We start from the raw sequence: 44512 nt of genomic DNA, 5'->3' as shown, positions 1-44512 counted from the left end.
GCGCGCGATGCCGCCTGAACCATCTCCAGAGCCTCTTCGAGCAGCGCCGGGCCCGCGTCCGGTCGGTTGGCGCCTTCGGACAGGACACGCCGCCAGAGCCGCGCACCCGGTCTCCCGTCAGGCCGCGCGGGATGCCGCCTGAACCGTTTCCAGTGCCTCCTCAAGCAGCGCCGGGCCCGCGTCGGGTCGGTTGGCGCCTTCGGACAGGACACGCCGCCAGAGCCGCGCACCCGGTCGCCCGGCAAAGAGCCCGAGCATGTGGCGTGTCACCTGATGCAGGCGACCGCCCCCGGCCAGATGCGCCTCGATATAGGGGATCATCGCGATGGCGGCCGCCTCGGGTGTTGCGCAGCGGGGCGTGTCGCCCCAGATCACCGCGTCGGCGGTTCCCAGGATATCCCAGGGCCGATGATAGGCGGCGCGCCCGACCATCACCCCGTCCAGCCCGGCATCGAGAAACCCGCGTGTCTGGTCGAGTGTCTCGATCCCACCGTTGATGTCGATGATGAGATTGGGAAACAGCGCCTTCATCTCGTGCACAAGCGCGTAATCGAGCGGCGGGATATCGCGGTTTTCCTTCGGGCTCAGCCCCTTGAGCCAGGCCTTGCGCGCGTGGATGATGACCCGCTCGCAACCCGCACCCACGAGTTGTGAAAGAAATTCCGGCAGGGTCTCCGCCGGGATCTGCTCATCCACGCCGATCCGGCATTTCACCGTCACCGGAACCTCAACCGCCCCCTGCATCATCCGGAACGCTCGCGCGACCAGCGCAGGATCGCGCATCAGCACGGCGCCGAAGGTGCCGGATTGCACACGATCGGAGGGGCAGCCGCAATTGAGGTTGATCTCGCAATACCCAGCCGCCGCACCAAGCCGCGCCGCCTGTGCCAGCTCTGTCGGGTCGGAGCCGCCAAGCTGCAACGCGACCGGATGCTCTTCGGCGCTGTGCTCCAGAAGATGCAGCGCACCGCCACGAACAAGCGCGGGCGCGGTCACCATCTCGGTATAGAGCAGCGCGTTTCGGGACAGCACGCGATGAAAGAACCGGCAATGGCGGTCAGTCCAGTCCATCATCGGGGCCACCGATAAACGCGCTGCCGCAGCGGCTGCGAGGTTGGGCATTTTTGGCTCTCCTATGGCGCGCAAACAGCGCCTTCGCGTCCGGAGTGCACACATACTGCAAACGAATTGGGGCGGTCCAGCCCCCCCCGAAATCAAAGACGGACGGGCGGCAGCGTTCGGGTGGGGCTGGAGACTGATGCGCGGTGAAACCGTCGACGTCGTTTGGTGGCTGCGGTGCTGGCCGCGCTACGGCCTGCAGACCCGACTGTGCGAGGATCAGCGTCCGGCCCCGGATTTGCGGTGGGCAAGCCCCCTTTCCTATCGCGCCATGGGCGCAGATGTCTTGTCCCGGTCCTGCAGGCTGGTGTTCGCTGCCTCCGCAGATGCTCGATCTTCGGCTGACCCGAACGGGGTCGGTCCCGAGACAAGGCCGAATGTGCGACCCGCACTAGGCCTCTGGCATCGGAGGGAGGAGCGCACCGCGGATGTGGTCGGCGCCTTTTTCGGCAATCATGTAGACGGGTGCATTGATGTTGCCCGATGTCAGGTCGGGCATTGCCGAGGCGTCCACGACGCGCAGGCCTTCGGTTCCTTTGACCTTGAGGTCAGGATCGAGGACCGTGTTCGGCCCCGTGCCCATCGGGCAAGTGCCACACGGGTGATGCGCCGTGATCGCCTTCTTCCTGATCCAGGCTTCAATGTCCCTGTCGGACTTGACGTCCGGTAGCGGGTCTATGCGCGTGCCGCGATACTTGTCCAGCGCCGGTTGCATCCCGATCTCGTGGGCGACCTTGTAGCCCTTCAGAAGGGTAGCCATGTCGCCCGGGGCGGAGAAGAAGCCGGGGATCAGGCGCACCCGGTCCCGAGGATTGGTCGAGCGCAACAGCACTTTACCGCGGCTCTCGGGGTGGAGAAGAACGGGTCTGATCCCGAACGCGTCATCGTATTTTCGCTTGATACCCGGAAACCACATCTCCGGGTGCTTTGGTGCCGCGCGGAACAGGAACTGGATCTCCGGAGCAGAGAGATGCTCATTGTAATTGCCAAAGGCGGCCATGCCGCTGGGCGGAACGGTGGCTGGTCCCGCGCCGAACAAATAAGCCAGCGCAAAAGCCGCCGACATGCGGTCAGCACGGAGAAGGTCGCGGAAAGGGCTGGTGTTCTGCGGACGGGACCACAGGATCCACACCGCCAGGTGGTCCTGCAGGTTTTGACCCACGGGCAGGTCCACCAGCGGGCTGATGCCGAATTCCTTCAGGTGGTCGGCGGGACCGATGCCCGACAGCATGAGCAGTTGCGGCGAATTGAACACGCCGCCCGACAGGATGACTTCGCGATCGGCATGGGCGGACAGGATCTCATCGCCGCATTCATACCGGATCCCGACGGCCCGCGTGCCGTCCATGAGAATTCGGTGGGCCTGCGCGGATGTCTTGACGGTCAGGTTGGGGCGTTTCATCGCCGGGTGAAGGAAAGCCGAGGCAGCAGAGCTTCGGCGTCCGTTGCGGATGGTGTATTGCGCGCGCGAGAAACCGAGTTGCTCCTCTCCGTTGTGGTCCGACAGGATCTTGTGGCCTGCCGATATCGCAGCAGCCTCCCAATCCTCCCATAACGGATCCTTGGGAAAGATCCTGACGATGCCGAGGGGGCCCTCCCCGCCCCGCCAGGTGTCGGCACCGCCGTCGAAACGCTCGCTCCGTTTGAAATAGGGCAAGACGTCCGCATAGCCCCAACCCGTGGCGCCGTTGCGCTCCCAACGCGCATAATCGCCGCGGTTGCCGCGCACATAGGCCATGACATTGATCGACGATGATCCGCCCAGCACCTTGCCACGCATGGCTTCGATTTCGCGGCCACCCAAGTCTGGTGCGGCTTCATAGCGATACCCCCAATCGAACATCTTGCGGCTGTGCATCTTGCCCATACCTAGCGGGACCTTGATGTAGGGGTGGTTGTCCGGCCCGCCCGCCTCCAATAGGAGCACGGTGGTTGTGCCGTCTTCGGTCAATCGGTTGGCAAGCACGCATCCGGCCGAACCAGCGCCAACGATGATGTAGTCAAAGCGGTTCTTTCGCATGCTGGTTGGCCTCGTTTGACGGGAAAGGCATCTTGGGCGGGCCCGGCGCCCGCCGCACCGCCCCGGGCCCGCGCTGGACGCCAAGGCGCATTGTGTCTCCGGTCCGATCCGCGACGGGGTCCGCAGACCGCTTTCGTTCCTCAGCGGTCAGGCCGGTCGAAACGCCCTTCTTCTTCCGCGCGGCCTTCGCTCATATCGATATGTTGATCGCCGCGCCGCCCTCGGTCATGCCGACATGATGATCTCTGCGTGGCCTTCGCTCATACCGACATGATGATCTCTGCGACGGTGTCCGGCACTTCCAAAGGGGTCAGGTGCCGCGCGCCGGGGACGATCGTCAGACTGGCATCGGGAACGGCGGCGACAAGAGCTTCGGCCATTGCGATCGGGGTGGCGTAGTCTTCTTCGCCCACCATGACCGCCACCGGGCACTGGAAGGAGCCGAGCGCAGCGCGCATGTCGGCGCGGCCAAGCATGCGGCACGTCTCAAGATAGGCGGACACATCGTTTGCGGTGAACGTGTCGATGGCGTCTTGCAGGATTTCCGGCTGGGACTCGCGGAAGGCGTCCGAGAACCATCGGGTCTTTTGGAACCCGATCAGCGCGGCCATGCCGCCGTCTACCGCCTTCTGGCCCCGCTCTTCCCACGCTGTCACTGCGTTCTCGCCATACCAAGCGGTCGTGTCGATCAAGCCAAGGCCTGCGACACGGGCCGGGTGCCGCGCCGCCACCGCCATGGCGATGCAGCCGCCCATAGAAGCGCCCGCGACAACCGCGCTGTCCCAGCCCGCATGATCCATGACGGCGGCGATATCGTCGGCCATCAATTCAACCGAATACGGCCCCGCAGGCTTGCCCGACGCACCGTGACCCCGGCAGTCGACCGCCAATGCCTCCCATTCCGGGCCAAGAGCATCGACCGTCGCGGACCAAAACTCCGCGACATTCGCAAGCGCATGGATCAGGACAACACGGCGGGTCGCGTTGGGATTGGCCCAGGTGACGTAGCGGATGCGCGTCCCGTCTGGCGCCGTGGCAAAGGCTTCGGATCTGGATCGTTTGCTCATGACAGTTCCACCATTTCCTTGCCGATATATTCGGCCCTCACACGCACATCGAGGACGATCGCGGCCCCTTGCGCGACCCGGTCCAGCGCGTGGGTGAGCGCTGCGGGAAGGTCGGCAAGATCCGTCACAGGCTCTGGCGCTTCGAGGCCCAGGTTGCGCGCAAGGCCCGCCAGATCCGGCTCCGGCCCCTGCATCCGCTGACCGATGGGGGCGTTTTCCTCCGCCCTGCCCCGCTTGCGTGCGACTTTGATCTGGTGATCCTCGTCGTTGTAATAGGAATGGTTGTTGGCGATCAGGAACAGAACCGGCAGCTTGAGCGTCGCGGCATTCCAGATCGACGTTAGCCCCATGGTATAATCGCCATCGCCAAGGATCGCGACGGCGCGGCGGTCTGAGCCTATCTCGCGCAACCCGAGGGCAGCACCCACCGCAATCGCGGGGCCTGCCCCGAGGCCACCGCCACCCGTGTGGCCGAGAAAGCCCAGAGGGTGGGTGATTTCATTGGCGTTTTGCGGCCAGCCAAGCGGGCGGCCGGTAATGGAGATCTCGCGGCCCGCACTGGCCTTGTGGAACGCGCGCGCCAGATCCATCAGACCGATCTCACCCCGGTCGGGGATGTCCGGCACGTCCCATGATGTCAGCGGCTGCGAGGGCGCGTCTCCCCCTCCCAATCCGTCCAGCAAGGCGCGCACGGTCGTCTCGGTGACAGTGGGGATCGAAACGTCCACCTCGGGCAGCCCGCCGTAATCCATGTTCCAGCCGCGATGGATGTGGAAATCATTGGAGACGCCGATGATGGGCGGGCGCTTGGTGCCCGGCGGGAAGGCCAGCTTGATCGCATTGCCTGCGTCCAGCCAGTCGAGCATCAGAATCGCGTCGGCGTTCTGGATCGCGTCGAGCACCGCGCCCTTCAGTCGCCAGCCGGTCTCTCCGATGAAGGCGGGGTGAGTCGTGGGGAAGCCGGCGGGCAGTTTCATATGGGTTGTCGTGCGCGCGCCGAGGCGTTCCGCAAGCGCGATACGGTCGGCCCAGCCCTCCTCGCTGCGGGTCGAGCGGCCACAGAAGATGAACGGGCGCTCGGCCTTCTCCAGTATGTCCAGAGCCCGTTGCAGCGCGCCTTTGGGCGGCTCCGCATCCTCCGGGGAGGCGACCAGATCGAGGGGCGGCAGCACGGGGCGCTCGTCGATCTCCTGCTCCTGGATGGAAACGTCCAGGTTTACATAGACCGGGCCAGATGGCCGCGTGTTGGCCAACATCACGCCGCGACGGATCGAGTCCACTGCAGCCTCCGGGGAGCCCGGCTGATCGTCCCACTTGGTATAGCCGCGCACCATGCTGCCCTGATCCACGGTGGTATGGATCCACTCGATCCACGGGCGGCGTTTGCTGGCATCCAAGGGCCCCGTGGCCCCGATGACCAGCATCGGCGTGCGGTCACACCACGCATTGAACATCCCCATGGAGGCATGCATCAGGCCGACATTGGAATGAACCGCCACGGCCAGCGCGGTATCGGTGATCTTGGCATATCCCTGAGCGATGCCGACCGCATGTTCTTCGTGCATGCAGGTGACGATCTCGGGGTTTTTATTGCCCAGATGGTTGACGAGACTGTCGTGCAGCCCGCGATAGCTCGCACCGGGATTCAGGCAGATATAGGGAAAGCCGTGATCCCGCAGCGCCTCTGCGATCAGGTCGCTGCCGTAAAGCTGATGGTTGGGCAACGGGTCACGGGGGCCGTCCGGTGTGTTCGCATCCATTTCGGCGAGCTCCTTTTCAAGTCAGATCATACGGCCAGTGGCGCGGCGCAGGTCAGGCAACCAATCGCCCAGGTAGGAGCGCGGCCATGGGATGTGCAGCATTTCGTGGAAGAGGAAGTAGATACCGCCGAGGAACGGCGCCATCAGCAGCACCGCGTGAAGCGGCTTCACCTTGCCTTCAATCAGCATGTAGGCAAATCCGAACACGGCAATGGCCGGGACCATGCCGATGATCAGCACGCCGACGATCAAGGCGATCATCCAAACGGCTTGAACCAGAACGGCCCTGATCGGTTCATGGTCGGTGACTTCCATCGTGGGGATCTTGCCCATGGCAAAGAAGACGGCAAAGCCACCCGCCGCGATGAAGCCGCCGATGGCGACGGTCTGCGGCAGAATCCGCGCCGGCATCTCCCAGCCGCTGGCTGTCACGTAGACGAAGATCATCAGGGCAACGACACCGGCCCACATCGCCATATCGGCAATGAATTCTGACCGGGTCGCATGCATGGGGGGGCGTGCGTCAGGCGTTTCGGCATCCGGCGTCTTGGCTTGCTGTCTGTTCCAACTGGGCAGGAACCGCACAACCAGCGGACGCAGCAACAAGAAAGCGATGAGGAGCAGCACGACCGCCGGAAGCGGTTGCAACATCCACTCAAACCCGTAGCGGAGCTGCGAGATGAAGAGGTAGTTCTCCACCAAGCCCCCCAGCACGAAGGCAAGGATCAGGGGCGCGCGCGGCCAGTTGAGCCGTTTCATCGCCCAGCCCAAGGCGCCGAAGCTGATGAGCACGATGAGGTCCGCGTAGTCCCGCGCGCCCTGGTAGGCGCCAATCACCATGATTCCGAACACCAGCGGCACCAGCACACCGGCACGCACAGCGGCAACCTTTGCGAACTGCCCCGCGAGCAGAAAACAGATGCCCGCGCCAAGGATATTTGCAATGGCCACGGTCCAGATCAGCGTAAAGGTGATGTCGAGATCCTGATCCAGCATGTTGGGCCCCGGCGAGATGCCGTGGATCAGGAAGGCGCCCAGAAGAATCGCCATCGAGGCCGAGCCCGGCACCCCGAACGCGAGGGTCGGCACCAAGGCGCCGCCCTCCTTGGCATTGTTGGCGCTTTCAGAGGCGATCACGCCCCGCACGTCGCCCTTGCCGAAGCTGTCCTTTGCACCGGGCACGGCGCGCGCCGCATAGCCATAGGCAATCCAGTCGATGACGTTTGCGCCAAGGCCGGGGATCGACCCCAGAAACGTCCCGATGCTGGAGCAGCGCAACACAAGCCACCAGTTGCGGAAGGCATCCTTCATCCCCTCCACCTGATCCCATGCCGAAATCTTCTTGTTGTCGCGCGCGATGCTGCGTTTGGCGGCCCCGAGATCGATCATTTCGGGCACGGCAAACAGACCAAGGGCAACAGGCACAAGGCTGAGCCCGTCCCAGAGGTAGAACGACCCGAAGGTCCATCGCAGCGTCCCCGTTTGCGCCTCGTCCCCGATGGTCGCGAGTAACAGGCCGAGCGCTGCGGCCACCAGCCCCTTGAACAAGGCACCGTGGCTCAGCGACACCACGAGCGTCATGCCAAGAAGGCAGATCACCAACAGTTCAGGAGTGCCGATCGACAGGATGAACGGGCGCAGCAGCGGGATCGACATCGCCAGAACCACCGCACCGAACAATCCCCCGCACACCGAGGCCGTGAAGGCCGCGCCAAACGCGCGCCCGGCCTGACCGTTCTTGGCCATCGGGTGTCCGTCAAGCACAGTGGCCGCAGAGCCGGTGGTGCCCGGCACACCAAACAAGACGGCCGGGATCGTGTCCGAGGTCGTCGTCACAGCCTGCACACCGACCAAAAAGGCCAAGGCGGTGTAGGGATCCATCGAGAAGGTGAATGGCAACAGCAGGGCAAGGCCAACAAGGCCGCCAATGCCGGGGATGACCCCGATCATGAGGCCCAGAACGGTTCCCAGCGCGACAAAGATCAGGCGCGACGGGTCGGAGATAATCGAAAGCGCCTCAAAAGCGGCCTCAAGCATCGACGTGCCTCCTCCTCCCGCGTCAACTTCGAAGCACCGCACAGCGCCCGAGCCGGTTCTATTTGCACTTCGGTATAATGTATGACATTAATACTTTCAACCGATTTTGATATGCCTTGGGAGGGATCGAGATCGGCGTATTCCCTTGTCCTGCTGGCGTTTGGACGCGGGAACCATGACAGGGAGGAAAGCATGGGATTTTCGAAATACATTCGGTCTGCAGTTGCCGTTGGCGCGATCTCGGTTGCGGTTACGTTTGGATCAAGCGCGGTCAACGCGCAGACGATGGAAGAGACATATGAGGGCCAGACCCTCACGATTCTGATCGGGCATCCACCCGGCGGATCCTATGATCTCTACGCACAGCTTGCGGCAGAATTCATGGGCGCACACATTCCCGGCAACCCGGATGTCATCGTGCAGCATCAGCCCGGTGGCGGTGGGCGCTCCGCAGCGGCCGCCTTCATCAATACCTCAGACCCGGACGGCCTGACGGTTGCGATTCTTCCGGACAGCCTTGGTCACATTCAGTTCCTGCGTCCCGATGCGGCCAGCTGGGACGCTTCCGAGTTCCGCTATATCGGCCGTTTCGCAACGGCCAATGTCGGCTTCGCGGTGCGCTCCGAACTCGCCACGACCGCGGAAGAAATGCGCGGCCAGGAGATTATCGTGGCCTGCACCGGGCGCAATGCGCGCGCTGCGCAACAAGCGGCAGCCTTGATGAACATGGCTGACTTCAATTTCCGTCTGATCTGCGGCTATGACGGATCTCAGGCCACCACGCTGGCGACGTTGCGTGCGGAAGCCGACATGTTCTCGCAGAACTACGCATCTTTTGTCTCCGACCCCGCCGATCTTGGCGACGGTGCGCTGACGATTGTGGTTCAGACCGGCCTTGAGCGTCATCCCGGGATCCCCGATGTGCCTTTGATGCAGGAGCTGACGGACAATCCCGACAACCAGGCCGTCCTGCGATTCCTCGGGGCTTCCGCTCCGATCGGGCGCTCGATGATGGTGCATCCCGATACGGATGACGCGATTGTCGAGGGTTTGCAGGCAGCGTTCGCGGCGATGATCGAAGATCCGGCCTTCCTTGCGGCGGCCGAGCAGCGCTCAGCGGAGATCGACTACGCCCCAGGCCCCGAAATCGAAGCCATCATGGCCGAAATCATGAGCGCGACGCCTGAACTGATCGCGAATGTGACCGCGGCGATCGACACATCGGGCGCAGCCGCAGTCGATTAAGGCAGAATCGTCATCGTCCGGCGCAGGTTGCGCCGGACGAAAAGACACCAAGTCTGCGCCGCCTCTTCCACAGGAGGTGGCGTTTTTCGTAAGGAAAAGGTCAGCATGAGCAAAGACACCACAGCCCCCGAAGACTTTCAGGAACATCTGCAGCGCCTGGAAGAGCGCGGTCTGCTGACCCGGATCGACCGGGCCATCGACAAGGACAGCGAATTGCATCCCTTGACCCGCTGGCAGTTCCAGGGCGGTATTCCGGCGGAAGATCGCAAGGCGTTTTTGTTCACCAATGTGACCGATGCAAAGGGGACATCCTATGCCAACAGCGTGGCCGTGGGCGCGCTGGCGGCGAACCCCGAGATCTATGCCGTGGGTTTGGGCGTCCCGGTGGAAGAGATCGGCTCCGTCTGGGTCCGGGCCATGGAGCGCCCTATTCCGCCGGAACCTGTCACGGACGCACTCTGCCAACAGATCGTGTTGACCGGCGATGACCTGACCCGGCCCGGTGGCGGCCTGGCGGCGCTCCCGGTTCCCGTGTCCACGCCGGGATTCGACTCGGCCCCCTATTTGACCGCCACGCTGGTGGTGACGAAAGACCCCGAAAACGGCATTCGCAACATGGGCACCTACCGTGGCCAGTTGAAGGCCCGCGACAGGCTTGGCGTACGGATGGCCAGCCGACTGGGCGGCGCGGGCGGCTATCAGCATTGGCTGAAATACAAAGCGAGAGGCGAGAAGATGCCTGTGGCAATCGTCATCGGCTGCGCGCCCGGCGTCCTCTTCACCGGCCCGCAAAAGCTGGCGATTGATCAAGACGAGATGGCCGTTGCTGGCGGGTTGATCGGCGCACCGATCCAAACCGTGCGCTGCAAGACGGTTGACCTGGAAGTGCCTGCCAATGCGGAATTCGTGATCGAGGGCGAGATTGCCACCGACTACCTGGAACCCGAGGGGCCGTTTGGCGAAAGCCACGGCCATGTGGCGCTGGAAGACTTCAACATGTCGATGCAGGTGACGGCCATCACCATGCGCAAATCGGCCGTCTTCGTTTCCATCGTCAGCCAGGTCACACCCAGCGAAAGCTCGACCCTCAAGAAGGTCGCCTATGAACCGCTGTATTTTGAGCACCTCAAGAAGGCGCTCAACATCAAGGGCATCAAACGCGTGGTGATGCACGAGCCGCTGACCAACATCCGCAAGGTGATTTTCCTGCAGTTTGACCGGAGCGCTCCTCAGACCGAAGTCTGGCGGGGCATGCAGGGTGCCGCGAACCTGCAGGCGCAATGCGGCAAGGTCGTCATTGCCGTGTCTGAAGATATCGAGCCCAACAACGCAGACGCGATCTTCTGGTCCATCGCGTATCGCTCGAACCTGACCACGGATGTCCACGTCACACCCTACCGCTCTGGTGGGCATGGGCCGAAATCAGGACGCTCAGGATTGGATTCGACGTTAATGATCGACGCCACCTTGAAGTCCGACATGCCACCCCTTGCCCTGCCGCGCGAAGAATACATGAGCCGCGCCAAGGACATCTGGGAAGAGTTGAACCTGCCCCGCCTCACCCCTCAGCCACCGTGGCACGGGTATGAATTGGGCGATTGGTCGGATTTGTGGAGTCAATATGCCAACAACGCCGTGGCCGGCAATTGGGAGGCCAACGGCGAGGCCACCCAAAAGCGGCAACGTGACGGCATGAAACCCGAAACGCCGACGCGAGACATTGAGACCTGACGAAAGATCGGGATACACCGCGCCAATGAGTTCCAAGGACAAATCCCTTCGCAGCCTGCGCGACACGTGGCCCCGCGTGCTGCTGGCGATTGCGATGGGCGTGGCGACCGGCGCGGTGTTCAACTGGTTGACCTTGCCGCTGCCATGGATGTTGGGGCCGATGGTCTCCACGGCGGTCGCCGCGATGTTGCGCGCGCCCGTTGCCGCGCCCGGTCCGCTTCGCCCTTACGTGGTGGTTGTGATCGGGGTCATGCTCGGGTCGGGCTTTTCGCCTGATTTTCTGAATCAGATCGGCCTTTGGCTCGTGTCTTTCGCCTTTCTTGCCGTCTATCTGGTGATCTGTGGGCTCGTCACGGTGCCCTATTACAAATACGTCGCGGGCTACGACACGCCGACCGCCTACTTCGCGGGCATGCCCGGCGGTCTGAGCGAGATGATGATCGTGGGCGAGGAAATGGGCGCGGATGATCGCGCCATCGTTCTTGCCCACGCCAGCCGCATCATCATCGTCGTGGCACTGGTCGCGATCTGGTTCCGGGTGATCCAGGGGATAGACTTGTCGGACAGATCCGGGTTCGGGACGTCGTTCAAAGACATCCCGGCCATTGAACTGGGCTTGCTCCTGGCCGCAGGGGTCGCGGGCTTTTTCCTTGGTCGCAAGCTGCGCCTTCCCGCGCCGACCTTGCTGGGGCCGATGCTCATCTCGGCCGCGGTGCATCTGACCGGTCTGTCCACGAACCCGCCGCCGCAAGAGCTTGTGATCGCAGCGCAAGTCCTGTTGGGTACGATCATCGGTGGGCGTTTCATCGGGGTGCCCCCGCGCAAGATCGCGGCTGCCTTGGGGTTCAGCGCCGGGGCAACGACACTGCTGCTGTGCATCACCTTCGCATTCGCGGTGTTGCTTTACCGCCTGCTCGGGCAGTCTCTGGAACAGGTTGTTCTGGCCTTCTCACCGGGCGGGCTTGCGGAAATGAGCCTTGTCGCCGTGGCAATGGAGGCCGATATCGCCTATGTCGCCAGTCACCACCTCGTCCGTATTTCGCTTATCGTGGCTCTGGCACCTTTGGTGTTTCGATGGATAGCAGGGAGGACGAGATGATCTTGAACAACCGAACAATGGAGGGCGCGCCAGATGTCTGAAATCGGAGGGGAACTCAGACGGATCAATTTCGAATCGGCACCATTGCGCACGCGGATCATCGAGTCGATGCGCTCTGCCATTGAACAGGGGGTGCTTCGCCCGGGCGACAGGCTGGTGGAAAAGGACCTGTGCGAACAACTCGGCGTCAGCCGCACGTCCCTGCGCGAAGCTTTGCGAGAATTCGAGGCCGAAGGTGTCATCGCGCAACTGGGCGCACGCGGATTGACCGTGGTCCGCATCACATACCGCGATGCCGAGAACATCTACCGTATCCGGGCCGACCTGGAGGCGTTGATTTTTCAGCAGTTTCTGGAGAACGCCGACGACGAGGACCTGCGGGAAGCCGAGCGTCTTTGCGGGCTGGTCATCCGCGCTTATACGAGCTCGGAGTTCCTGCCCATTGTCGATGCCAAGCGGCAATTCTACGACTTCATCTGCGATGTGGCGCGCAACCGCGTTGCGTTAGAGGTGCTGCAACGCCTGACCCTGCGCACCGCGCAGTTGCGCAGCAAGTCAGTGATCCGCAAGGAACGCCAGGCGCAATCGATCGAGGAAATGAAGGCGCTCCGCGATGCGCTGCTGGCGCGCGACGTGGAGGGTGCCCGCCGGATTGCACGCGCCCATGTGGAACACGCCGCGCTGTCTGCGCTGCCCTTCGTTGAGCAAGAGCCGTGACCGAGCCGGACGCAGAAGCGGATCTTTGGCGTTTTGCGCTCAAGGTCTATGGCGCCGACGGCGTTTCGGCAGATTGCCTCACGCTGCAAGAACGCTATGGCGTGGATGTTCCGGTGGTGTTGTGCGGACTTTGGATGGCAACCCGTGGGATCGCCTTGGACGCGCCTGGAATGGCACGCATCGCGGGCGCTGTGGAGCCTTGGCACAAAGAGGTCGTGATTGCCCTGCGCACAGTGCGTCAACGCTTGAAGAACGGGCCGCCGCCTGCCCCGGACGCGCGGACCGATGCCGTGCGAGAGGCCGTGAAGGCCGCCGAACTGAACGCGGAACGGATCGAATTGGCGGTGTTGGCCGCACTGGTTGCTGACGGTTTCACGCCCGGCGCACCGGTGTCGGCGGCGCAAAACCTCAAGGCGGCGTTGGAACACTACGCCGGTGGACCCGTCGGCAAGGACGCGCCATTGCAGCGCCTGATCTCGGCCACAGAGCTGGCCCTTTAGAGCAAGGTCAACCGACCCTGGTTGTCGACGGCGCGCTGCGTGCAAATCGCCGCAAGATGGGCGCGATAGGATGCGTCCGCATGCATGTCACCCAGCATATCGTCAGCGCTCAGCGCCAAGCCCGCCAGTGCAGCGCTATCGAAGGATGCGCCCAGGGCCTTCTCCGCCGCGCTCCAACGAAACACGCCATCCGAGCCGGCACCCGTGATCGCGACCCGCACGGCATCCTCCGTTTTCGCCACGAATGACGCGGCCAATGCATAGCGCGACGCGGGATTGCGCATTTTCGCATAGCCCGCGCTTTTCGGGATAGGAAAGGCAATAGCCGTGATGATTTCACCGAGTTCCAGCGCAGTCGCGAACATGCCGTCGAAGTAATCATCCGCATGGATCTCGCGGGTTGACGTGACAATCGTGGCCCCAAGCGCCAACACTGCGGAGGGGTAATCCGCCGCCGGGTCATTGTTGGCAAGAGATCCGCCAATCGTGCCCCGGTGCCGGACCTGCATATCGCCGATTGAACCGGCCAGTTGCGCAAGCGCCGGGAGCGCATCTTGCACCAGAGCGGCGCTGGCCACCGAGGCGTGGGTTTGCGCCGCGCCGATGATCACCCTGTCGCCGTCTCGCGTGATGCCCTGCAGTTCCGGCAAATGGGTCAGCGCAATCAGATCGCTGGGGGCTGCGAGGCGGCTTTTCATTGTCGGAAGCAGCGAATGCCCGCCGGAAACATAAGTCGGGTCGTCCGCGCGGGCGAAAACATCCGCGGCCTCTGCAAGGCTTTTGGGTCGATGAAAGGAGAAACCGTACATCATCGCGGGCTACCCCGCCCCGCCGCGTCCAGCACGGCCTTGACGATGTTGTGGTAACCGGTGCAACGGCACAGGTTGCCTTCCAGCTCATGACGCACGGTCTGGGCATCAAGGTCCGCGCCGTGGCGTTCAATCACGTCAAGCGAGGCCATGATCATTCCCGGAGTGCAGAAGCCGCATTGCAGCGCGTGGTGGCGCGAGAACGCGTCTTGCAAAGGGTGCAGCCTGTCGCCATCCGCCAGCCCTTCGATCGTACGGACTTCTGCGCCTTCGGCCATCACCGCCAGCACCGTGCAGCTTTTCACGGCCTGGCCGTCCATGATCACCGTACAGGCGCCGCATTGCGTCGTATCACAGCCCACGTGGGTTCCTGTCAGGCCAAGACCTTCGCGCAAGAATTCCACCAAAAGCGTGCGGTCTTCGACATCGGCCGTCCGCACCTCTCCGTTTACGGTGATCGCGAGTTGCCTCATGCGCCCGCGCCGCTCTGGATGGCGTCATACAGGGTCAAGTCCATATAGCGCTCGATGTCCGTCAGGGTTTTCCCGCCCGAGCCATGACGGCTGCGCAGGTCCAGAACGCGGCGCATGCCGTCTGGCAGGATCGCGCCGCCCGGCGTTAGCCCGGATTTCGGATTTAACACGTTCTTCAGAACTGCCCCCGCGGCTTCGGGTTTGATGGCGGGCATATGCTTTTTCAGGTGCTCGCAGGCGGCGTCATGGTTGGACGCATCGGACAGCCAGTCCAACGACCGCAGAAGGGCGCGCAGATAGGCCGCCACCGCATCCGGGTTCTCTGCCAGAAAGCCGCGCCGCGCGGCGACGACGCCGCCTTGATACGCGTCGAAAATCTCCGTTGATTCTTGTAGCACGGTGAACCCGGCGCGGGTGGCCATCGTGGTGAACGGTTCAATGGTCAGCGTGCCCGCATGCTCGCCCGCCTGCACGGATTGCCAGCGCTGCGGCGTGGCCCCGACAGTGACATATGCGGGGTCGCCCTGGCTCAGGCCCGCCCGCATGAGCATTTCGGTCAGGACAAACGCAAACCCGGTGTCGAGAGCATCCAGCGCAAGGGTCTTGCCACGCAGGTCGTTGAAACCCGTCACATCGGGCGACACGACGAGGCTCAGCTCAAGCTGCGTCGCCCCCATCACGGCGACATAGCCCGGATCGACGTCGGGCCCGGCCGCCCCCTGCCCCTCGCCGTAAGCGACCACATTGTCGAACGCCGTCATCGCGATATCGAAGTTCCCCGCCGCGACCTGTTTGGCCTGATAGATGCTAGAGGGCGTGAATTCGATGGCGATATCGACGTCTTCCTCGGCAAAGAACCCCTCTTCCAAAGCTGTGAAGATCGGCAGGTTGGGCGCGCCGGGAAAGGCGAGAATCCGGATGGAATGGGTCATGCTGGGGCCTTCTCTTTGGGCGTTGCAGCGGCGGTGTCGAGCGCCTGCCAGATGCGTTGGGGGGTGATCGGCATGGCGATATCGGTGACGCCCAAGGGGCGCAGCGCGTCCAGAACCGCCAGAGTGACGGTAGCCAGCGCGGGCGTCGTGCCACCTTCACCCCCTGCCTTGATGCCAAGCGGATTGGTGGGCGACAGGACTTCGGAAATCTCGACATCGAAGAACGGCATCGTGTCGATGCGCGGCAACCCGTAATCCATCAGGGATCCTGCCAGCGGTTGGCCGGATTCAGGGTCAATCGCGCAGTCTTCCCACATCGCTTGCCCCACGCCCTGGGCGATGCCACCGTGGCTTTGGCCATGAACGATCAAGGGGTTGATGCAACGGCCCACGTCATCGACGGACGCATAGCGGGTGATCGCGATCTGACAGGTCACAGGATCGATCTCGACCTCGCAGATCGCGGTGCCATTGGGAAAAACAGGCGCGTGCATCTCATTCGTGCGCGCCACGCTCAGCGGGTTTTGCTCGGATGACAGATCGGCCAAGGTGACGGACCGATTGGTGCCCCGCGCGGTGAAGGTGCCGTCTGCATAGTCGAGCGCGTCCGGCGCGAGATCCAGTCGCTCTGCGGCAAGATCGCGCGCAACCCGTAGCAGGTCCGCAGAGGCCATCACCATCACCGTTCCTGCGTGCCGCATGGAACGGCCCGAGTGCGACCCGCCGCCAACGCTGACACGGTCAGTGTCGCCCAAGACGATCGTCACATCCGCGGCCGGGATCTGCAGCATGTCCGCCACGACCTGCCCAAACGACGTCTCATGCCCTTGGCCTGACGGTTGCGTTCCGATCACGACTTCCACCGCCCCGTCCGGGGCAACGGTGATTTCGGCGCGCTCTTTCGGCGTCCCGATAGAGCTTTCGACGTAATTCGCCAAACCCACACCGAGGATTTTGCCGCGTGCTTTTGCATCCGCCCGACGCCGGCCCACATCATCCCATTCGAACAGCGCCATTGCGCGGTCCATATTGGCCTCGTATTCGCCGCTGTCATAGAGCGAACCCACGGCGTTTCGATAGGGCAGATCCTGCGGCGCCAGAAGGTTGCGGCGGCGCAGTTCGATCGGGTCAATGCCGGTTTCGATCGCCGCCAGATCGACGAGGCGTTCAATGGCGTATGTCACTTCGGGGCGGCCGGAACTGCGATAGGCTTGGGTGCACATGGTGTTGGTGAACACGGCCCGTGTGCGCAGATGTGCCACGGGGATATGGTAGGACCCCGTGATCAGCCCAGCGCCCTTGGACAAGGGCGACAGCGACACGCACCGCGCACCGACGTTTGAGACATTGTCTGCCGTCATCGCCAGAAACTTGCCGTCCGCATCCAGCGCAAGGGCAACTTCGGTGTGCAGATCGCGGCCTTGATAGTCGGTCAGAAAGGCCTCGGACCGGCTGGCGGTATACTTGACGGGCCTTTGCAGCCTGCGCGACGCCCAAAGGACCAGTCCAAACTCCACGTAAACCCGGTTTCGCGCCCCGAAATTGCCGCCCACATCATAGGAAAGAACGCGCAGATCATCCTGCGGAATGCCGAGCACCGCCGACAGTTCGCGTTTCTGACGCACCGCACCGCCTGATCCCGCATAGAGCGTCGAGCGGCCCGTCTCCGCGTCGTAGTCCGCCAGAGCGGCGCGCGGCTCCATGGTGACGGCGGTCACGCGGTTGATGTGCAGCTTGGCGCGCACGACCGTCGCAGCCTCTTCAAAGGCGGCCTTTGTTGCCTCCGGATTTCCGTGTTCGCAATCGACGAAGGTGTTGCCCGGCACCTCGTCCCAGAGCGTCGGCGCATCCTCCTTGATGGCATCGAGGCTGTCGATGACATGGGGCAATTCTTCCCACGCGACGTCTACCATCTCCGCCGCGTCCAGCGCCGCGGCGCGGCTCTCTGCGACGACAATGGCGACCGCCTCGCCCACATGGCGGGCCTTGTCGACGGGCAAAAGGAGATGGGGACCGATAAAGGGCGGGGAGCCGTCAGGCGCGGTGAGTCGCACGTCAAACCGTGTGGACGGCACGGGGCTGTGGTTGATCGCGGTAAGGCCATCGTCCAGCGCATCCTGCCCCGTCAGCACAGCGACAACACCGGGCAATGCCTCGGCCTCCGCCTTATCAATCGCGCCGATCCGCGCATGGGCATAGGGAGAGCGGACCATCGCGGCAAAAAGCTGCCCTTCAATGGAAAAATCGTCACTAAACCGACCCTTGCCCGTCACCAGGCGATGATCCTCCCGACGCCGCAGAGGTTTCCCGATCTCGGAAAACAGCTCCGCATTCAACACCCCGGCATCCACCGTGCTTGCGTCATACGCCCATCCATCCGGCAGCGGCGCCTGCCGCTGCGCAGTCATTCGGGGGCGATCCGACGTCATTTCAGTCGGGGTGTCCGGCTTCGAGATTGGCAATCTTTCCATCCAGGATAGTATGGTTGAATGTCTTAATGTATGACAGTATCAATTTTCAGGACGAGGTCAATGTGCAGCCCCTTTGTGCGGCGGCGCGAGGGGGCGACACATGTGGAAAATCGGTCAATCGAAGACACGTGTCGAAGACGATGCCCACCTTCGCGGCGGCGGTGACTTCACGCTCGACCGGGTGCCGAAGGATGCGTTGCACATGGTTCTTGTGCGCTCCTCGACCGCTGCGGGCAGGCTGACCGAGCTTGATGTCGAAGGCGCAAAAGCCATGCCCGGAGTGGTTGACGTCTTGACCGCGACGGAGCAGGCGACGGACGGGATCGGGAGCTTCAAGCCAAGGATCATCCACCCCGGTCCCGGTGGGCGCGACATGGCGGTTCCCGATCTCTATCCGCTGGCGACCGACCTGATCCAATATGTCGGGCACCCGATCGTGGCAGTCATCGCGCAGACCAGGGCGCAAGCAGAAGATGCCGCAGAGGCCATCGTCGTGGATTTCGACGACCGGGAACCGGTGACCGATCCGCTTGCAGCGATTGCGCCGGGAGCGCCACGGGTCTGGCCGGACATGCCCGACAACATCTGCTTCCATGTCGAGAAGGGTGACCGGGACGCTGTGGACGACGGCTTCAAACAAGCCGCGCACGTCACCCGCGCACGCTTGCGCATCAACCGCGTCACTGCCGCCGCGCTTGAGCCGCGCGCAGCGATAGCCCGGCATGACGGCACGGGTTATCGCCTTGATGCAGGCACGCAGACCCCGCACCGGATTGCCAAGGACCTCGGGCCGGTACTGGGCGTCGATCCGGCGACGATCCGCGTGGTCGCCGGTGACACAGGCGGGTCTTTCGGGATGAAGAACGCGGCCTATCCGGAGTATGCGCTGGCGCTTTGGGCCGCGCGTCGCACGGGGCAAGCGGTGGTGTGGTCCGCCACCCGGACCGAGTCCTTCCTGTCCGACGCCCATGGCCGCGATCAATATGCGGATGCCGCGATCGCGCTGGACAAGGACGGACGGATCCTTGCGCTCGACGTGCAGATCACCGCCGGGATCGGCGCGTGCCTTGGCCCGGCGACCACACACCCTCCCGTGGCCAACGTGGCAGGGCTGGGTGGCGTCTACACCACGCCCGCGATCCATGTGACGATCAGCGGCGTCTTCACCAACTGCCAGCAGGTCGCGCCATATCGGGGGGCCGGTCGGCCCGAGGCCACCTATATCATCGAACGGATGCTTGACCTTGCCGCTCTGGATGTCGGCATGGACCGGGTGGATCTGCGACGCCTGAACATGATCACGCGCGATGCGCTTCCCTACGACAATCCGCTTGGCTGGCGCTATGACAGTGGTGAATTCGAAGCCATACTGGATCGCACGCTGCTGGCCGCCGATTGGAACGGGTTTCCCGCCCGCCGCAGCGCCAGTGAGGCCACCGGCAAGCTGCGCGGCATCGGTATTGCCAACCCGATCGAGATTGCCGGTGGTCCCGTCAGCAAGCCACATCCGGAGTACGCCGCACTCACAGTGGCGACGCAGGGCAACGGCCGGATCGTTTTGGGCAGTTGCAACGCTGGCCAGGGCCATCCAACCGCATTCCGGCAGTTGGTTCATGATCGTTTGGGCCTTGATCCCGAAGCCATCGACTTCGTGAACGGGGACACCGGCACGGTGCCCGACGGAACCGGCACCTTCGGATCACGCAGCCTGACAGCGGCGGGAACGGCGCTTTGGCAAGCCATGTCTGACGCGATTGAAACGGCGCGCCCGACAGCCGCGAAGATGCTGAACTGCGCTCCTGATGACGTGACATTTGCAGACACGCGCTTTCGCGCTCCGGATGGTCAAACCGTGACGTTTCTTGAGGCGGTGTCTGCGTCCGGCAGCGCAATAGAGATCGAGGTCAAAGCCTCCGCGACCGGTGCGACTTTCCCCAACGGGTGCCACATCTGCGAGATCGAGATCGATCCGGACACGGGTGCGGTCTCGGTGGAGCGCTATACCGTTGTGGATGACGTCGGAATCGAGACCAACCCCTTGCTCGTCAAGGGTCAGGTCGCCGGAGGTGTCGCGCAGGGTATTGGTCAGGCGCTTATGGAAAACATCGCCTATGATCCCGACAGCGGCCAGGTTCTTTCGGCCAGCTTCATGGACTATGCCATGCCACGCGCCACAGACCTTCCCGGGGCCCATATCCTGAGCCACCCCGTTCCGACCCTGAACAACCCGCTTGGCGCAAAGGGCGTCGGCGAGGCAGGAACCGTCGGCGCGGTTGCCGCGTCCATCAATGCGGTTTGCGACGCGCTTTCGACACGGGGCATTTCGCATTTGGACATGCCCGCGTCTCCGGCCAGAGTGTGGCAAGCATTGCAAGGGTTTGACACATGAACGACGACACCAGGAAAACACGGATGATCATCGCGATCACCGGGGCGTCGGGGGTGATCTATGGCATCCGCGCGCTGCAATTGCTGCGCGATGCACCAGAGATTGAAACCCACGCGGTCATCTCGCCGTCTGCCTTCCTCACCGCAAAAGATGAAGTGGACATGGATCCGGACGAGATGCGCGCCCTGCCCGACGTACTCTACAATCACCGTGATATCGCGGCGTCGTTGTCGTCGGGGTCGTACCGCACGGCGGGGATGCTCGTGGCGCCCTGCACTGTCAAAACCCTGTCCAACATCGCGACCTGCAATGCCGGCGAACTGATCCCACGCGCCGCTGACGTTTGCCTCAAGGAACGCCGCCGACTGGTGCTGATGTTCCGCGAAACGCCGCTGCACGCCGGTCACATCGCCCTGATGGAGCAGGCCACGCGCAACGGAGCCATCGTGATGCCACCGGTGCCCGCCTTCTACAGCAAGCCGAAAACTCTGATGGACATGGTCGATCAATCCGTGGGCCGCGCCCTCGACCTTTTCGATATTCACCTCCCGCACGTCCGCCGTTGGACAGAAGATGAAGACGGATCATCCTGACCCACAAAGGAGCGCGCCATGGGCACGATCATCGACATCCATCCTCACGTGATCTCTCCGGATACGGAGCGTTACCCGCTGACCCCTCTGGGCGGCACGCAATCGACATGGTCCTCCAAGCATCCGATCACGCATGAAGACCTGATCGCGCAGATGGATGCCGCCGGCATCGAAAAAGCCGTGGTCGTGCAGGCCTCCACCGCATACGGCCATGACAATACCTATGTGGCCGAGGCCGTCGCCGCCCATCCGACGCGGCTGACGGGGGTGTTTTCCGTCGACGTTCTGGCGGCGGATGCGATCGAAAAGATCGACTATTGGATGGGGCGCAACCTGACGGGCCTGCGCCTGTTCACAGCAGGGAGCACCGTGCAGGGACAGTCGACATGGCTCAACGATCCGGCAAGCCACCCCGCGTGGCAATACGCCAGCGACATCGGCCTGCCGATCTGCGTGCAAATGCGCCCGCCAGGGGTGCCGATGCTGCGCGATTTGGTACAGCGGTTTCCCGATGCGCACGTGATCATCGACCACCTTGCGCGGCCCGAGCTCAGTGACGGTCCGCCCTATGCCGCGGCGTCTGGCCTGTGGGAGTTGGCGGCATTCCCCGGCGTTCACCTCAAAATGACCCTTCGCAACATCAAAGCCGCGGAAAGCGGGCAGTCCACCTTGCCCGCATTCATGGCGCACCTGATGGAGACGTTTGGCGCCGATCGCGTGGCATGGGGCTCGAATTTCCCTGCCGCGGACACGCCCTTGCCCACCCTCGTCGCGCGGGCACGGGAGGCTGTCGCGATGCTGGATAAGGATCAGCAAGAGGCCATCCTGTCGGGCACCGCGTTGTCGCTTTATCCGGCGCTGAAAGACCCGGCATGAACGCGCTCACCATTGCCATGGGGAAAAGCCCGATTGCCCGTGCCTTTCTTGACGGTCACGCGCAGGGCCTTGGTCTTGCACCTGTCGATGTGTCGCCGATCCATCGCGCCTTTCGCCCGATGGTCGAGGACTGCGCCTTTGATATCGCAGAGCTCGCCATCGTGACCGCCATTCAAGCGGTCGAGGCCGGGCGCGCGATCATCCCCCTGCCCCTCACCATCGCCGCGAGGTTTCAGCACAAATGCACCGTCCAGAACGCACGATTCAGCCAGCTGTCCCCAAAAGATCTTGAAGGCAAGCGCGTGGCCGTCCGCGCCTATAGCCAGACAACGGGCGCTTGGGCGCGTACGATCCTGGACACCGAGTATGGTGTTGACACCCGCAAGATCACTTGGGTCACGCATGAAGGGCCGCATGTCCGAGGCGCACCGGAGCCCGACAACGTCCTGCGCGATCCGGATGCCACGCCGACCTACGAACTTCTGCGCGACGGCCTCGTCGATGCGGCGATCTTCGGAAACGACATGCCCGGCGAGGATTGGGTGTGCCCGGTGATCCCTGATCCCGATGCAGCGGCGCAGCAGAGTTTGCGCCGCACCGGCGTCGTCCAGATCAACCATGTGCTTGCCGTGACCGCAAAATGTGCGGCGACCGCGCCCGACCGCGTTCGCACGGTGGCGGAGGGTCTCATGTCGGCCAAGGCCGAGCTGGATATCGATGGCCCTGACCTGTTGCCCATGGGGGCGGACGCCTTGCGGGGGTCGGTGGACGTGCTCTTGGGCTCCATCCACAGGCAAGGCCTCACCCGCCGCGCGATGCGTTTTGACGATGTCTTTGGGGCGGGCAGCGAATTGCTTTCCTAGATCGCTGCGATCGGCCTGTTCAAAATCGCCTCACTCCACCGCGCTCACACCAAACGCCCGGTCTCCGGATTGTCCAACGCATGCGCGACAAAGCCCTCCGCGATGGCCTGTTCAACGAACGCGTCCAAGGCCGCGATCAGCGGGTTGTCGCGCCCGGGCAAGACCATGGCCTGCGAGACGCTGGTAATCTTCCCCGACAAGATCTGGAAATTGGCATCTCCACCAAACGCGCCCTCCAACGAGGCACGCACACCGGCGACGAGGTCGCACCGCCCGGCGCGGAATTCCTCAAAGCTTTCGGGTGGCGTGCCGGAATGCTCCAACTGGGCGTGGCGCAGATTTGCGCGGAGATGCATGTCATAGGCGGAGCCGGTCGATGTCAGGAGCTTGACGCCTTCGCGGTCCGCCTCCGCCGCATCCCGGATCTGTGAAGACGCACGCGCGGCGTATGTCGCCTCGATCACATGATACGCCCGGGTAAAGCTCACCCGCGAAGCACGGGTCGCGTCGATCGCAAGGAACGCCACGTCCCAGACATCGCGCTCTGCATCGGCGAACACCTTGCCTGCGCCGTCGTAGATCACCGCCTCGATCTTTAGGCCAAGACCTGTGCCAAGCCGCTGCGCCAGCGCCGGACAGACGCCGCACAGCACGCCGCCCTGAGATGTCACCAGCGCCTTGTTCGCCGTATTGATTGCCACACGCAGGACGTCGCCCGCGGCTATTCCAGCCAGATCCTGCCGCATGTCTTTGGAGCCCCTGCGCAATGCTCGCCTGTCATCGGTGACAGACTTAGTAACGCCAGGCCGCGCCCCACGCACACCCCAACGGTCCGAATTCTTTTGGACCAGGACCTGATTTGTGTTTCCCGCGGCGCCGGTCTCATGACTATTATCGGCGTAGATGATCCGGGGGCATCGTTCATGGCAGACAAGAAGACCGCGTTGATCCTATCGGCCCATGCCGCCGATTTCGTTTGGCGCTGCGGCGGGGCCATCGCCTTGCATGCAGAACTTGGGTACGAGGTCACCGTCGCCTGCATGTCCTTTGGTGAGCGCGGTGAAAGCGCGAGATTGTGGAAGGAGGGCAAGCTCTTGCAGGAGGTCAAGGCCATCCGCCGCAGCGAGGCGGAAGCGGCCGCGAAGGCCTTAGGCGTCCATGCGCTGGAATGCTTCGATCTTGGCGATTACCCGTTGGAGCTGAACCGGGACGACAAGTTCAGGCTGGTCGATCTGATCCGTGCCGTCCAGCCCGACTTCATGATGAGCCACAGCCAATATGACCCCTACAACACCGATCACATGTATATGACGCAGATCGCGTTGGAGGCGCGGATGATCGCGCAGGCCTGGGGCCACAACCCCGGCGAACAGGTCCTCGGCGCGCCACAACTCTACCTGTTCGAGCCGCATCAGACCGAGCAGATGGGCTGGAAACCGGACACATTTCTCGATGTCACGTCCGTGTGGGACAAGAAGCGCTCCGCCATGGAGGCGATGAACGGTCAGGTGCATTTGTGGGACTACTACACACGCGTGGCACAACAGCGTGCAAACCACTTCAAACGCAATTCTGGCGGTATGTCGGGCGGGCGCGAGTGCAGGTATGCGGAAGGCTTCCAAAGCGTCTTTCCGCGCACGGTGGATGCGCTTTGAGCGTCGTTGTTCAGAACATCGAGCGCGCCGACCAAGAGGTCATCGACGCGCTGGCGAATTGCGGCGTGGCGACCGTGCACGAAGCCCAGGGCCGGATCGGCCTGCTCGCCTCCTACATGCGTCCGATCTACCGGGGGGCCCGCGTTGGTGGCTCTGCCCTGACGATCCTCGCCCCGCCTGCGGACAACTGGATGCTGCATGTGGCGATCGAGCAGCTACAGCCCGGCGATGTCATGGTGCTGGCGGTGACCGGGCCTTCAGATGCCGGGTATTTCGGCGATCTGCTGGCGACCTCCGCCATGGCACAGGGCTGCCGGGGTCTGATCATCGATGCCGGTGTGCGCGATGTCGTGGAGCTTGAGGATATGGGCTTCCCGGTCTGGTCCAAGGCAATTTGCGCGCAGGGGACGGTCAAGGAAACACTGGGCTCCGTCAATGTGCCCGTGGTCTGCGCCGGTGCCGCGGTGGCACCCGGTGATGTTGTTCTGGCCGATGACGACGGGGTCTGTGTGGTCAAACGCGAAGACGCGGCTGAGGTCCTTGAAAAGGCGCGCGCCCGCCTCGCGTTGGAGGAGGAGAAGCGGCAGCGCCTGGCCTCGGGAGAGCTGGGCCTCGACATGTACAAAATGCGCGAACGGCTCGCGCAGAAGGGCCTGCGATACCTCTAAGCCCCATGGCACGCCGCCGCGCAGGGCTCGCACTCCGGCAACGCTGTCCCACGACCGAACCGGTGCGATACCTGAGAATGGATGCTTGGGAGAGATCGCCTGCGGTCGCGGATAGGCCCGGAGCGGATCTCAGGATCGTGCGCGCGTCAGCCATGAAGCTCGGGAGCAGACAGGGGTCGGTTTCGGGTGATGCCTCTTCCGTCTCGTCTCGCCGCTGCGCAGCCGAGCTCTCCACCGGGCGTATCAGCAAGAGACTGAAGTCAGGACAAAAGTCAGGACAAAGCTTTGGCCGCCGCGCGCCACCCGGTTCGATCTCCCGAGCATCGGCAACACTTTCCCGAAGGGAGACCCGGATGCGTGCCCTCATGGCGCGCCGGACGAACGACAGGGTGAAGCGCTTCATTCCGGTGAAGCCTTGCGACCCCGCGATCGGTCCGACTGCCGTCTCGGCAAGCTTTGGCAAGAAGGGTGCACCGGCCAGCCCGAGACCGCTCGAAACCCGGTCGTCAAGCGAGAAGACCCGCGCGATGCCCGGTAGCGGCGACGGGGGCGAAAACGACATGGGCCAAGCGTATCAGGGCCAGGTTGCGGACGTTTTGGCGCGGGGTGATGACCCGCTGAAAAGCCAACGCGAGCCCCAATGCGGCTATGTCGGCAACGGCGAAGACGAGAATGCCACGTCGTGCGAAAGACCCAAAGTGTTCAGCGGCGGGTCAGAGATCCCGCGCCACCCGAAAACCGATATTGCCGGCGCTGCTATCGGGCGTGTTGGCACTCCGGGCATCCACCCGGTAACGACGGCAGTAACTCGCGTGACACAGGTAGGAACCGCCGCGCATGACCCGCGCCTGCCCTCGATCCGGTCCGCGCGGATTGTGCAGGGGCGAGTTGCGGTAGGTATCGGTAGCAAACCAATCCGCACACCATTCCCAGACATTGCCTGTCATCTCGAAGAGGCCAAAGCCGTTCGGCGGAAATGTCTGCACCGGACAGGTGCCGGCCCAGCCATCCTCCTCCGTATTCTCGCCGGGAAAGCGGCCCTGAAACACGTTCATCCGGTGCGCGCCGTTCGGCTCGAGTTCGTCACCCCAGGGAAAGGGAGCATCTGCGTGGCCGCCGCGGGCGGCGTATTCCCATTCCGCCTCTGTTGGCAGCCGCGTGCCGCTCCACGCGCAAAACGCCATCGCGTCGTGCCAGGTGACGTGCACGACAGGGTGATCCATGCGGCCTTCGATGTCCGATCCCTCGCCCTCCGGCTGCTTCCACGACGCCCCGAGAACCTCGCGCCACCAAGGGGCCGCCGCAACGCCCCGGGTCGGTGGAAAATCGTCCGGCAGCAGGCCGCCAAACACGAAAGAGGCACCAAGTCGCTCGGCATCGGTTCGATAACCGGTCGCGGAGACAAAAGCGGCGTAATCCTCGTTCGTGACACATGTCGCTGACAGGCCGAACGGGTCAAGCAGGACCTCGTGGCGCGGTCCCTCCCCGTCTTGGGCGTAGGATCCAACGCCCTCATTTCCCATCCAGAAGGCCCCGCCGGACAAGGTGACGGTTGCGACATGTGCGTTCGCCAACCGGGCTTCTGATGCGATCTCCGTTCGCGGTCCTTTGCCGGTTCCGGGTGCAGCCTCGGGCGCGCAACAGGACTGACGTTTCTTCACAACCATCTACCCGAAGAAACACGAGCCCCAACCGCATCCTGTGCGACGACCGGCCGAGTGCTGAAAACCAGGCACAAAGAGTAGAAAGTGTCATAAATCATGGCCATAGTCAGCGTAATGTAACCAATGCAAGGATGATTCGCATGGCCAATCTCATCGCGGTCACATTCGACGATACCAAGACGGCATTCGATCTGCGCGCAGCGCTCGTCGAACTCCAATCCGAGTATCTCATCGAGATGGAGGACATTGTTGTCGTCACGCGCGAAGAGAACGATAAGGTCAAGCTGCATCAACCCGTCAATCTGACCGCGGCAGGCGCGGCCGGCGGCTCCTTCTGGGGGCTCCTGATCGGAATGGTCTTCCTGAACCCGCTGCTTGGTGTCGCGGTCGGGGCTGGTGCCGGTGCACTGTCCGGCAAGCTCACCGATATCGGGATCAATGACGAGTTCATGAAAGAACTGGGCAAGGGCCTACCCGAGGGCGGCGCGGCCGTGTTTGTGCTGGTGAAAAAGGCAACAGCGGACAAGGTGCTCGACCGGCTGGAAGCCTTCCGCGGCAAGGGTAAGGTCCTGCAGACTTCGTTGACAAAGGATAGCGAGGAAGAACTGCGCACCCTGCTTGAAGGCTGATGCCTGACACGGCGCCCCCCGTCCCCGGATGCGCGTTTCGCCGCGATGCTGACCAAATTCTCAAGCCCAGAGGATTGATTAATGACCGAGCCTTTCAAGGGGACGATCTCCCTCGACGTCCGTGACTCAAAGCCCGATTGGGCGCCTTTTTTGCCGCCGCAGGCGCAGGACGGCGCACCAAACGTGGTCTATATCGTTTGGGACGATGTCGGCCTCGCGGCGTTTTCCTGCTTCGGTTCGCACATCGTCGAAACGCCGTCGATGGACCGTCTCGCCGATATGGGTATCCGGTTCAGCCAGTGGCATACGACGGCGCTGTGCTCGCCGACTCGCGCCTCGCTTCTGACCGGGCGGAACTGCCACCGCAACGGCATGGCCTGCATCGTGGAAGGCGCGAACGGCTTCCCCGGCATGAGCGCCGTCATCCCACCCGAGAACGGGTCGCTGGCCGAGATCCTGCGAGACAATGGCTATTCGACCTACGCGATCGGGAAGTGGCACCTGTCGCCGGATACCGAGACACACCAAGCCGCGTCACGGCGCACATGGCCGACCGGGCGCGGCTTCGATCGGTTCTACGGGTTCCTCGGCGGGGAAACGAACCAATGGTATCCCGACCTTGTGCATGACAATCACGATGTCGAACAACCCTACATGCCCGAGGACGGCTACCATCTGTCCAAGGATCTCGCAGACACGGCGATCCGCTTCATCGCGGACACCAAACAGGCCGATCCCGACAGGCCCTTCTTCCTCTACTACGCGCCGGGCGCCACCCACGCGCCGCACCACGCTCCAAAGGCGTGGATCGAGAAGTATCGCGGCAAATTCGACGCGGGCTACGAGCAATACCGGGTCGACGCCTGGAAGCGGATGCTCGAGATGGGGATCCTGCCCGAGGGCACAGAGCTGTCCGAGATCAATCCTTGGGATACCGATGTCATCAACGCTGTCGATCTCGTGCATCCATGGGACAGCCTGAGCGACGACCAGAAACGGTTATTCGCCCGTATGGCCGAGGTCTATGCGGCCTATCTCAGCTACACGGATCACGAGATCGGTCGGCTTCTCGACTACCTAGAAGAAGCCGGAGAGCTCGACAATACGGTCTTCGTGGTCGTATCCGACAACGGCGCCAGCGGCGAAGGCACGCCCGACGGATCGGTCAACGAGAACAAGTTCTTCAACAACTGGCCGGACGACCTGAGCGAGAACCTGGCGAATATCGACAAGCTCGGCAGCCCCGATACCTACAACCATTACCCGACCGGTTGGGCCTGGGCCTTCAACACACCCTTCAAGATGTTCAAGCGGTTCTCGCTGGAGGGCGGGATCGCGGATGCTTGCATCATCGCGCACAAGCCCACCACGGGTGCGGCAGGCGGCGAGATCAGGCATCAGTATCACCATGCCGTGGACGTGATGCCGACGATCCTCGACATCTGTGGCGTGGAGGCGCCGCAAAAGATTGCAGGCGTTCCGCAATCGCATATCGACGGCGTCTCCATGCTGCCCTCGATCAAGGATGCTGCCGTGGAAAGCGCGCGGGTTACCCAGTATTACGCGATGCTGGGCACGCGGGCAATCTATCACGACGGTTGGAAAGCCGTTGCGCGGCACGGCGCCCTGACGGGCAAGGGCAAGTTCGAAGACGATACCTGGGAGCTTTATCACATCGAGAAGGATCGCACCGAATGTCATGACCTTTCGGCAGAGCACCCCGACAAGGTCGCGGAGATGGTCAGGATCTGGAACGAGGAAGCCGCGAAGAACGACGTTCTGCCGCTCGACGACCGAACCGCCCGGGAGCAGTTGACCCTGTGGCGCCCCGGTCCGAAGGAGCGCGACAGGTATATCTACAAGCCGGGAACGGCACCGGTGCCGGAATCCGTCGCGGTCAACGTCCGGGGGCGCTCCTTCGCCATCGGGGCGGAGTTGCACGATGTCACGGCCGATGTCGAGGGGGTGATCTTTGCCCATGGCTCCCGGTTTGGAGGGCATACGCTCTTCGTCAAGGACGGATACCTGCACTACGTGTACAACTTCCTTGGCTTCGATGAGCAACGGGTCAGATCAAAGGCCCGCCTGCCCGAAGGTCACGTGTCACTCGGCATGGCCTTCGAGAAGACGGGTGAGAATCCGAAATTCGTTCCAAACGGCACGGTGACGCTGCACATCAATGGCGAGACGGTCGCTGAGGGCACGATGCGCACCCAGCCGGGCAAGTTCACCCTGTCGGGCGACGGGTTGTGCATCGGATATGACAGCGCCGACCCGGTCTGTCCGGATTACGCCCCGCCGAACCATTTCAAAGGCGGGCGGATCGGGTTCGTGGCGGTGGACGTCTCGGGCGAGCCGGTGATCGATCTCGAGAAGGAATTCCATGCGCTGCTGGCCCGTGATTGAGCGGGGTCATCTCCAGGCGGCCCGAAGGGATGCCGCCGATTACGGATCGGCCACCCGTGTCTGATGCCGGTGCGAAACCCGGCCTGAAAACCTTGGTTCCGGACTTGCGCGCGGGCTTCACGGTTGCGCTGGTTTCGATCCCAGAGGGCATGGCCTATGCGCTGGTCGCGGGCGTGAACCCGGTTTACGGGCTGTATACCGGCATGGTCACCACTATCGTGGCGGCCGCCACGGGCAGCACGTCTCGCCTGATCGTCACGCTGACCAATGCGCTCGCGCTTGTGGCAGGGGATACGCTTGCCGATTTGTCGGGCGACGTCGACCCGATCACCGCGCTGTTCACGCTGACCTTCATGGTGGGCGTGATGATGGCGCTCCTCGGCGCGCTCAGACTGGGCAGCGTGATCCGCTTCGTCTCCAAGGAGGTGATGACGGGCTTTATCTTCGTGACGGCTTTGCTGATCGTTCTGGGTCAATTGCGGCATCTGGTGGGCTACAGCTCCGAGTTGGACAGCAACCGGCTTGTGAAAGCTGCAGACATCTTGTGGCACTGGCCCCTATGGGATTGGCCGACTGCCTTGGCGGGCATGCTCTCCATCGCGGCGTTGCTGGCGCTCAAGCGCAGTCCGGCACGCGGGTTTGCGGATTTCCTCGTGATCGTGTTCGCTGCCACACTGGTCTGGGCGGTTGGTCTGCAAAGCGTCGAAATCGCCGCAGACATCGCCACGGTTCCAAGCGGCGCCAGCGCCCTGCCAACACCGGTGTTGCCGGATCTTACGCTCATCCCGCTGCTCTTGGGCGGCGCGCTCGCAGCCACAGTGGTCGGCCTGTCGGAAAGCTCCGGTGTTGGGGCGGCCTATCCGAACACCAACGGCACACGGACGAACATGTCGCGCGACTTTCTGGGCCAGGGCCTTGGGAACATCGCAGGCGCGTTCTTTCAGGCGATGCCGGCCGGTGGATCGCTCTCGCGCACCGGAATCAACGCGTCGGGCGGAGCGCAAACCCGCGTGGCCGGGATCGCTTCCGGCGTCATGCTCGCACTGATCCTCGTCGTTGCAGGAAGCCTCGCCAACCTGATCCCGCTGACCGGGCTCGCCGCCCTCCTCATCGTGATTGGTGTCGAGGTCATGTGGAAGGAAGGCCGGGCGCTCGTTCGGGCATGGTCGGTGTCCCGCCTGTCGACGGCCATGGCAGCGGTCACTGTTCTGGTCGGCCTGTTTGTCGACTTGACGGCTGCGATCTTTGCGGGCGTTTTTCTTTCGCTGCTGCTTTATGCGATCAAGGCCGCGCAGGAAGGACGCCTCGTCGAAATCGTTCGGACACCCGAGGGGACCTGGGAGGAAACCGCGACGATCGCGCCGCTGAAGCCCGGCGATGTCCGCGTATTCGAACTTGACGGACCGCTTTACTTTGCCAGCGTTTACGATTTCGACCGGCTTCTGCCCGAGCCCGGAACGACCCAAGGGGCGACCCTGATCCTGCGGGTCCGCGACCGGAGCTTCGAAAGCCTCACCGGGCTGGATTGGCTGGAGGGATACGCCCGCGCCGTGAAGGAGGCCAGAGGGCAGCTTGTCCTGACGGAGGTCGCCCCTCCGGCGATGGAAATACTCGGGTCAAAGGGCCTCGTCCCGGAGGTGCTGCGCGCCTATCCGGCGGAAACGGTGCGGTTCCTGGCGACAGAGAAGGCTCTCATTGATACACAGAAGGCGACCGGCACGCCGTCGCCGGATACTCGAATGGAAAGGACCACGTGATGCATTTTGATTTCGCACACGCCATCGTTGCTGCAATTTTGATGTACGCCGTGTTTTACGGGATGGAACGGTCCGGGCTTTATGTTCGGCGCAAGGACGGCGGTCCACGTTGGAGCTGGCCGCTTTTCGGAGCGGTTTTTGTGGTCATGGCCATATTCAATCTGCTCTAGCCATTTGTGCACTAGAGCGCTGCCGGTCCAAGGGTGCGCAACGATGCCCGTCCAGCGTGCACCGCGCAGCGCGAGATTGGCTGACACACCGTCCCGAGTTTACGTCAATTCTCGATAATTCGCCGGCGTGATAGCCGAGGCGTGGTTTATCGGGTCATTCGGCAGAGCCGCAGGGCCCTGCCGGGGCGCTGATCCGCTTCTTACAGAACCATACTGTCCGCATCCAACCCGGCGAGAACGCCCGGGACAGGCTCTGGATCGCGTCACCGGTCAAAGCCAACTGCTCGGCGAATATCGAAACTTGCGATTGTCAGTCTCTTGGCACCACACCTTGGTCGCGCGGCATCACCAGGTGACTGTCGCTCCGCGCAAACCGAAACCACAGTGGCGGCCTTCGCCGTTAGCGGCAGAAGATGTAGAGGACGCCCGTCAAGGAACGCTCTGGGACCTATCCAGTTGCAGGACACGGTATTCGTCATCCTCCGCAATGATGTATAGGTCCTCTCCGTTGAAATCGATGGCGTTCGAAGACGTCATGATGCGTGCGAACGCGTCACCTCGTGATGGCTCCGGACAGAGCGCAAGCGTCGCGGGTCCCGGTGTCAGCGTCAGCATCGAGTCCTCCAGCGTCCAGTCGCCGCTGACGCGGTTGCAATCGGCCTGCATCGTGAAGCCGCCATCTTCGGAGAACGTGACTTCGTATCTCTCCGGGGCATCGATTTCGACTTCTTCGAGATCTGTCGTGGCGGCCATGGTCCAGATCCAGGGTGTGGATATCAGTTTGAGGCGTGGGTCGGACAAGGCGGCGATCACGTCAAACGCGGCATCCATCACCGGGTCTTCGCCACTGCGGACGGCTGCGAGGGTCTCAAGCGTCACCGGAACGCGGACATCGGGAACGACGCCGGCTGCCTCGAGATTTGGCTGGTCCGATCCAGGGAACGTCGTGCGCCCGGCGGTATATTGAAACGTGATCTCCTCTGGCATTGCGATCCTGTCGATGAAGCCACCCGCCCCGAGGGACGCGTGCTGCCCGACAACAACGGCGCGGTCGAGGCGCTGGAGATGCTGGGTGAAGTATTCGCAGGCACTGGCACAGCCCTGGTCGATCAGAATGACCAACGGACCGGTGAAGGCCAAATCGGCGCGCGGTGCATGAAGCGTTCTGTCCGCCGCAAATTGCCGGACAAACCCACCAGCCTCCATATCATATGCATAGGTATCAAAGGGCTGCTCGGGCATGGGGTTGTCTTCTTCGAAGAAATACGACGCCATGACCTGATAGAGTTCGACCAGCCCGCCCCCGTTTCCGCGCAGGTCGAGGATCATGCCGGTGCTGCCCGTCTCGGCCTCGATCTGAAGCGCCTCTTCGAGCACCGCGATCTTCGACAGCATATGGTCCGAGAAGTTGCGCCAGGAGACGATGGCGACACCACCGACGGAAGAGAAATCGATCGGCATCGCCGACTTCTCCGGTTCTGACGATTCAAATGGCACCATGTAGTCGCCAGCCGTCATTTGGACGGTTTGAGCGTCCTGTTCGCCCGCGTTGCGGAAGGTGAACGAAACCTCCGCCCCATCGGAAAAGCTGAACAAACGGGGCGCCCTCAGATAGGGCTGCAATTCGGCCACACCGGTCGCTTCGATCAACGGCAGTGTCGCGAGATACTCGCGCACAGGCGTGCCATTGACCGCGAGGATTTCCGTGCCTGCCGTCCAGCCCGCCTCTGCGGCGGGAGATCCTTCGGCGACCCGGCTGACGACAATCCTGTCACCGGGCAGGATGCCGGCGTCGGGGTCAGACACGACCAAGGCCTCGGCACCGACCCCTGCGCCAAACCGAGACAGCTCGGCGTCCTGTTTTGCAGAATTGATCGCCGCGTTCAGAAAACCGGCACTGGCTGCGGTATGCGTGTCCTCGAACGACAGCGCCATGTCATTCAGCGCAAGAAAGAAGGCTCCGGCGTCACCGGCAGCCGCCGCAGCCTCCACATCTGGCCGATAGGTCGCGGAGACAGCGTCCCAATCAATCTCCCGGAACTCGGAATAGGCGTAGTGGGTGCGCAGATGGTTGATCAGCGCGTCGAACGCTTCGACATAACCAAGGCCCGAGAAGTCGGGTGACGCCGCATCCGCCGCTTCGATCGTGTTGATCTCCGGACGCGGATCGGTCTCGACGGTAACGTCTCCCTCAGCGCCCAATCTGGCGACAGACCAACCCTGCGGCACATTCTGATGCGGATCGTCCTGCGTGAACCACGTGCCATCGTCACCCCAACCGGCAGGAAAAGACTCAGCACCATCTTCGGAGAACAGCAGCAGGGCCCCGGTCTCTATGGCACCGGTCGTTTGGTCGAGCAGGATCGAGAACAGCCCACCATATTGTTCGAGCTGCTCGAGATAGCTATCGGAGGACAAATTCGGTGCTGAGACAAGAGTGAAGACGCCCAGGGCTGCGGTGCCATCGCCGTTCATGTCCAAACGACCACCCGGGGGAACGATGGGGAGGTCGATCCGGTATCGACCCTCGCCGGTGAAGAGCGGGTCGACAAACCGTCCGAGAACCTGATTGTCCGCTGGGACGAAGCGGTCGAAGCGACCGGAGACGATATCGGTCGCATCCATCAATGCGACCGAAGGGTTTGGCCAATACTGCGGCTGGAAGATGAAGCTCTCGGAGGAGACGACACCTTCGATCGATATTGGTTCGGCATTGGCAACCGCAGTGCTCGCGAAAAAGAGCGCTGCGTATGAAAGGAGCTTTTGTCGTCTCATCAACGGTTCCTCAAGCTGTTTTGACGTTCAGACCCTTGGCCGGGTGTAATCGCCAAATCTCTTGGGTTGGGCTTACACTGTATGACGCATTCCATGATCGCTTTTGCACGCCGCGTAAGTGCGAAGCACCACACTGGGTCACTCAGATTGGGGCACCTATTCGGAGAATTGAGCAACTCCTTATCGCATGGGCAGTTTCCGACGCGATTTACGGCGATGCGACGACGCCGGCGGGCAAGGTGCCGTCACAGAGGAAAGCGCCTTTTCCGGAAGTTCCCTCGATCTCGAAAGAGTCCTCGCCAGGTGCAAAGATCATGAACAGGGCGATCGCCTGATACACGACGTCGCCACCCGGCAGATCCAACTCTCTGCGCAACTGCAACGTGTTCGTTGTGACAGAGCTGCCCGAAGCAGCGGCATTGGCCGTGCAGAGCCCGTTGACGCATGACCACAGGTTGTCCTCGATGATGTCTTCTTCACCAAGAAAGAGCGCGAGGCCGTCGGCTTCTGCCGCGTCACGTGCCGCAATGCGCAAGGGTTCGACATTCAGGTTTTCGGCACCTGCTGTTTCGGTCCAAGCCATTGCTCCGGTGCATTGAACAACCGAACCACCGAGCAGCGCCTCCAGGGAGGCATTTGCGCTCGCAATCGATGGAAGGAGTGAAGCGGTCAGGAGCGAGACCCCGACCATTGGTTTCATCAAAAAGCTCATCCGGCTGCCTCTCTCAGTTCTTGCATGACACTATCACAGGCCGCCGCGGTGCCCACGAGCGGTGTCGGACGGTCTTCTGCGGACATTCCAGAGAGCTGTTCTCCTGCGGCGGCAACGATCTCGTCAGCTTGCTCGGCTGTGATCAAGCCGGCCTCTTGCGCCGCGCCTATCGTCGAACAAATGCCCGCCGACAAGCCGGTCCCCACGCCAACGCCCATCATCGCTCCGCCTCCCAAGATCAGCGCGCCTCCGGCGCCCACAACGAGCCCTACGATCAGGCCGATAATCAGTTTTCCCATTTGGCTGCCCTATGCTTCGACTCGACATCACAAAGATCATATTGGTTCTGGCCGAAGCCGTAAGTCCCTCACCTGTTCCAAGCGACTGGCCGAACGAAGCCACCCGCTGGATCGATCGTTTCATCAGAGGAAGTCCATACCGGTAAGTCGTATCGGTTGTGTCGTGCTGCCATCTTTATAGGCGATGCATTCCCACGGCGCCCGGATGCTGCCCACACCGACAACCACCCGCGTACCGGCTTCCGAGACGTCAGAGCTGATAATGTCGGTTTCGTTGTTTCCCGTCGTTCGGGTCACGGCGGCCAGGCAGGAAACACGGGCCTGCTCCTCAACGGCGTTCACGGACATGGCCGGACTGGTGCTTCCCGTGTCTTCCACGCATCCAGCCAGCGCCGCGGCGGCCATGACGGAAAGGGCAAGTCTTGCTTTCGGGTTTTTCATGCAATCTCTCCTTTTGACGCGAGCGGCGGGGCTTCAGCCCCCTGAGACGTCGTTCCCTTGCAAGGCGATAGACAGACGATGGATTGGCACATCGTCGAGCCTCTGCGGAACCACTGCGACCCCTCGACGCATCAGCCAGTGCCGGGCGCAAGGGTGACGCCGCAGCGGTCTCAGTTGCAAGCCGGGAAATTGGCGCGATCTGCTTCGGTCACATCCACCGGACAGTCCGTTGCACGGTTCGCTTCCGAGATATCCGCCTCGGTTGTAAAGGATTGCTCCTCGACACATCCCGCCAGCGCAACAAGGATGACGGAGACGGCGAACAGATTTTTCATGGGTTTTCCCTTGGAACTGTCTACGTCTGGTTGTGTTGGAATGCGTAGCACCACGCCCTTCGCGCGAGCAAGGTCGAAAGAACCAGACCGCTCTGGAAAGGAAAAACCAAAACCGGCTTTTCCGTCTCGATGCCTTCAATCGGCCAGATGGCGCGTGGGATCGATGGCCCATGGCCACGGCCGAAAAGCCCCTGCGCCACCAGATCCGGCTGGACCATGGCAACGGGCGTCTGACCGCGGTGGATACCGGCGCGCGGCTGTCGACCGGCCCTGCACACAAGCGGCGCACAAAAAACAGGCGAGCGCCGGCATTTGCAGCGGTTCGTCTGTGTCTGCGTTGCGGCAATGAATGGCCGGTCACACCCACAATCGTGGATTGTCTGCTTGTGGATAGGCGGGATGCTGAGTAGCGTCCAAGAATAGAACACTGGAACATATCCAAGGAAAGCAGGGAGTTGTGAGATGGCATTCAGGGAACGCGTTGCGGCAGCGGCCACAATGATTTTGGTTGCGAGCCCGGGATTTGCAGCCGAACAAGACGCCATAGACGGGTGCATCGATCAACTCCGGGTCGTCGGCGGGCCAGATGGTCAGTCCGGGGAGGTGTTGAGCTCGGAGTTCTCTGAAGCCGCGACGCTGGTCATGCTGCGCGACCTGGGCGGCACGACGTGGCGCTGTCTTGCCTACTCGGATGGCACGGTCGGGGAATTGACCGTGGCGAGTGCCGCCGACGATGGCGGCGGTGCCATGGCCGGGGCATCGGACACGGTGCGCGTCCGTTTCGACGCAGGATCGACGGGAACCGAGTTGAGCGACGCGCTGGCGCCGGGCGCCTCTCGGAAATACGTCATCGGCGCGGCTGCCGAACAGGATCTCTATGCCCGCGTCGCGGCGGACGGGCCAACGCTGGACTACCAGATTTTCAACCCGGACGGGTCGTTCCTGCTGGACCGCACTGGCGGCGACATGGAGTATCGCGGCGAGCTTTGGCAATCCGGCGACCACGTAATCGAGGTCATCAACCGGACCGGCGCAGAACAAAGCTACAACCTGATCATCGGCATTGAATGATCGCCCTCTGAAAAAGGACCTCAAGATATGAACAGCATCTTCAAAGCGGCTGCCGGTTTCGCGGCCGTCGTGACACTTTCAGCGTGCGTCGAAGACACCGGCAGCGCGTCCGGCGGCGCCTCGACCAGCATGCCATCGGCAGCGGAGCAGGCCTGCCTGAGGGACGTGACGCGCACAACCAACAACGGCGACGTTGTGCTTTTGTCATCCGAGTTTTCGCAAGCCGGCACACAAGTCATTGTTGGTGTCGGACCGCAGCGCGCCCGCTGGAGCTGCATTGCTTACAGCGATGGGACAACGGCGGGCATCACGTCCCTGACCAACGAAGGCACGCTGTAATGCAAAAGCTGGGGGCGGCATCCCGATGAGGGCCTGCAAGATCATTGTCGGCCTGTTCGGACTGCTTTGGGTCCTTGCTATCGCGCTCTTCCTGATCGGACAGTTTGGCCTGTTCGGTCAGGACGCCGATCCTCTGGCGGGCGTGTTCCTCGTCCCGCTTGGTCTTCCGTGGAACCGCTTTATCGACATCGCCCCAGAAGCGCTGTGGCCCTGGCTTGCGGCCTTGGCCCCGCTCATCAACCTTGCGCTGCTTTCGATGATCTGCCGCCTTTTCGGTGGCAGATCCACAGATTGACGAATGGACTGCACCATGACCCATACCAAACTCTCGGCGTCCATCGCCATTGCCGCAACCGCAGCAAGCCCGGTGCTTGCTCAGGATCAAGCCGCCGAGGCCGTGGGGGCGGGTATTGGCCTTGTCATCGGTCTGACCATCGCGATCGTAGTCGGTGCCGTTGTGGGCTGGCTGGCCAGCCTCATTGTCAAAGGCTCCGGGTCGGGACTGTTCAGTGACATCCTGATCGGCATCGGCGGGTCGATCGTGGCCAGCTTCCTGTTCCCTGCCCTCGGCCTGACCTTTGGTGGTAACGTGATAGCGGCGATCCTGTCTCCGTTGCTCGGGGCGGTGATCCTGCTTCTGGTCATCAAGCTCATCCGGCGCTGACCGCTTCGGCCCACAACCACGGGACCTTTCGCCAAAGACAGGCGAAAGGGACCATACCGCGATGGTGGCCCTGCACCTGCGTAAAGGTCACCCCGCGCGCCCGCCGGGATCGTCGGCAGTTCGACAATCAGCACATTTGATCGCAAAGCCGGCGGCCTTGCATTCCACCGCGAAAGCCTCGCCGTCCGCGGCGCAGATCACGGCGCCGATCCTGTCGATGGCACCGACGCAGCGATCTTCAATCGAGTTGAGCCCCCGAGACGGCCCTGCCCTGCGCGTGCTCCGCGCGAGCGCCGGGACCGGCCCGGTGCCAGTCATTCCGCCTTTGGCGTTTCCAGCTCGTAGCGGTGCAGGCGGGAGCGCTTTCCGTCATCGGTGATCACCAAAAGCGCCGCCCCGTCGGCGTCCAGCGCGACGCCTTCGGCATTTTCGACCGCGCGCACCTTGCCATCTGACAGCCACAGAAGATCAAACCGCCGCGCAGGGCGCGCGCCCAGTTCCCAGAAAAACAGGCATTCCCCGGTATCGCTGGTGAGCCAGAGCCCACCGCGGCGCGCATCCCAGACGAGGCCGGACACGTCGAGACGCCGCGCATCCGCCGCGGGGGAGACAAATCCGCGCGCTTCGGTCAGGGGCGTCACCGAGAGGATCTCGTCGAGCGTCGCCGTGAGCGTGAGCAACAGTCTTGGCCCGCGCTCATTGGCCACAAAAACCCGGCCGGTTGCCGGGTCGATGGCGAGACCTTCGGGGCTGAGCCGCTCCGGCTGCCCGCCAAGCGCGTCCCGCAACAAGGCCGCGCCGCGCATCTCCAGAAGCGGGTGTTCCACCGGGCGCTCTGCGCTATCGGGGTCAACCTCGAAAACCGAGCCACGCCGCTCTGACAGCACAAGCACGCGCCCCGGTCCGGCCACCGCGACCGCCTCGGCATCCTGCAAGTGGCGCAACTTGTCCGATCGCGCCACAATCCGCCCGTCAGCGTCGATCCGAAAAAGCCGTTCGGTATCATCGCTGACGGTCCAGAACGTCCCGCTTTCGGGATCGAGGGCAAGCCCGGAGGGCTCCTCGAGGCGCGCCTTGCCATCAAAAACGCTCACCGACCCGCGATACACCAGCTGATCCGGCGCCTGTGCCGGAATTGGCGCGGTCCCGGCGAAAAGCCCTCCACCACCAAGCAGCGCCACGGCGATCCAGCGGTGTGGCTCAGTCAAGGTGCCAATCCACGACACCGGCGTCCGGACCGCCCTGCACTTCCGTCATGGCCTTGATCAACCCGCTGCGATCGTCCGACCTGCGGCTGATCACGCTGTATTGCGCCACCGGCTTGAACCGCGTCTTGGTCATGGCCCCCACCGCGAACCCCGCCTGAGCCAGGTGCTCCCGAAGCCGCAGCATCGCTTGATGCGGATCGGCCTTTTCGTCGAATTTGACCTCAAGCGCGAGCGTCTCGGCCCGGCCAAAGATCCAGATCACCCCCCAGGCCGCAACGGCGGCGATCAGAGCCATGACCGGCAAATCCAACCCCGTTGCCAGACCGATCAACGCGACGATGACCAGCTTTCCGGTGTCGGTGATGGAGGTGGACCCCATGCGGAAACGGAACAAGCCGCCGATGCCGAAAATCACGAACCCGATGAGGTAGCCGTGATGCAGAACGAGGAACCCGGTCAGCATCCCGATGAAGGAATACAGGAACATGCCCTTGCGGATATCGAGGCTTGCGGCGGTTCTGTCGCGGCCAAAATGCGCCGGATGAAACACGAGCAGCGCGGTCAGCAGCGTCGTTTCGAGCAAGGTGAGCGCAAAGTCGAGCATCTCCGGGATGTTGGTGATCTGCGACCAGCCGCCGCCGCGCAACTCGGTCGCGGCCTCGATGGTGAGCGCGCCTTGCGCAACCTGTGCGAGGGCGGCGACAGGCGCCACGCAGACAAGACCTGTCGCACCCGCCACAAGCGCGGTGACATATTTGGAAATCCTGTTTTGACCCATCACGCAGTCACTGTCCCGTTTTTCGTTTATCAGCGGCCCGCGTCGAGCGCGCGTTGCCAGCGGACACCGGCCGTCGGGGCGATGTCCAGCCTTTCGATGACCCGCATCGGCGATTGCACTGCTTTGGGCAAGCCGGAAATGTCGACCGATGTATCGAACCCGGCTCCGCGCAGGGCCGAAACCCGGATCGCCCCGTCCTCCGCGATATCCAGAAGGGTGATGGCACGCTCGCTCGTCTGGGTTGTGCCAATCAGTCGGCGCGGCCCCGAGCCGAGACAGGCCTGGGACACGACCGCGAGCCCGTCGACGACGCCCGGATAGAAGGCGTGGTGATGCCCTGACAGATGAAGGTCCACGCCCATGTCGCGGAACAGGGTTTCGAGCGCCCGGTCGCCGATCACCTCGGTTTCGCGCCCGATGGCGAAGGGCCACAGGGGCAAGTGGCTGAAGACGATGCGCGCCGCCCCGCCCTGCGTTGCACCCCGGAGCCATTGCATCTGCTCTTTTGGCAAGGCGCCGACGGTTGTCACATCCATGGACACAAAGCGCGCAGGACCGAGGTCGAACGCATAGTGAAACGGATACCGGCTCCCCTCGGCAAAACGCAGATCGGGTTTGCGGCGCAGCCACTCCTCCTCATAGATCTGCCGTTCGCGCGCGAAGCTGCGATAGGCGGAGGCATCGTGATTGCCGGGTGTCACTGCCAGCGGGATGCCCGCCGTGGTCAGCGGGTCGGTGACATTGGCATGAAAGCCGCGCCACATGGCACGGATCTGCGAATCCGACAAGGCCGGACGCCGCTGCCCAGCCACCATGTCGCCGGTGGCGAGCACAAGATCGGGCCGGATCGCGATGATCCGGTCAATCGCGACACGCACCGACCGGCGGTAATCCGTCGAGCCGTAGCTGCCATTGAAATCGGAGATGACCGCCACCCGCAAAGGCGCGGCCATCCCTGCCGTGGCGACGCCGATCCACAGCGCGCAGAGCATCGCGCCGCAGAAAAGAAGCGCCCTAGCTGCCATCGCAGGCGACCGTTTCGGCGTCGACCGAACCGGTTTCGAAGAAGCGACGCGGTTTGAGATCAAAACGCAGATCGCCCCGTGTGCAACTCTCCCGCAGGATTTCGGCGGCCAGCGCGGTGTTCTTGACCACCTGCGTCACCTGCCGCTCGCTCAGGCCAAGGCTGTTCTCCAGCCATGTGAAGACCGGCCCACCGGATGTCAGGTCGAGATCGAGCGCCATCAGCTTGCGATACACATCGCCGTCGAAATGGCGCAGCTTTTCGAGCATCTGGGTGGATTTCGCAAAATTGGCATACGCCACGCGACCGCCGGCATCGTTGTCATTGAGATTTGTCCGCCGGAGCAGCATCGCTCCCTCCGGCACATCCCCGTCACCGGGTTCGTGGTGCTTGGCCTTCTTGTGTTTCAGGTCGCCGTCTTCCAGCCAGTAGTAATAGGGCGTGAAATCGATGTTGCCGATCCGGTCCTGCTGGCTGAAGATGAAATCCAGCAGCACGATCTCGGACACTTCCCGCATCCAGAACGCCACCTGCTCCGCAGGCACATCCGGACCCAGATCGCGGTTGATCTGACTATCGCGGCGCGCGTCTTTCAACCCTTTGAGGGCGGCTTCTCCAAGGCCCAGATCGGACCGCAGCGCAAGAAAGGCCGGCGTTTCCTGGAAGTCGAGATTTTGCCCCTTGCCCCAGCCCGACTTGCGGGTGCCGTTCACCTCGGAGCCATAGCGATGCCCCGGGCTCGACAACAGCACGCCGTAGATCTGGGCGCGGTCGGCGGTAAAGATCTCGTCGGTCGGAGAGTAGCTGTCGGGGTTGGCCTCCGCATCCACCAGATGCCGCCAGCCCTCGTGGTTCATACGCCCCGTCCGGCCGGACAGCGACAGACCCGGACGGGCCACTTCGGCCCCATGCGCCTTGGCGTCGATCGTCCTCCAGACGGCAACCGGCACTTTCACGGTCATGTCGAAATAGCGTGAGAAATGGTAGTAGAGCAGCGAGCTTGTGGAGAAGGTCCCGCTTGTTCCCTTCGCATTCATCGTGACCTTGAACTTGGCCAGATCGTCCCGCGCCAGATCTTTCGCCGGTTTGCCCTCCGGGCAGGCGTTGCGCATGAACCCGGCCCGATCATTGGCATAGGGTCCGTCGGAGATGTCATAGACCATCATGCCGGGGCTTGTGCTCCATGTCTTGGGGCACAGGGCAACCGCCGGGGCATAGAAGTCGATGCTGCAATAGGCGGCCTCTTCGTCGAGATCGTCCGCGCTGTAGGTGCCGCCGGGGATCTGCGCGATCCGCACGCAGCGTTCCGTCAGCCCGTTGGGGCTGACAAAGGTGGTTTCGGTGCCCTGCACAGCGTCACTGGCATGCGCGGGAACGGCGATCAGGGCCGCAAAAAGAAAGGCGAGAGGGCGCATATCAGTCCTTCGGGCAGATGGCGGCGCGCTGTGCATCGCTTATGGACAGGGAGGCATCGACCTTGAACCGCTCGAACTTGCCGTCGATCCAGGCGTCGCAGCCGCCCGAACAGGGCGCCCCGTTGCGCGCTTCGTTCCAATACGCCTTGGCGCGGCGTTCGGACCAGCCGCAAAACTGCACCAGAGCCATGGCCGAGAGCGCACCGGAGGAATGCACCCCCCACATGCAATGCACATAGACAGGCCCGTCATTGGACACGATCGTGTCATGGATCGCCTTCATGACGTTGGCCGGACGCGAGGAGCGTGCCGCCTGATAGTTGAAGCTGCCGCCGCCGCAGGAGGTGGTGCCGAAATCGGTGTTCTTGCCGAAATCCGCGTAGAACCCGCGCGAAAACCCTTCGCCGCAGAGTTGCTGGCGCTGGCCCGAGGAGAGGCCGGTGCGCCCCTTGTCCCCACCGGAAAAGCCGCCGCGATAGAGCACGCCGTCCAGCACCGGACGGAAGAACGCGGCGCCATCGGGTGCGCCGGGATTGGAGCGCGCCAGCATTTCAGACTTGCTGGGACCGCCGCTGCGGCTGGTCACGTCCGCCAGAGCGGGCAGCGCCGCAACTGACAGGGCCAAGGCAAGGATGAGTTTCAGCATGGATCAAGGGTCCCTTTCGCGATCTGGATGTGGCGGGGGTCTTCGCCCAGCCGATATTGCCCCGCCACGACGGCATGACGAACCTGCCTGTCTGAGCCCGCACGCGCGGCCCGGTGACGGGCGCATGACCGCAGGTTATGGCGCTGCCCAACGCGTCGCAACCCAGATCAGCGTAAGGAGAACCGGCTGATGGCCAAGATACACCGCAAGGCTATGCTGCCCCGGCCAAGCGACCCACGAAACCCATCGCCCGCTCAAAGCGGCGGGATCGAGCCGCGCGACAGGCACGAGGCGCGCAAAGGCCATGCCACCCAGAAACGCCGCCAACCAGGGCACGAGCGGCACGAGGTCGAGCGAAGGGCGCGTGACCGCACTCAACCCGGTCCACGCCAGCCAAGGGGTCGCGAAGACCTGTCCGCCCAAAAGCCCTTCGCTCAGCAAGACCGCGGTCGCCAGAATCGCCAGCCCCCAGCCCGGCACCCGCAGGAGCAGGACACCGATCAGGCTGCACGCCGCGATGGCATGCAGGATCCCGAAATAGACGAACCGCGCGGGGAAAGCCGCGTAGGTCGCGGCACTCACGGCGCTCGCCGCCAGAACGACCACCGCAAACCGTTTTGCCCAGGGTTTGGGGCGCAACCCTGCGCCATGTGCCACGATCAGGCTCACGCCGGAGAGGAACAGGAACGATCCGGCGATCAGCCGCGCAAAGAGCGGCCAGCCACCGGTCATCGTGTAACCTGACGGTACAAGCCCGAAGAGTTCGAGATCGCGGGTGGCGTGGAACACGATCATCGCCAGAAGCGCCAGCGTCCGGCCAAGATCGAGCCAGAGCAGCCGCCCGGCGCCAGAGGCCGCTCCCGCTGTCATACCAGCCGCTCCTGTGCCGGCTCGTGCCAGCCACGTTCGGCCGGTGCCCGGATCGGGCCGATGTTTGCGGTGCGCCCCGGCGGGCTGTCAGATCTCGATATCGGCGTCACCGATGCCCCCCGTTTCATCCCGATACCCGTCCGGTTCTTGATCCGGCCAAACTTCCGGCCAGAGCGCCCGAAGAACCCGGCGTCAGACCCACGTCAGACCCACGTCAGACCCACGTCAGACCCACGTCAGACCCACGTCAGACCCACGTCAGACCCACGTCAGACCCACGTCAGA

At 63.1% G+C, this 44512-nt stretch carries 41 protein-coding genes; 19 read left to right on the top strand and 22 right to left on the bottom strand.

The annotated features are described in order from the left end of the window. Positions 1–117: 117 nt before the first annotated feature. The 5 genes from dusA to J1C49_RS18230 all read right to left on the bottom strand — a co-directional run bounded on the left by dusA (position 118) and on the right by J1C49_RS18230 (position 8003). On the bottom strand, positions 118–1122 hold the full coding sequence (dusA, locus tag J1C49_RS18250; protein WP_227447279.1) for a tRNA dihydrouridine(20/20a) synthase DusA: 1005 nt from the start codon (positions 1120–1122) through the stop codon (positions 118–120). Positions 1123–1510: 388 nt separating this feature from the next. Continuing rightward, on the bottom strand, positions 1511–3139 hold the full coding sequence (locus tag J1C49_RS18245; protein ID WP_227447278.1) for a GMC family oxidoreductase: 1629 nt from the start codon (positions 3137–3139) through the stop codon (positions 1511–1513). A gap of 260 nt (positions 3140–3399) precedes the next feature. After that, a complete protein-coding gene (locus J1C49_RS18240; protein WP_227447277.1) occupies positions 3400–4206 on the bottom strand; it encodes an alpha/beta fold hydrolase in 807 nt (268 codons plus the stop codon). Continuing rightward, entirely contained in the window at positions 4203–5966 is a 1764-nt protein-coding gene (locus J1C49_RS18235; RefSeq protein ID WP_227447276.1) for a thiamine pyrophosphate-binding protein, read from the bottom strand. The genes J1C49_RS18240 and J1C49_RS18235 overlap by 4 nt, the downstream gene beginning before the upstream one ends. Positions 5967–5987: 21 nt before the next feature. After that, positions 5988–8003, bottom strand: coding sequence for a tripartite tricarboxylate transporter permease (locus J1C49_RS18230; RefSeq protein WP_227447275.1), 2016 nt, complete (start codon positions 8001–8003; stop codon positions 5988–5990). Between the two features lie 192 nt (positions 8004–8195). Here J1C49_RS18230 and J1C49_RS18225 point away from each other — a divergent pair, with 192 nt between their 5' ends. The 5 genes from J1C49_RS18225 to J1C49_RS18205 all read left to right on the top strand — a co-directional run bounded on the left by J1C49_RS18225 (position 8196) and on the right by J1C49_RS18205 (position 13295). Further along, positions 8196–9248 carry a tripartite tricarboxylate transporter substrate-binding protein gene (locus tag J1C49_RS18225; RefSeq protein ID WP_227447274.1) on the top strand — a complete coding sequence of 351 codons (1053 nt, stop codon included), beginning with the start codon at positions 8196–8198 and terminating at the stop codon, positions 9246–9248. 105 nt (positions 9249–9353) lie between these two features. After that, positions 9354–10979: a UbiD family decarboxylase gene (locus J1C49_RS18220; protein WP_227447273.1), complete on the top strand. Its 1626-nt coding sequence runs from the start codon at positions 9354–9356 to the stop codon at positions 10977–10979. Between the two features lie 25 nt (positions 10980–11004). Beyond that, entirely contained in the window at positions 11005–12078 is a 1074-nt protein-coding gene (locus J1C49_RS18215) for an AbrB family transcriptional regulator (RefSeq protein WP_227447272.1), read from the top strand. Between the two features lie 33 nt (positions 12079–12111). Then, positions 12112–12795, top strand: a complete 684-nt coding sequence (locus J1C49_RS18210; RefSeq protein WP_227447271.1) for a GntR family transcriptional regulator — start codon at positions 12112–12114, stop codon at positions 12793–12795. Further along, positions 12792–13295: a TIGR02444 family protein gene (locus J1C49_RS18205; protein ID WP_227447270.1), complete on the top strand. Its 504-nt coding sequence runs from the start codon at positions 12792–12794 to the stop codon at positions 13293–13295. Before J1C49_RS18210 ends, J1C49_RS18205 begins: the two co-directional genes overlap by 4 nt. Here the strand turns inward: J1C49_RS18205 and J1C49_RS18200 are convergent. Genes J1C49_RS18200 through J1C49_RS18185 form a run of 4 tightly spaced genes read right to left on the bottom strand, consistent with a single transcriptional unit; the run spans position 13292 to position 17917 of the window. Then, a complete protein-coding gene (locus tag J1C49_RS18200; RefSeq protein WP_227447280.1) occupies positions 13292–14104 on the bottom strand; it encodes a xanthine dehydrogenase family protein subunit M in 813 nt (270 codons plus the stop codon). The genes J1C49_RS18205 and J1C49_RS18200 overlap by 4 nt on opposite strands. Then, entirely contained in the window at positions 14104–14577 is a 474-nt protein-coding gene (locus tag J1C49_RS18195; RefSeq protein ID WP_227447269.1) for a (2Fe-2S)-binding protein, read from the bottom strand. The genes J1C49_RS18200 and J1C49_RS18195 overlap by 1 nt, the downstream gene beginning before the upstream one ends. Next, the gene (locus J1C49_RS18190) at positions 14574–15509 is read right to left on the bottom strand and encodes an ABC transporter substrate-binding protein (protein ID WP_227447268.1); all 936 of its coding nucleotides are present in this window, start codon (positions 15507–15509) and stop codon (positions 14574–14576) included. Before J1C49_RS18190 ends, J1C49_RS18195 begins: the two co-directional genes overlap by 4 nt. Then, complete coding sequence (locus J1C49_RS18185; RefSeq protein ID WP_227447267.1) at positions 15506–17917, bottom strand: xanthine dehydrogenase family protein molybdopterin-binding subunit; 2412 nt, start codon at positions 17915–17917, stop codon at positions 15506–15508. Before J1C49_RS18185 ends, J1C49_RS18190 begins: the two co-directional genes overlap by 4 nt. A gap of 163 nt (positions 17918–18080) precedes the next feature. On the opposite strand from J1C49_RS18185, the gene J1C49_RS18180 reads away from it, so the two are divergent. From J1C49_RS18180 to J1C49_RS18165, 4 genes are read left to right on the top strand one after another with little or no spacing between them, the layout of a single operon-like run. Further along, positions 18081–20369: a xanthine dehydrogenase family protein molybdopterin-binding subunit gene (locus tag J1C49_RS18180; protein WP_227447266.1), complete on the top strand. Its 2289-nt coding sequence runs from the start codon at positions 18081–18083 to the stop codon at positions 20367–20369. Further along, on the top strand, positions 20366–20962 hold the full coding sequence (locus J1C49_RS18175; RefSeq protein ID WP_227447265.1) for a UbiX family flavin prenyltransferase: 597 nt from the start codon (positions 20366–20368) through the stop codon (positions 20960–20962). Before J1C49_RS18180 ends, J1C49_RS18175 begins: the two co-directional genes overlap by 4 nt. A gap of 18 nt (positions 20963–20980) precedes the next feature. After that, positions 20981–21838, top strand: coding sequence for an amidohydrolase (locus J1C49_RS18170; protein WP_227447264.1), 858 nt, complete (start codon positions 20981–20983; stop codon positions 21836–21838). Further along, positions 21835–22701 (top strand): hypothetical protein, encoded by an 867-nt coding sequence (locus J1C49_RS18165; protein ID WP_227447263.1) that lies wholly within the window; start codon positions 21835–21837, stop codon positions 22699–22701. The genes J1C49_RS18170 and J1C49_RS18165 overlap by 4 nt, the downstream gene beginning before the upstream one ends. 44 nt (positions 22702–22745) lie before the next feature. Here the strand turns inward: J1C49_RS18165 and J1C49_RS18160 are convergent, their stop codons facing one another. Next, positions 22746–23447, bottom strand: a complete 702-nt coding sequence (locus tag J1C49_RS18160; RefSeq protein ID WP_227447262.1) for a transporter substrate-binding domain-containing protein — start codon at positions 23445–23447, stop codon at positions 22746–22748. 177 nt (positions 23448–23624) lie between these two features. Here J1C49_RS18160 and J1C49_RS18155 point away from each other — a divergent pair, with 177 nt between their 5' ends. Then, a complete protein-coding gene (locus J1C49_RS18155) occupies positions 23625–24356 on the top strand; it encodes a PIG-L deacetylase family protein (protein ID WP_227447261.1) in 732 nt (243 codons plus the stop codon). Next, complete coding sequence (locus J1C49_RS18150) at positions 24353–25024, top strand: 4-carboxy-4-hydroxy-2-oxoadipate aldolase/oxaloacetate decarboxylase (protein WP_227447260.1); 672 nt, start codon at positions 24353–24355, stop codon at positions 25022–25024. Before J1C49_RS18155 ends, J1C49_RS18150 begins: the two co-directional genes overlap by 4 nt. A gap of 713 nt (positions 25025–25737) precedes the next feature. Here the strand turns inward: J1C49_RS18150 and J1C49_RS18145 are convergent. Further along, the gene (locus J1C49_RS18145) at positions 25738–26598 is read right to left on the bottom strand and encodes a formylglycine-generating enzyme family protein (RefSeq protein ID WP_227447259.1); all 861 of its coding nucleotides are present in this window, start codon (positions 26596–26598) and stop codon (positions 25738–25740) included. A 230-nt stretch (positions 26599–26828) separates the two neighbouring features. On the opposite strand from J1C49_RS18145, the gene J1C49_RS18140 reads away from it, so the two are divergent. From J1C49_RS18140 to J1C49_RS18125, 4 genes are all read left to right on the top strand, one after another. Continuing rightward, positions 26829–27317 carry a DUF1269 domain-containing protein gene (locus J1C49_RS18140; RefSeq protein WP_227447258.1) on the top strand — a complete coding sequence of 163 codons (489 nt, stop codon included), beginning with the start codon at positions 26829–26831 and terminating at the stop codon, positions 27315–27317. An 81-nt stretch (positions 27318–27398) separates the two neighbouring features. Then, positions 27399–29723, top strand: coding sequence for an arylsulfatase (locus J1C49_RS18135; RefSeq protein WP_227447257.1), 2325 nt, complete (start codon positions 27399–27401; stop codon positions 29721–29723). A gap of 56 nt (positions 29724–29779) precedes the next feature. Next, positions 29780–31480 carry a SulP family inorganic anion transporter gene (locus tag J1C49_RS18130; protein ID WP_227447256.1) on the top strand — a complete coding sequence of 567 codons (1701 nt, stop codon included), beginning with the start codon at positions 29780–29782 and terminating at the stop codon, positions 31478–31480. Then, entirely contained in the window at positions 31480–31650 is a 171-nt protein-coding gene (locus J1C49_RS18125; protein ID WP_227447255.1) for a hypothetical protein, read from the top strand. Before J1C49_RS18130 ends, J1C49_RS18125 begins: the two co-directional genes overlap by 1 nt. A 429-nt stretch (positions 31651–32079) precedes the next feature. On the opposite strand, the gene J1C49_RS18120 is transcribed toward J1C49_RS18125, so the two are convergent. From J1C49_RS18120 to J1C49_RS18100, 5 genes are all read right to left on the bottom strand, one after another. Further along, the gene (locus J1C49_RS18120) at positions 32080–34425 is read right to left on the bottom strand and encodes a S41 family peptidase (protein ID WP_227447254.1); all 2346 of its coding nucleotides are present in this window, start codon (positions 34423–34425) and stop codon (positions 32080–32082) included. 208 nt (positions 34426–34633) lie between these two features. Then, positions 34634–35137, bottom strand: coding sequence for a hypothetical protein (locus J1C49_RS18115; RefSeq protein WP_227447253.1), 504 nt, complete (start codon positions 35135–35137; stop codon positions 34634–34636). After that, complete coding sequence (locus J1C49_RS18110) at positions 35134–35436, bottom strand: hypothetical protein (protein ID WP_227447252.1); 303 nt, start codon at positions 35434–35436, stop codon at positions 35134–35136. The genes J1C49_RS18115 and J1C49_RS18110 overlap by 4 nt, the downstream gene beginning before the upstream one ends. Positions 35437–35559: 123 nt before the next feature. Continuing rightward, positions 35560–35877 (bottom strand): hypothetical protein, encoded by a 318-nt coding sequence (locus J1C49_RS18105; RefSeq protein WP_227447251.1) that lies wholly within the window; start codon positions 35875–35877, stop codon positions 35560–35562. Between the two features lie 170 nt (positions 35878–36047). Then, on the bottom strand, positions 36048–36212 hold the full coding sequence (locus J1C49_RS18100; protein WP_227447250.1) for a hypothetical protein: 165 nt from the start codon (positions 36210–36212) through the stop codon (positions 36048–36050). A 462-nt stretch (positions 36213–36674) separates the two neighbouring features. Between J1C49_RS18100 and J1C49_RS18095 the strand changes: the two genes are divergently transcribed. From J1C49_RS18095 to J1C49_RS18080, 4 genes are read left to right on the top strand one after another with little or no spacing between them, the layout of a single operon-like run. Beyond that, positions 36675–37283 carry a hypothetical protein gene (locus tag J1C49_RS18095; RefSeq protein ID WP_227447249.1) on the top strand — a complete coding sequence of 203 codons (609 nt, stop codon included), beginning with the start codon at positions 36675–36677 and terminating at the stop codon, positions 37281–37283. Positions 37284–37310: 27 nt separating this feature from the next. Further along, a complete protein-coding gene (locus tag J1C49_RS18090) occupies positions 37311–37622 on the top strand; it encodes a hypothetical protein (RefSeq protein WP_227447248.1) in 312 nt (103 codons plus the stop codon). A 25-nt stretch (positions 37623–37647) separates the two neighbouring features. Next, entirely contained in the window at positions 37648–37917 is a 270-nt protein-coding gene (locus J1C49_RS18085) for a hypothetical protein (RefSeq protein ID WP_227447247.1), read from the top strand. A gap of 15 nt (positions 37918–37932) precedes the next feature. Then, positions 37933–38286: a GlsB/YeaQ/YmgE family stress response membrane protein gene (locus J1C49_RS18080; RefSeq protein WP_227447246.1), complete on the top strand. Its 354-nt coding sequence runs from the start codon at positions 37933–37935 to the stop codon at positions 38284–38286. A 314-nt stretch (positions 38287–38600) separates the two neighbouring features. Here the strand turns inward: J1C49_RS18080 and J1C49_RS18075 are convergent, their stop codons facing one another. From J1C49_RS18075 to J1C49_RS18050, 6 genes are all read right to left on the bottom strand, one after another. Continuing rightward, positions 38601–39494 (bottom strand): SdiA-regulated domain-containing protein, encoded by an 894-nt coding sequence (locus tag J1C49_RS18075; RefSeq protein ID WP_227447245.1) that lies wholly within the window; start codon positions 39492–39494, stop codon positions 38601–38603. Beyond that, on the bottom strand, positions 39487–40272 hold the full coding sequence (locus J1C49_RS18070) for a hypothetical protein (protein ID WP_227447244.1): 786 nt from the start codon (positions 40270–40272) through the stop codon (positions 39487–39489). The genes J1C49_RS18075 and J1C49_RS18070 overlap by 8 nt, the downstream gene beginning before the upstream one ends. A 29-nt stretch (positions 40273–40301) precedes the next feature. After that, a complete protein-coding gene (locus J1C49_RS18065) occupies positions 40302–41297 on the bottom strand; it encodes a metallophosphoesterase (RefSeq protein WP_227447243.1) in 996 nt (331 codons plus the stop codon). Continuing rightward, positions 41287–42711, bottom strand: a complete 1425-nt coding sequence (locus J1C49_RS18060; protein WP_227447242.1) for a hypothetical protein — start codon at positions 42709–42711, stop codon at positions 41287–41289. Before J1C49_RS18060 ends, J1C49_RS18065 begins: the two co-directional genes overlap by 11 nt. A gap of 1 nt (position 42712) precedes the next feature. After that, the gene (locus J1C49_RS18055; RefSeq protein ID WP_227447241.1) at positions 42713–43357 is read right to left on the bottom strand and encodes a hypothetical protein; all 645 of its coding nucleotides are present in this window, start codon (positions 43355–43357) and stop codon (positions 42713–42715) included. 135 nt (positions 43358–43492) lie between these two features. Further along, a complete protein-coding gene (locus J1C49_RS18050) occupies positions 43493–44227 on the bottom strand; it encodes a heparan-alpha-glucosaminide N-acetyltransferase (protein WP_227447240.1) in 735 nt (244 codons plus the stop codon). Positions 44228–44512: the final 285 nt, after the last annotated feature.

Origin of the sequence: Cognatishimia sp. F0-27, assembly GCF_020667845.1 — a bacterium.
In the GTDB taxonomy this organism is placed as follows: Bacteria; Pseudomonadota; Alphaproteobacteria; order Rhodobacterales; family Rhodobacteraceae; genus JAFMPQ01.
The sequence above is the reverse complement of the archived record's forward strand: the minus strand, read 5'-3'. Positions and strand labels throughout refer to the sequence as shown.

What these genes read in the sequence shown, in the direction of transcription:
- J1C49_RS18225 (WP_227447274.1), top strand. Translation starts at nt 8,196, where the DNA reads ATGGGATTTTCGAAATACATTCGGTCTGCAGTTGCCGTTGGCGCGATC.
- J1C49_RS18210 (WP_227447271.1), top strand. Translation starts at nt 12,112, where the DNA reads ATGTCTGAAATCGGAGGGGAACTCAGACGGATCAATTTCGAATCGGCA.
- J1C49_RS18060 (WP_227447242.1), bottom strand. Translation starts at nt 42,711, where the DNA reads ATGCGCCCTCTCGCCTTTCTTTTTGCGGCCCTGATCGCCGTTCCCGCG.
- J1C49_RS18215 (WP_227447272.1), top strand. Translation starts at nt 11,005, where the DNA reads ATGAGTTCCAAGGACAAATCCCTTCGCAGCCTGCGCGACACGTGGCCC.
- J1C49_RS18090 (WP_227447248.1), top strand. Translation starts at nt 37,311, where the DNA reads ATGAACAGCATCTTCAAAGCGGCTGCCGGTTTCGCGGCCGTCGTGACA.
- J1C49_RS18235 (WP_227447276.1), bottom strand. Translation starts at nt 5,966, where the DNA reads ATGGATGCGAACACACCGGACGGCCCCCGTGACCCGTTGCCCAACCAT.
- J1C49_RS18160 (WP_227447262.1), bottom strand. Translation starts at nt 23,447, where the DNA reads ATGCGGCAGGATCTGGCTGGAATAGCCGCGGGCGACGTCCTGCGTGTG.
- J1C49_RS18110 (WP_227447252.1), bottom strand. Translation starts at nt 35,436, where the DNA reads ATGGGAAAACTGATTATCGGCCTGATCGTAGGGCTCGTTGTGGGCGCC.
- J1C49_RS18070 (WP_227447244.1), bottom strand. Translation starts at nt 40,272, where the DNA reads ATGGGTCAAAACAGGATTTCCAAATATGTCACCGCGCTTGTGGCGGGT.
- dusA (WP_227447279.1), bottom strand. Translation starts at nt 1,122, where the DNA reads ATGCCCAACCTCGCAGCCGCTGCGGCAGCGCGTTTATCGGTGGCCCCG.
- J1C49_RS18175 (WP_227447265.1), top strand. Translation starts at nt 20,366, where the DNA reads ATGAACGACGACACCAGGAAAACACGGATGATCATCGCGATCACCGGG.
- J1C49_RS18095 (WP_227447249.1), top strand. Translation starts at nt 36,675, where the DNA reads ATGGCATTCAGGGAACGCGTTGCGGCAGCGGCCACAATGATTTTGGTT.
- J1C49_RS18105 (WP_227447251.1), bottom strand. Translation starts at nt 35,877, where the DNA reads ATGAAAAACCCGAAAGCAAGACTTGCCCTTTCCGTCATGGCCGCCGCG.
- J1C49_RS18050 (WP_227447240.1), bottom strand. Translation starts at nt 44,227, where the DNA reads ATGACAGCGGGAGCGGCCTCTGGCGCCGGGCGGCTGCTCTGGCTCGAT.
- J1C49_RS18080 (WP_227447246.1), top strand. Translation starts at nt 37,933, where the DNA reads ATGACCCATACCAAACTCTCGGCGTCCATCGCCATTGCCGCAACCGCA.
- J1C49_RS18180 (WP_227447266.1), top strand. Translation starts at nt 18,081, where the DNA reads ATGTGGAAAATCGGTCAATCGAAGACACGTGTCGAAGACGATGCCCAC.
- J1C49_RS18115 (WP_227447253.1), bottom strand. Translation starts at nt 35,137, where the DNA reads ATGAGCTTTTTGATGAAACCAATGGTCGGGGTCTCGCTCCTGACCGCT.
- J1C49_RS18165 (WP_227447263.1), top strand. Translation starts at nt 21,835, where the DNA reads ATGAACGCGCTCACCATTGCCATGGGGAAAAGCCCGATTGCCCGTGCC.
- J1C49_RS18170 (WP_227447264.1), top strand. Translation starts at nt 20,981, where the DNA reads ATGGGCACGATCATCGACATCCATCCTCACGTGATCTCTCCGGATACG.
- J1C49_RS18190 (WP_227447268.1), bottom strand. Translation starts at nt 15,509, where the DNA reads ATGACCCATTCCATCCGGATTCTCGCCTTTCCCGGCGCGCCCAACCTG.
- J1C49_RS18240 (WP_227447277.1), bottom strand. Translation starts at nt 4,206, where the DNA reads ATGAGCAAACGATCCAGATCCGAAGCCTTTGCCACGGCGCCAGACGGG.
- J1C49_RS18125 (WP_227447255.1), top strand. Translation starts at nt 31,480, where the DNA reads ATGCATTTTGATTTCGCACACGCCATCGTTGCTGCAATTTTGATGTAC.
- J1C49_RS18055 (WP_227447241.1), bottom strand. Translation starts at nt 43,357, where the DNA reads ATGCTGAAACTCATCCTTGCCTTGGCCCTGTCAGTTGCGGCGCTGCCC.
- J1C49_RS18085 (WP_227447247.1), top strand. Translation starts at nt 37,648, where the DNA reads ATGAGGGCCTGCAAGATCATTGTCGGCCTGTTCGGACTGCTTTGGGTC.
- J1C49_RS18195 (WP_227447269.1), bottom strand. Translation starts at nt 14,577, where the DNA reads ATGAGGCAACTCGCGATCACCGTAAACGGAGAGGTGCGGACGGCCGAT.
- J1C49_RS18155 (WP_227447261.1), top strand. Translation starts at nt 23,625, where the DNA reads ATGGCAGACAAGAAGACCGCGTTGATCCTATCGGCCCATGCCGCCGAT.
- J1C49_RS18140 (WP_227447258.1), top strand. Translation starts at nt 26,829, where the DNA reads ATGGCCAATCTCATCGCGGTCACATTCGACGATACCAAGACGGCATTC.
- J1C49_RS18230 (WP_227447275.1), bottom strand. Translation starts at nt 8,003, where the DNA reads ATGCTTGAGGCCGCTTTTGAGGCGCTTTCGATTATCTCCGACCCGTCG.
- J1C49_RS18120 (WP_227447254.1), bottom strand. Translation starts at nt 34,425, where the DNA reads ATGAGACGACAAAAGCTCCTTTCATACGCAGCGCTCTTTTTCGCGAGC.
- J1C49_RS18135 (WP_227447257.1), top strand. Translation starts at nt 27,399, where the DNA reads ATGACCGAGCCTTTCAAGGGGACGATCTCCCTCGACGTCCGTGACTCA.
- J1C49_RS18100 (WP_227447250.1), bottom strand. Translation starts at nt 36,212, where the DNA reads ATGAAAAATCTGTTCGCCGTCTCCGTCATCCTTGTTGCGCTGGCGGGA.
- J1C49_RS18185 (WP_227447267.1), bottom strand. Translation starts at nt 17,917, where the DNA reads ATGACTGCGCAGCGGCAGGCGCCGCTGCCGGATGGATGGGCGTATGAC.
- J1C49_RS18065 (WP_227447243.1), bottom strand. Translation starts at nt 41,297, where the DNA reads ATGGCAGCTAGGGCGCTTCTTTTCTGCGGCGCGATGCTCTGCGCGCTG.
- J1C49_RS18220 (WP_227447273.1), top strand. Translation starts at nt 9,354, where the DNA reads ATGAGCAAAGACACCACAGCCCCCGAAGACTTTCAGGAACATCTGCAG.
- J1C49_RS18245 (WP_227447278.1), bottom strand. Translation starts at nt 3,139, where the DNA reads ATGCGAAAGAACCGCTTTGACTACATCATCGTTGGCGCTGGTTCGGCC.
- J1C49_RS18200 (WP_227447280.1), bottom strand. Translation starts at nt 14,104, where the DNA reads ATGTACGGTTTCTCCTTTCATCGACCCAAAAGCCTTGCAGAGGCCGCG.